The organism is Virgibacillus litoralis (assembly GCF_017873675.1).
Classification (GTDB): domain Bacteria; phylum Bacillota; class Bacilli; order Bacillales; family Amphibacillaceae; genus Lentibacillus; species Lentibacillus litoralis.
Map to the genome: position 1 here is coordinate 1 of NZ_JAGGKK010000005.1, position 57671 is coordinate 57671.

53 protein-coding genes, 1 pseudogene and 1 riboswitch (1 of these 55 running past the window's edge) are annotated in these 57671 nt (G+C 37.5%); of the genes and pseudogenes, 12 read left to right on the forward strand and 42 right to left on the reverse strand.

The features are described from left to right. The 8 genes from J2Z82_RS05960 to J2Z82_RS05995 all read right to left on the reverse strand — a co-directional run. On the reverse strand, window positions 1–1070 hold a 1070-nt coding region (locus J2Z82_RS05960), incomplete at its 3' end, for a transposase (protein WP_209479876.1). A gap of 162 nt (window positions 1071–1232) precedes the next feature. After that, a complete protein-coding gene (locus tag J2Z82_RS05965; RefSeq protein WP_209479877.1) occupies window positions 1233–2180 on the reverse strand; it encodes an LCP family glycopolymer transferase in 948 nt (315 codons plus the stop codon). Window positions 2181–2496: 316 nt separating this feature from the next. Then, window positions 2497–3492, reverse strand: a complete 996-nt coding sequence (pdxA, locus tag J2Z82_RS05970) for a 4-hydroxythreonine-4-phosphate dehydrogenase PdxA (RefSeq protein ID WP_209479878.1) — start codon at window positions 3490–3492, stop codon at window positions 2497–2499. Then, window positions 3482–4786 (reverse strand): four-carbon acid sugar kinase family protein, encoded by a 1305-nt coding sequence (locus tag J2Z82_RS05975; protein WP_209479879.1) that lies wholly within the window; start codon window positions 4784–4786, stop codon window positions 3482–3484. Before J2Z82_RS05975 ends, pdxA begins: the two co-directional genes overlap by 11 nt. A 30-nt stretch (window positions 4787–4816) precedes the next feature. Then, on the reverse strand, window positions 4817–5800 hold the full coding sequence (locus J2Z82_RS05980) for a 2-keto-3-deoxygluconate permease (RefSeq protein WP_209479880.1): 984 nt from the start codon (window positions 5798–5800) through the stop codon (window positions 4817–4819). 197 nt (window positions 5801–5997) lie between these two features. Next, a complete protein-coding gene (locus J2Z82_RS05985) occupies window positions 5998–7734 on the reverse strand; it encodes a PrpR N-terminal domain-containing protein (RefSeq protein ID WP_209479881.1) in 1737 nt (578 codons plus the stop codon). A gap of 325 nt (window positions 7735–8059) precedes the next feature. Continuing rightward, window positions 8060–9712, reverse strand: coding sequence for a M4 family metallopeptidase (locus J2Z82_RS05990; RefSeq protein ID WP_209479882.1), 1653 nt, complete (start codon window positions 9710–9712; stop codon window positions 8060–8062). Between the two features lie 189 nt (window positions 9713–9901). Further along, entirely contained in the window at window positions 9902–10078 is a 177-nt protein-coding gene (locus J2Z82_RS05995; RefSeq protein WP_209479883.1) for a hypothetical protein, read from the reverse strand. Between the two features lie 42 nt (window positions 10079–10120). Beyond that, window positions 10121–10205, reverse strand: a riboswitch (cyclic di-GMP riboswitch). 167 nt (window positions 10206–10372) lie between these two features. On the opposite strand from J2Z82_RS05995, the gene J2Z82_RS06000 reads away from it, so the two are divergent. The 5 genes from J2Z82_RS06000 (at window position 10373) to J2Z82_RS06020 (ending at window position 13806) form a co-directional block, all read left to right on the forward strand. Further along, window positions 10373–10759, forward strand: coding sequence for an RNase H family protein (locus J2Z82_RS06000; protein ID WP_209479884.1), 387 nt, complete (start codon window positions 10373–10375; stop codon window positions 10757–10759). A gap of 190 nt (window positions 10760–10949) precedes the next feature. Next, window positions 10950–11735: a basic amino acid ABC transporter substrate-binding protein gene (locus J2Z82_RS06005; protein ID WP_209479885.1), complete on the forward strand. Its 786-nt coding sequence runs from the start codon at window positions 10950–10952 to the stop codon at window positions 11733–11735. Window positions 11736–11787: 52 nt separating this feature from the next. Then, a complete protein-coding gene (locus tag J2Z82_RS06010; RefSeq protein WP_209479886.1) occupies window positions 11788–12507 on the forward strand; it encodes an amino acid ABC transporter permease in 720 nt (239 codons plus the stop codon). Between the two features lie 13 nt (window positions 12508–12520). Then, window positions 12521–13243 (forward strand): amino acid ABC transporter ATP-binding protein, encoded by a 723-nt coding sequence (locus J2Z82_RS06015; protein WP_209479887.1) that lies wholly within the window; start codon window positions 12521–12523, stop codon window positions 13241–13243. Between the two features lie 110 nt (window positions 13244–13353). After that, the gene (locus J2Z82_RS06020; RefSeq protein ID WP_209479888.1) at window positions 13354–13806 is read left to right on the forward strand and encodes a hemerythrin domain-containing protein; all 453 of its coding nucleotides are present in this window, start codon (window positions 13354–13356) and stop codon (window positions 13804–13806) included. Between the two features lie 44 nt (window positions 13807–13850). Here J2Z82_RS06020 and J2Z82_RS06025 read toward each other — a convergent pair whose 3' ends face one another. The 10 genes from J2Z82_RS06025 to J2Z82_RS06070 form a co-directional block, all read right to left on the reverse strand. Beyond that, window positions 13851–14750: a DMT family transporter gene (locus J2Z82_RS06025; protein WP_209479889.1), complete on the reverse strand. Its 900-nt coding sequence runs from the start codon at window positions 14748–14750 to the stop codon at window positions 13851–13853. Window positions 14751–14965: 215 nt separating this feature from the next. Next, window positions 14966–15976, reverse strand: coding sequence for an aliphatic sulfonate ABC transporter substrate-binding protein (locus J2Z82_RS06030; RefSeq protein ID WP_209479890.1), 1011 nt, complete (start codon window positions 15974–15976; stop codon window positions 14966–14968). A gap of 21 nt (window positions 15977–15997) precedes the next feature. Then, entirely contained in the window at window positions 15998–16759 is a 762-nt protein-coding gene (locus J2Z82_RS06035) for an ABC transporter permease (protein ID WP_209479891.1), read from the reverse strand. Beyond that, window positions 16737–17534, reverse strand: a complete 798-nt coding sequence (locus J2Z82_RS06040; protein ID WP_209479892.1) for an ABC transporter ATP-binding protein — start codon at window positions 17532–17534, stop codon at window positions 16737–16739. The genes J2Z82_RS06035 and J2Z82_RS06040 overlap by 23 nt, the downstream gene beginning before the upstream one ends. A 246-nt stretch (window positions 17535–17780) precedes the next feature. After that, the gene (locus J2Z82_RS06045; RefSeq protein ID WP_209479893.1) at window positions 17781–18308 is read right to left on the reverse strand and encodes a chromate transporter; all 528 of its coding nucleotides are present in this window, start codon (window positions 18306–18308) and stop codon (window positions 17781–17783) included. Further along, window positions 18305–18889 carry a chromate transporter gene (locus J2Z82_RS06050; protein WP_209479894.1) on the reverse strand — a complete coding sequence of 195 codons (585 nt, stop codon included), beginning with the start codon at window positions 18887–18889 and terminating at the stop codon, window positions 18305–18307. Before J2Z82_RS06050 ends, J2Z82_RS06045 begins: the two co-directional genes overlap by 4 nt. A 34-nt stretch (window positions 18890–18923) precedes the next feature. After that, window positions 18924–20537: a gamma-glutamyltransferase family protein gene (locus tag J2Z82_RS06055; RefSeq protein ID WP_209479895.1), complete on the reverse strand. Its 1614-nt coding sequence runs from the start codon at window positions 20535–20537 to the stop codon at window positions 18924–18926. A gap of 34 nt (window positions 20538–20571) precedes the next feature. Beyond that, window positions 20572–22059, reverse strand: coding sequence for a tripartite tricarboxylate transporter permease (locus tag J2Z82_RS06060; protein WP_209479896.1), 1488 nt, complete (start codon window positions 22057–22059; stop codon window positions 20572–20574). 16 nt (window positions 22060–22075) lie between these two features. Beyond that, complete coding sequence (locus J2Z82_RS06065) at window positions 22076–22555, reverse strand: tripartite tricarboxylate transporter TctB family protein (RefSeq protein ID WP_209479897.1); 480 nt, start codon at window positions 22553–22555, stop codon at window positions 22076–22078. Between the two features lie 15 nt (window positions 22556–22570). Further along, window positions 22571–23551, reverse strand: a complete 981-nt coding sequence (locus J2Z82_RS06070; RefSeq protein WP_209479898.1) for a tripartite tricarboxylate transporter substrate binding protein — start codon at window positions 23549–23551, stop codon at window positions 22571–22573. Between the two features lie 288 nt (window positions 23552–23839). Between J2Z82_RS06070 and J2Z82_RS06075 the strand changes: the two genes are divergently transcribed. Beyond that, on the forward strand, window positions 23840–24289 hold the full coding sequence (locus J2Z82_RS06075; protein WP_209479899.1) for an Lrp/AsnC family transcriptional regulator: 450 nt from the start codon (window positions 23840–23842) through the stop codon (window positions 24287–24289). A gap of 393 nt (window positions 24290–24682) precedes the next feature. On the opposite strand, the gene J2Z82_RS06080 is transcribed toward J2Z82_RS06075, so the two are convergent. From J2Z82_RS06080 to srtB, 4 genes are all read right to left on the reverse strand, one after another. Beyond that, window positions 24683–25543: a PP2C family serine/threonine-protein phosphatase gene (locus J2Z82_RS06080; protein ID WP_209479900.1), complete on the reverse strand. Its 861-nt coding sequence runs from the start codon at window positions 25541–25543 to the stop codon at window positions 24683–24685. Window positions 25544–25562: 19 nt separating this feature from the next. After that, a complete protein-coding gene (locus J2Z82_RS06085; RefSeq protein ID WP_209479901.1) occupies window positions 25563–26234 on the reverse strand; it encodes a CAP domain-containing protein in 672 nt (223 codons plus the stop codon). 252 nt (window positions 26235–26486) lie between these two features. After that, window positions 26487–28838: a VWA domain-containing protein gene (locus tag J2Z82_RS06090; protein WP_209479902.1), complete on the reverse strand. Its 2352-nt coding sequence runs from the start codon at window positions 28836–28838 to the stop codon at window positions 26487–26489. Beyond that, complete coding sequence (gene srtB / locus J2Z82_RS06095; protein ID WP_209479903.1) at window positions 28835–29530, reverse strand: class B sortase; 696 nt, start codon at window positions 29528–29530, stop codon at window positions 28835–28837. The genes J2Z82_RS06090 and srtB overlap by 4 nt, the downstream gene beginning before the upstream one ends. Before the next feature lie 142 nt (window positions 29531–29672). On the opposite strand from srtB, the gene J2Z82_RS06100 reads away from it, so the two are divergent. The 4 genes from J2Z82_RS06100 (at window position 29673) to J2Z82_RS06115 (ending at window position 32718) form a co-directional block, all read left to right on the forward strand. Next, window positions 29673–30299, forward strand: coding sequence for an SGNH/GDSL hydrolase family protein (locus J2Z82_RS06100; RefSeq protein ID WP_209479904.1), 627 nt, complete (start codon window positions 29673–29675; stop codon window positions 30297–30299). Between the two features lie 89 nt (window positions 30300–30388). Next, window positions 30389–31336 carry a threonine ammonia-lyase gene (locus J2Z82_RS06105; RefSeq protein ID WP_209479905.1) on the forward strand — a complete coding sequence of 316 codons (948 nt, stop codon included), beginning with the start codon at window positions 30389–30391 and terminating at the stop codon, window positions 31334–31336. 157 nt (window positions 31337–31493) lie between these two features. Beyond that, window positions 31494–31961: a hypothetical protein gene (locus J2Z82_RS06110; RefSeq protein ID WP_209479906.1), complete on the forward strand. Its 468-nt coding sequence runs from the start codon at window positions 31494–31496 to the stop codon at window positions 31959–31961. 370 nt (window positions 31962–32331) lie between these two features. Then, window positions 32332–32718, forward strand: a complete 387-nt coding sequence (locus J2Z82_RS06115; protein WP_209479907.1) for a hypothetical protein — start codon at window positions 32332–32334, stop codon at window positions 32716–32718. A 650-nt stretch (window positions 32719–33368) separates the two neighbouring features. Here the strand turns inward: J2Z82_RS06115 and J2Z82_RS06120 are convergent. From J2Z82_RS06120 to J2Z82_RS06195, 16 genes and pseudogenes are all read right to left on the reverse strand, one after another. Further along, window positions 33369–34085 carry a gamma-glutamyl-gamma-aminobutyrate hydrolase family protein gene (locus J2Z82_RS06120; RefSeq protein ID WP_209479908.1) on the reverse strand — a complete coding sequence of 239 codons (717 nt, stop codon included), beginning with the start codon at window positions 34083–34085 and terminating at the stop codon, window positions 33369–33371. Between the two features lie 39 nt (window positions 34086–34124). Next, window positions 34125–34877, reverse strand: a complete 753-nt coding sequence (locus tag J2Z82_RS06125; protein WP_342453604.1) for an ATP-binding cassette domain-containing protein — start codon at window positions 34875–34877, stop codon at window positions 34125–34127. After that, complete coding sequence (locus J2Z82_RS06130) at window positions 34870–35841, reverse strand: ABC transporter ATP-binding protein (RefSeq protein WP_209479909.1); 972 nt, start codon at window positions 35839–35841, stop codon at window positions 34870–34872. Before J2Z82_RS06130 ends, J2Z82_RS06125 begins: the two co-directional genes overlap by 8 nt. An 11-nt stretch (window positions 35842–35852) precedes the next feature. Then, complete coding sequence (locus J2Z82_RS06135; RefSeq protein ID WP_209479910.1) at window positions 35853–36737, reverse strand: ABC transporter permease; 885 nt, start codon at window positions 36735–36737, stop codon at window positions 35853–35855. A gap of 14 nt (window positions 36738–36751) precedes the next feature. After that, window positions 36752–37756, reverse strand: coding sequence for an ABC transporter permease (locus J2Z82_RS06140; RefSeq protein ID WP_209479911.1), 1005 nt, complete (start codon window positions 37754–37756; stop codon window positions 36752–36754). Window positions 37757–37783: 27 nt separating this feature from the next. Continuing rightward, window positions 37784–39346 (reverse strand): ABC transporter substrate-binding protein, encoded by a 1563-nt coding sequence (locus J2Z82_RS06145; protein ID WP_209479912.1) that lies wholly within the window; start codon window positions 39344–39346, stop codon window positions 37784–37786. Next, a complete protein-coding gene (locus tag J2Z82_RS06150) occupies window positions 39339–40358 on the reverse strand; it encodes a dipeptidase (RefSeq protein ID WP_209479913.1) in 1020 nt (339 codons plus the stop codon). The genes J2Z82_RS06145 and J2Z82_RS06150 overlap by 8 nt, the downstream gene beginning before the upstream one ends. Window positions 40359–40982: 624 nt before the next feature. After that, window positions 40983–41289, reverse strand: a pseudogene (locus tag J2Z82_RS06155) (transposase); the annotation flags it as partial. Window positions 41290–41446: 157 nt separating this feature from the next. Beyond that, entirely contained in the window at window positions 41447–42886 is a 1440-nt protein-coding gene (nhaC, locus tag J2Z82_RS06160; RefSeq protein ID WP_209479914.1) for a Na+/H+ antiporter NhaC, read from the reverse strand. Between the two features lie 20 nt (window positions 42887–42906). Beyond that, window positions 42907–44064: a beta-aspartyl-peptidase gene (gene iadA / locus J2Z82_RS06165; RefSeq protein WP_209479915.1), complete on the reverse strand. Its 1158-nt coding sequence runs from the start codon at window positions 44062–44064 to the stop codon at window positions 42907–42909. Window positions 44065–44377: 313 nt separating this feature from the next. After that, entirely contained in the window at window positions 44378–46414 is a 2037-nt protein-coding gene (locus J2Z82_RS06170) for a sigma-54 interaction domain-containing protein (RefSeq protein WP_209479916.1), read from the reverse strand. A gap of 208 nt (window positions 46415–46622) precedes the next feature. Then, a complete protein-coding gene (locus J2Z82_RS06175; protein ID WP_209479917.1) occupies window positions 46623–47456 on the reverse strand; it encodes a carbohydrate ABC transporter permease in 834 nt (277 codons plus the stop codon). 1 nt (window position 47457) lies between these two features. Beyond that, window positions 47458–48390 (reverse strand): carbohydrate ABC transporter permease, encoded by a 933-nt coding sequence (locus J2Z82_RS06180; protein WP_209479918.1) that lies wholly within the window; start codon window positions 48388–48390, stop codon window positions 47458–47460. Window positions 48391–48449: 59 nt separating this feature from the next. Further along, complete coding sequence (locus tag J2Z82_RS06185; RefSeq protein WP_245251140.1) at window positions 48450–49805, reverse strand: ABC transporter substrate-binding protein; 1356 nt, start codon at window positions 49803–49805, stop codon at window positions 48450–48452. A gap of 57 nt (window positions 49806–49862) precedes the next feature. After that, entirely contained in the window at window positions 49863–51032 is a 1170-nt protein-coding gene (locus tag J2Z82_RS06190; RefSeq protein ID WP_342453603.1) for a trans-sulfuration enzyme family protein, read from the reverse strand. A 3-nt stretch (window positions 51033–51035) separates the two neighbouring features. Next, window positions 51036–51734 carry a FadR/GntR family transcriptional regulator gene (locus tag J2Z82_RS06195; protein WP_209479919.1) on the reverse strand — a complete coding sequence of 233 codons (699 nt, stop codon included), beginning with the start codon at window positions 51732–51734 and terminating at the stop codon, window positions 51036–51038. Window positions 51735–52344: 610 nt separating this feature from the next. On the opposite strand from J2Z82_RS06195, the gene J2Z82_RS19540 reads away from it, so the two are divergent. Beyond that, window positions 52345–52479: a hypothetical protein gene (locus tag J2Z82_RS19540; protein WP_280922972.1), complete on the forward strand. Its 135-nt coding sequence runs from the start codon at window positions 52345–52347 to the stop codon at window positions 52477–52479. Between the two features lie 56 nt (window positions 52480–52535). Here J2Z82_RS19540 and J2Z82_RS06200 read toward each other — a convergent pair whose 3' ends face one another. The 4 genes from J2Z82_RS06200 to J2Z82_RS06215 are packed head-to-tail and all read right to left on the reverse strand — an operon-like array spanning window position 52536 to window position 56933. Beyond that, window positions 52536–53345, reverse strand: coding sequence for a carbohydrate ABC transporter permease (locus J2Z82_RS06200; protein ID WP_092491636.1), 810 nt, complete (start codon window positions 53343–53345; stop codon window positions 52536–52538). 18 nt (window positions 53346–53363) lie between these two features. Continuing rightward, window positions 53364–54347: a carbohydrate ABC transporter permease gene (locus J2Z82_RS06205; RefSeq protein ID WP_092502576.1), complete on the reverse strand. Its 984-nt coding sequence runs from the start codon at window positions 54345–54347 to the stop codon at window positions 53364–53366. A gap of 60 nt (window positions 54348–54407) precedes the next feature. After that, window positions 54408–55712: an extracellular solute-binding protein gene (locus J2Z82_RS06210; protein ID WP_245251143.1), complete on the reverse strand. Its 1305-nt coding sequence runs from the start codon at window positions 55710–55712 to the stop codon at window positions 54408–54410. A 48-nt stretch (window positions 55713–55760) separates the two neighbouring features. Further along, window positions 55761–56933, reverse strand: a complete 1173-nt coding sequence (locus J2Z82_RS06215) for an ROK family transcriptional regulator (RefSeq protein ID WP_209479920.1) — start codon at window positions 56931–56933, stop codon at window positions 55761–55763. Between the two features lie 274 nt (window positions 56934–57207). On the opposite strand from J2Z82_RS06215, the gene argH reads away from it, so the two are divergent. Further along, window positions 57208–57671: the beginning of an argininosuccinate lyase gene (argH, locus tag J2Z82_RS06220; protein WP_209479921.1), read on the forward strand. Its footprint extends 937 nt past the window's final position; only the first 464 of its 1401 coding nucleotides appear in the window; the start codon lies at window positions 57208–57210; its stop codon lies off the right edge, out of view.

Genomic DNA, 57671 nt, shown 5'->3' on the forward strand with positions numbered 1-57671 from the left:
TCTTTATTATAGCTAAACCTATCCTCATTTATTTTATAAGCCATCTCACTTACCGGAATGTACGGTCTTGCTTGTAACTCTTTTATTCTATCCAGAAATGGTTTGCGAAAGTATGCTTTATCACCGTAGACTTCTTCTATTAATAGACCACATCTTTGAGTGTTCTTCAAAAGTTTATCAAACTGCGTTCCATCCACATAACTTCCATTTCCTACATGTACAGCTGTAATGATTCTCTCGTCTGTTGTCATCATATATTCTGTTTTATAGCCAAAAAAACGCTTGGTTTTACTCTTATGGCCAACCCGAGCGTCCTGATCTACTAAAGAATGAACACCTTTTTGTGCCATAAATTTTGGGTCCTTAAGAATGTCCTTCGCATTGTCGATCGTTGCTTTTGTTTTTGGATATTCTTCCACGTTGATGGTTTCTTCTACCTGGCTTATCGTATCTTCCAGATACGATTTCATCATTGTTTTGGCTTCTTTATGATCTTCTATTTCTTTATATTTCGGGATATCCTGATCAATGGTTTCAGGTATTTCTCCGTTTTCTTCTTCTACGTTTTTGAATATTTTACTGGCTAAACGTTTCATCACTCTCTCGACAATAGCTTTAAAGGTATTAGCTTCAGTATGTGTTGTGTCGATTGTAATACCGGAATCTTTAATGATTCCTTTTTTAACACACTGTCCAACAATTCCAATCATAATATCATCCAGCGTTACATCTTGTAATCGATGTTTTCTAAATTTCGTCAATAGGCTTGGATGGGGTAAGCTATCTTCTGGATTAATACCTAGGAAATACATATAAGCGAGATTTAACGAAGCATCCTCAATAACTCGTTCATCTGACAAATTATAGAGGTACTGCAGTACCGACAGTTTAATCATAAGTTCAGGCTCTTTTGCCGGTCTCCCGTAATACTTGCAGTAAGAAGTTTCAAGCAGTTCATTAATAAAACTAAAGTCAACCTCATCTCTTATTAACTTAAGCATGTGATTTTCAGGGATTTTATTGTATAATACTGAGTAGATGCTTAATTGTGCATCATCATTATTGAGCATAGAAAAAACCTCCGTTGTGTGTTTGGTAGTAGTTTTTGGTTAACTCTATTATACCAAATAACGGAGGTTTTTTCTGTGTTTATATCAATTTTATCCCGTTTTTTCCAAATTTTAGGAGCCGTTTTTCAGTGGTCTCTTCCTGTCCCCTCATCCCATGTCCCCTCATCCCACTTCATTAATCATTTCGTGCACTTTGGCGATCTCTTCATCTGGAATTAGATAATAATATACGCCGTCAATTTCTGTTCCGCTTCCTTTCATCTTATAGCTTACTGTATTCTTCCTTACATTCTTGTAGTTAAACAGCAGATCCTTCATATCAGCAAAATCCATATTGGTTGCCATATTTTTACCTAGAACATCAATCATATTATCAATTTTGTTAACCGATGCGATACTGGAGCCCTTATCAATAATAGCTTCAATAACCTGACGCTGACGTTTCGTTCTGCCGAAATCACCGTTTGGATCCTTGTAACGCATGCGGACGTACCCCATTGCTTCAGGTCCATTTAGTGAAATTTCACCTTTGGCATAATGGTAACCTTTTTCGTAATAACCGGTATCATACCAATCCAGTTGGTTATCAACGGTAATGCCTCCAACAGCATCAACCATTTCAGTTAAGCCTTCCATATTCATTTGAACATAATAGTCTAAGTTTATATCCAGCAGGCTCTCCACTGTAGCAACAGACGTATCCGTTCCACCAAAAGCGTAGGCATGATTAATCTTATCCTCAAAGCCTTCACCAACAATAGTTGTTCTAGTATCTCGAGGAATACTGATTAATTTCATCTTATTATTTTTTGGATCAAGCGAAAGAACCATCAATGCATCTGAACGGCCACTGTCCCCAGCACGTTTATCAACACCTAGCAGCAAGATATTTAATGGTTCTTCTCCCTCTATTTTCTTTTTACCCAATTCATGATCAATGGATGGTACTTTTTGATGAATCTTCTCATTTACAGTATCCTTGGCATCATTATAAATTAAAAGGGCATACGCCCCCACTCCAATTCCCAAAATTAAAATCAACAGTAAACTAAATTTAATCCAGGGACGTTTTCGCTTAAACTTGTTATTTGAACGTTTTTGTTCTGACATATACACATACCTCTATCTTTGGAAAATAAATGCATCTCTATTGAAAAACAGGTCTATTATACCATCTAATAGAGAGAAATTACTAGTTACATTTATATTTCATATGTATATCGTACTTGAGACTAAGCCCTTTCCTATTTTGTATATTTCAAAAAATACTTATCGCCTAGCACTAATGGTGACAGTCTTAGTAAGGATTTATAATTTCTTAACTGCTAAAAAAACAAGACGGCATAAGTCCTTTAACCGACTTATACCGTCTTATTAACAATGTTAATTTCAATTATATATTATTCAACATAAACCGGGAAGCGCCCTACTTCTCTGGCGCCAATTCTATTGCTTGTCTCAAGGCTTCTAGCATGCTTCTCTCATCTGCTTTGCCTGTGCCTGCGATATCAAATGCTGTTCCGTGGTCAACACTTGTTCGGATAATTGGCAGACCTACTGTAATATTTACTCCAGCTTCAAGTCCCAATACTTTTATTGGTCCGTGCCCCTGGTCGTGATACATGGCTAGCACAATATCAAAATCACCACGCTGCGCTCTGAAAAATAACGTATCAGCCGGAAGTGGTCCTTCAACATTTAGTCCTTCCTCTGTTGCACGATCAATGGCTGGGATAATTTTTTCTTCCTCTTCCCCATAACCAAATAACCCATTTTCTCCGGCATGTGGGTTAATTCCACACACACCAATTTTAGGTTGGTCCACGCCAGCATTTGTAAGTGTTTCATGTGCTAAACGAATGACCTTATAAACACGTTCCGGATTAATCATGTTGATAGCATCGATTAAACCTACATGTGTCGTTACGTGAATTACCTTTAATTTAGGTGACGACAGCATCATGGAAAAATCTTTCGTACCCGTTAACTCAGCCAGAATTTCTGTATGTCCAGGATAAATATGTCCACCCTTATGCAATGCTTCTTTGTTTAATGGAGCTGTACAAATCGCATCAATTCGACCATTGTTTGCGAGTTCAATAGCAGTCCTTAAATATTCAAATGCTGCATTTCCAGCCTCTGAAGAAACCTCCCCAAATGGCAGATCTTGTGGAAGTAAATCAAGATCATAGCAAGCAATTTCACCAAACTTAGTTGTGAAATCGGAATTTTCATCTACTTCCTTAATCGCTAATTCAGTATTAAGCAGTTCGGCAGCACGCTTCAGCATTTTTGCATCACCAATTACAATTGGATTGGATTGTTCATATACATGCTTACTCTGTAAACTTTTCACAATAATCTCCGGACCTACTCCCGAAGCGTCTCCCATCGTAATGCCTACTATTGGTTTATTGCTCATCTTTATTAACTCCCTTCAATTCCTGCATTGCATTATAAATCGAAGCTTCTTTTCCAAATGCTCCCGCTTTTGTAACAATTGTATATTCTAAATCTGTACCGATTAATGTGCCCAATGGAATTCCTGCTTCAACCTGTTTGATTAAACGGAAGCCTATTCCACCTAAATGACGAGAGGTGTCTTTCGCTGTATCCCCGCCAGTTAATACCAAACCAGTAAGGTCTTTATTTTTTTCAGTTATTGCTGCTACAATTCCGCCAATCGCACCAGAAATACGTTCTCCTATTTGATATCCTGTTAAATTAAGCTTTTTTCCAGTTTCCATAACTTGATCCCTTACTTCCTGATTAGAAGGAACATACAAAACAATATCATTCCCAATTTCTAATCCCACAAGCAAATCTTTAATCGTATTCTGTCTTAATTTTTCCCAATCATCCCCAAAGATTTGCACAGGATCTAGTTCAATCGCTGTTACGCCAGGTTGATCAACCGCATAACGCACTTGATTCTGGGTTACCTGTGATAAACTTCCGCAAACTGTCATGACACGACTGGATTTGGCAAAAGATCGCTTGTCTGTCTTTTCACTGATTCCAAGTACTTCAGGAAGTACCTCAGCTAAGCCAGCAGACCCAGACCATATAATCCGATCAGAAACTTGAACCATCTTTTTAGCAGCTTTTTGTAAATCATCCTGTGATTCTGCATCACAAACAATATAGTTTATCTCATTTTCTTTAAAGCTATTAATCTTTTCACGAAAATCTGATAAACCTGCTTCAATATCTGCTTTTTCCAATAGGCCAATCGGTTGTCCAATTTCGTTTTCCAACAGCTTAGGGATGAACGATTCAGTAACAGGGTGCTTCGGATCCTTTGATATTTCTGTTTCAGCTATTTTTTCACCATTGACATAATGAACCCCATCTTTCGTCGTTCTGCCAAGCGGTGGGAAAGCCGGAGCAATAAATACAAACTCCGGCTTAAATACTTCATACAGTGCCTGCAACTCGGTTCCAATATGCCCCCTCAGGGTAGAATCCATTTTTTTATAAATAGATAAATAACCTGCTGCCTTTAAAAACTGACCAGCCTGCTTCGTTACAGAAGCTGCTTCTTCCCTAGACAACGCACGTGAATTTGTATCAATGACAACTCCGCTATCAAGGTTATTCTGATCTTTTGGGATATCAAAAAGAACGGAAGTATTGATACCTTTTTCAGTAAGCTGCACGCCACTATCATTTGCTCCAGTTAAATCGTCTGCAATAATACCTATATTGTGTTTCATGTTGATTCCTCATTTATTAACAGATTTATATTATTCAACTACATAGTCATCCGGTACTTTAACACCTTTTTTGTCTAACCGCTTCACAAGAAAACCGATATATACCGGAAGCAGAATCGCTGTTGTAACAGTTGATGCTGCAACCTGTACTGTAGCAAGATCAACGTGTGACGCAAAGCTTGCGCTGGCAGCTGCGATTGCGGCTGGTGTTGCTACTGCATTACCTGCAGTTGAACCTTCTGAAGCACCAGCAATCGGATTCCACTTAAATGCTTTAAAGATGAAGTACCCTGCTGTACCAGTTAAGAATACAGTTGCAAGTCCAAGGATAATACCTGACAATCCACCATCAATAATTGCACCAAAGTCAATTCCCATACCTAATGCAAAAGCGAAGAACGGAATTAACATGGAACTTCCTTTATCAAAGAACTCTCTCATTTCTTCATCTAAGTTACCTAATACCATACCAACAATAATTGGTAATAATACTGCGATAAATGAAACGAATGAAAATAGCCCATCAACGAATCCCATAGCACCGAAAATAGATAATGCTACCATTGTAAAGAAAGGACCATCATTTAACGCAAGCAAAGAATATGCTGCACGGTCTGTTTTATCACCATATTGACCAACCAGTGCCACATACAAGCCACCGTTACTGTTCGTCATTGCTGCAATAATCGCAATTGGCGCTAAGCCTAACCAAAGACCATTTTCTCCAGCTAGCATATATGCAATAAGACCAAAAGTTGCACCTACTATCCATTTGGTCGTAAGCAATGTTGCACCTTTACCAAGACTAACTCCAACGTTTTTTAAATTAATTTGCGCTCCTGTACATAATAGGAATAGTGCGATAAGCGTGCCTGCCCCATCTACAAATAATGCCTGTGTGAAGTTACCAATCCTTAGTAAATCAGGTGCGACGGTATTCAATATTGCAGCAAGCAACAATGGTACTACCATCATACCTCCAGGAACTTTTTCTATTGATGCTTTAATTCTCATGTTTATCCCCCTCTGAATATATTGTTTAATAATTAAACATAAAATATAAAGTAAAGCGTTTTCACATATTATATTAAAATACAATGATATAAAATGCAACATATTTTTACTAATTTCTTATTTTACCAAAAAATACTTTTAAATATAGTTGCATTTTTAAACATATCACAAAAAAGAGAATCCCATATAGGATTCCCTTACTGCTTTAATTTTCGCCATAAAGTTGAACGATTAATATTTAACCTTTTTGCTGCTTTGGATTGATTGTTTCCTTCTTCTTCTAATACCTGCCTGATCACTTGTTGTTCTATTTCCTCCAATGTTCCGTCAAGCGGCAGCTTTTTATCATTAGCTATCGACATTTGTTTGTATTTATTCATCAATTCTTTTACATGAAATAGCTCTATATAATTTGCCGTCGTCATTGTGCTTAATTCCCTGATTATCTTTTTTAATTGAGACAGGTTACCCAGCCATTCAAACTGCAATAAATATTCAATTGCATCTTGTTTCATCCCAACTGTTTCATCACCATTTTCAGCATGAAATTCTGCTAAGAAATAATCAACAAACGCTCCAATATCCTCTTTCCTTTCCCTTAATGGCGAAAGATGTATGACATGATTGGAAATTTCCTGGTAAAGCTCATTATCAAGTGCTCTGTTGTTCACCAAATAATCAAGCGATTCGTTAGCAAGCACAATAACTCTCATTGCAGTTGGTATGTTCCGTAATATATTTTTTAAAACATCCTGCATTTCTGCAGACAGTGATTCAATGTCTTTTAAAACAACAGTACCGCGCTTTATAGCCATAAGCTTTGATTGTAACTTATCTTCACTTGTTAAGTGACGTCCCTCTAAAACAACCATAGGAGATTCCTGACCAAATTTTTCAAAATGTAATTCTTGCGCGACCGAATATTTACCTGTCCCAGGTTCGCCAATAATGCTCACTATTTCATCAGCATGTGCAAATTGCTGTATACTATTTCGTAATCGCTTGGCCTCATCGCTATCTCCAATAATCGGTATATGCACAGGAGAACCAATAAGTCTGACCGCTCTATTATCAGATTTAACAACTGATGCATGAACATTTATCCCTGCAATACCTTCTGACTTACTCACCAGGAAGACTTGTAATTCATATATAGTATTTTTACCTTCAACTTCAGTCCATTGATTTGTTTCGCTTTCCAGGACCCTCTTTATCACTTTCAAAATAACAGGGGACTCTAAAATCTCCTGACACTGATTATCTTGTTCGAACATTAAATTTTTCTCAATAACGTCGGCATTTTTATTTAATAAAATAACCGGGAAAGGCAATGAATTGAAGGTTTCCTGAAAATAATAGAATTGACTGTTTACTCGGCGAAAGAAATTATATACTCGTTTCCCTTCTTCAAAAGCATCTGTAACAGCCTCTTTTCCAGACGTAATCAGAACGCCGCGCAATCCAACCTGCTCAGCAACCTGAACAGTAATAACATCGCCAATCACCACTGCGAAGCCTTGTTGCTTCAGTTCCTCCAAGTGTCCTCTCACTTCAGTCCTGGATTTTATTGTAATCATCTTTACATCAAATTCTAAAATATTGCATATAGTTGCTGCCCCTTGAGAAATATTCGCATAGCCAACGAGCGCAACCCCTTTTTTGATACCACGAATGAGAGTGAAAACACGCAGCATATCATACCCAGTTATGTCGATATGCACAACAGGTATCGAAACTTCATCCTGAATCATTGTGGCTGTTCCACCACGACTAATGATTAGCTCATACCCTTGCTTTTCTGCTAATTTCGCCACCTTTACGCCTTTCTCAAGGTTAGCTATAGTCACATCCAAGTCTATATCTTCAGGTTTATCCACTTTTTTAGCCGTTTCTGCCAGACCTTGATACGGGGCAATTAAAAGCGTTTTAATCATCCTTCATCCCTCACTTGTTGCATATTTCAACACTTTTATTATTACATATAGGCGGTTAAATGTCATGTGAAATACGAATGATTGGATTGAATAGGGATGATATTACACCTTCTAGTAACCTAATCAAATTAGAAAACTTGGCATTCGTTAAAGGGATTCTTATGAAAGCGTATTTTGCTTTCTTAGAACCCCTTATACTCTGGAGTGCAAGCCTTTGGGCGAATTGCCTTAGTTGCACTTATGCAGTAAGAAAGTAGTTATACTTTCTTATCTGCCAAAAAAGCTTGCAAGGAACACAATCCCCTGCAAGCTTTTCATTATATTACTAGTAAATTCCTACCTGATCAAATCCACTAGCAACCTCTTCTGCTTCTATACTATCTTCACCATAAATATCAACCGCTGATTGTACGATAGCTGCTCGTGCAACACTAAAATCTGAATCTGGTGTTAAGTAAGTAGTTAATGCACGATAGTAAATATGCCCAAGTTTATCCTTGCCAATTTGCTGACCGATTAGGTATGCAGCATGGTTGGTAATGGACGAGTTAACATGAACACCACCATTATCTACCCAAATTGGCATATCATAGAATTCATCCATATGCTCAGGATACATTCCGTCACCATATGGGGCTCTAGCGTCAGACACTGCAAATTGGTCTGGATTACTTAAGCTGCGTAATGCAACTCTTCCCTCTTCAATGGAAGCTGGTGCCATAATGTCTTCACCCAATTCCCAATCATCTTCATCGATAAGGGCTCCAAACACATCAGCGAATGACTCATTCAATGCACCTGATTGATTCCGGTAACGTAAATTTGCCGTATGACTGATCACACCGTGCGTCATCTCATGAGCAGCGACATCAAGTCCCGCCGAAAGTGGTACCATGAACTCACCGTCGCCGTCACCATAAGTCATCTGACGTCCATTCCAAAACGCGTTATTATAATTGTTGCCAAAGTGAACATAAGAAACGATGGCCATTCCATTACCATCAAGGGAGTTACGATCATGTTCATTAAGGTAATAATCGTACACAGTTTCTGAATTATAGTGTGCATCTACTGCTGGGTGTTGGTACTCATCCATCCAGGCTTCACTCTTGTTTTCGAAAATATCTCCAGTGTTATAATCATATGTGTAAATACCTTCTAAATTATCATGTGATTCATCATATAACTTAAAGGTGGTACTTTCTTCAGGTTGTATTTCCATTGTTGTGTGAAGCTGCCGCTTTACACCGTGAACCCCATCGCCTACACCTGTGTGTGCCTTCTTTTCAATTTCACCGGCATGCAATAACGCATTATACTTATCAATGACACTCCCCGATTTTGCATCAACAAATACAAACCAGTTGCCAGGTTTGTCACCAAGGAAATTAACATTAATTTTATAGGCAAGATTACTTTCTCCTTCAAATGAATAAACAACGAGGTCAGATGTAGGTTTATACGCAAGTTTTTCTGGAGCATTCACGGATGACTTAGCTTGTTGTAGGGCTTCGCTGGTGTCAACGGAAGGATTGGTGTTAATAAAGTTATCTTCAACTACTTTATTATGGTTGCCATTTACTGCAACAACTTCATTTTTCTCATTAAAGTGAACAATTACCTCAGTACCTTCTACAGGTACTCCACTTTTCGTTTGATTAAAACGAATGTGTGTCATTCCAAGGTCATCTTTTTGAACATCTTTAACCTTTAGGTTTTCCTCTGGATTCTTAATCCCAATCCTTTTTTCATTTTGCTTCAGGAAATTAACCGCATTTGAGGCATTGCTGGCATTAAACTTTTTTGCGACTTTCTCCTTAACGAATATTGGGACATTCGCATTTGCATTCCACATTTTCTCTTCTTGCACACTACTAAAACTGGAATCTTGCGGTTTAGCTAACACGTCACTCACTGTAACCGCTCCTACTAATAGTGCCGAAGACAGAACAACAGGAACAATATACCTTTTCTTCAATATTATACCTCCTATTTGATTTGATAGTTTAATTATAGATTAATAGATTACTAATTTCATGATTAATTAGAATTGTTTTAATTTTTAAATAAATAGTTATGTTTACCTAATATTATTATTGAATTGGGTAATAGAGGCTATCTTTTAATTTCATAAGAAATAGGATCGATTAAAACAAAAAAGCACCCATTAGGCGCTTTTTTTGTCTTTCACTATGTAGTTCATTGCTGCTTCTTCATGGTAATTAATTTTCTTTTCAAGTTCATGTTTGAATCTCTCATCAAGACAATCAGAAACAACAGTAGATAATTCCCTCAGTCTTAATTGATGCCAAAAAAACCTACCACGATAGTAAAATTTCTTCAAACATATTCCTCCTTGCAATACCATAAATCGACGGAGGTCGTATTCGATATCTGGCAAGCATAGTCATCTGACTTTAGCCCCTGTAGTTTTGCGTCATCGCTTTTCAACGATTTTGCCCTTTCGTACGATTTATGTTGTTATTTGTATTATCGTGTAAATAGTCACGGTTTTGAATAGTTCTTTATACCTATTATAATAATCACTTTTCTTGTGGAACAATAGTATTTAGGAAAACTATACACTAAACTGATATAATTTCTTTACAATACTCGCTAGAAAAAGGAGATAAAACCATTGATTAATGTTTACACAGATGGTGCATCAAGTGGCAATCCGGGAGTTAGTGGTGCTGGAGTTTACATAAAAGCAAACGGGAAAATATATGAATACTCATTTCCACTGAAAGAAATGTCGAACCATGAAGCAGAATTTCATGCTGTGTTGAAAGCATTAGAAATCTGCCAGGAGAATTTTCCAGATGCAATACTATCATTTCGGTCGGACTCTAAGCTTGTAGTCGATGCAATTGAAAAAGATTTCACCAAAAACAAAACCTATCTTCCATTACTCGAAAAAATCAGAGGTGACTCAAGTAAGTTCCCGTACTTTTTCATCAAATGGATACCTGATAAAAGTAACTATGCAGATAAATTAGCAAGAAAAGCAATTCAGATGCAGTAGGCGCCTCACTAATTTAAGCCAAAATCCCTTACAAAAGGAATTTTGGCTTTTTTCTAATTTGCTTGTGGAATGCACGGACATCTAAATTCCTCCTCCAAGCCCCGTACTTAAACCTTCTATAATACTTATTCTATTGCATCGAACAAGTACATATAATATATAGCTACAATAAAAATAAGGGGGAGTAGATTTGAAAGCAGGATTACGTTTGTTTTCATTCATTTTTTTAATAGTTGGTCTTAGTTTTTTACTGTTCGGCTGTGGTTCAGATTCCAATGCTGAGCAAGATGGAGATGGCGGTAAGCAAAAACTTGTCGTTGGTACAGATGCAACATATGCACCGATGGAGTATATGGATAGCGACGGAAATATTGTAGGAATAGATATTGACGTTGTGGATGCAATTGCTGAAGCAGCAGGCGTTGAAGTAGAATATAAAAACATTGGATGGGAACCATTATTTCCAGCGGTTGAAAATGGAGAAGTTGATTTTGCTGTATCTTCCATTACAATCACGGAAGAAAGAAAAGAGTCATTCGATTTCACTGACCCATATTACTTTGCGAATCAATTAATTCTCACAAAAGAAGACTCGGATATAAAATCATATGCGGACCTTGAAGGCAAAGAAGTTTCAGTTCAAATAAACACGACGGGACATGTCGCCATACAGGATCTGCTGGGAAAAACTAGTTCTGACATTGTCGCAACAGAAACAATGCCACTTGCAATCAATGAAATGCTTAATGGTAATGCCGATGCTGCAGTTGGAGATAATTCCACTGTCAACGAATATATCAAAAACAACCCAGACACAGAATTAACGACAATCGAGGATGATAGTTTTGAGAAAGAGTATTATGGACTAATGGTTAAAAAGGGCAATACGGAAATACTTGAATTATTAAACGAAGCGATTCAAAAGGTAAAAGATAGTGGTGAATTGGAGGAAATTACTGGCTTTGCTGTTGAGTAAACATTTGTAGCAACAGAGTAAATTAACGTTTGCTCATTTGGGGGTAGTTGTAATGGATTTCCTGCAAAATATACGTTTTGATATGATATGGAGCTATAAAGAATTGTTTATTCGAGGTGTCGGCATAACGCTGGCACTCACCCTCGCCGGCTATCTAGGGGGAATTATATTAGGCTTGTTTTTTGGATTGGGGAAAATGTCCAAGAAGAAGTGGATCTACTACCCTTGTAAGTACTATGTCGACTTTTTCCGTGGGACTCCATTGCTAGTACAAATATTGCTAATTCACTTAGCGGTAATCCCGACCATTTTCGGTCACTCCTTAGGCTACTTTGCATCTGGAGCACTTGCACTTGTTTTAAATAACGGGGCATATAATGCGGAAATAGTCCGAGCAGGTATTCAATCCATTGAAAAGGGGCAAATGGAAGCAGCTAGATCACTTGGGATGCCATTTACCGAAGCAATGAGAAGTATTATTTTGCCCCAGGCTTTTCGCCGGATGATACCTCCACTCGGCAATGAATTAATAGCACTGCTCAAAGATTCATCACTAGTAACTGTTATAGCTGCGAATGACTTGCTTTATGCGGGTAAAGTAGTTGCAGGCGCATACGCACGATTCTGGGAGCCATATATTACGGTTGCAATTCTATACTTAATGCTGACATTAGTTTTCACAAAAATTATTACGTATGTGGAAAATCGTTTTAGTAATAGTTATGTTCCCTCACCAAGAAAACGCCCTTTCACATCCGGTTCCAGGTCTTGAGGAGGATGAAATAATGATTAAAATACAAGGCTTATTCAAATCATTTGGTGACTTAGAAGTTTTAAAAGGAATCAGTTATGAAGTAAAGGAAAAAGAAATTATTTGTGTAATCGGACCCAGTGGTTCTGGTAAAAGTACGTTTCTTCGTTGTATTAACCTGTTAGAGGATATTACCGCTGGGGAAGTTTTTATTGATGACGTAAAAGTAAACGATGCGAACACGAATATTAACGAGATACGAAGAGAAGTGGGGATGGTGTTCCAGCAGTTCAACCTTTTCCCGCATATGCGCGCACTTGCAAATGTTGCACACGCTCCGAAAAGGATTCGGAAAATGCCTGCAGCTGAAGCTAAAAAGCTAGCATATCAATTACTCGAAAAAGTTGGGCTTAGTGATAAAGCAGACGCCTACCCTGAACAATTATCCGGCGGGCAGCAACAGCGGGTAGCAATCGCTAGGGCATTAGCAATGCAGCCAAAAATTATGTTGTTTGATGAACCAACCTCAGCACTAGACCCAGAAATGGTAAAAGAAGTGCTTGAAGTCATAAAACAGCTTGCTTACGAAGGAATGACGATGGTAGTTGTCACACATGAAATGGGCTTTGCCAGAGAAATGGGAGATCGCATCTTATTCATGGATGAAGGACTGCTCGTTGAAGACGGAACACCCGAACAACTCTTTAAAAATCCACAAAACGAACGAACAAAAGCATTTCTAAGCCAAGTATTGTGACGGAGGGACAGGTTCCTTGTCCCGGACATGGGGTCAGGTTCCTTGTCCCTACTAATATATAAAGTGCTATAATGAGGAAAAGATTAGATTGAGAATAAAGGAGAATCACAATGGCTGAACACAAAGGCATCAAACGACATGAATCACTTCAACCCCTATCACGTCACCATATGATCGGGCTACACCTGGCACTGAAGCTAAAGCGAGCGGGAACTGAGGAAAGCCGCTTAACAATAGAAGAAATTAAACAAGAAGCCGATGAATTTTGGAATCCAAATGGACAACAGCATTTCAGGGAAGAAGAGGAATTTCTTTTACCTGCCTACGCCCAATATGCAAAAATAGAACAGCCAGAGATTATAGAGATGCTTCTGGAACACGTGAAGATACGTGCCCAAATGGATAATCTTATAAATGGAGAAGATGTTAGTTTAGATAAGATGCACGAGTTGGGTATGCTGTTAGAGGCACATATTAGAAAGGAAGAACGTGTGATTTTTCCAATGATAGAAAAAGCATTACCAGAGGACAAGCTTTATGAGCTTGCCCCTTATTTGCATTGAGTGTGATATTGTTACGCAGCATTTACGGGACGAGGAACCTGACCCTACGTCCCTCTCCTCTTCATCAACATATACTCCACTGCACCTGTTCCAATAAACACACCACTCAAAATTAAGATAAATCCAACTATGTGATTCACAGTAATAACTTCATTTAAAAAGATAGATGCTCCGATAATTGCGAAAAGTGTGTTCATATTGATAAAGAGGGCTGCTTCAGCTGGCCCCACTTTTTTAATGGCATAATTATATGTCATATGGCCAAATGCTGATGCAAAAACTGCACTAAACAAAAAGACTGCTCCCAGCTTCCAATCAAGCAGATAAGTAATCTCCTGAATTTCTGATCCAAAAGCCTGACTCAACATAAAAATAAAAAACGACCCAATTAAAAGCATGTAACCAGTTGCCAGACGTGGATCAAATGTCGGTTTCAGTTTGCTAATAAGAACAAAACTAAACCCCTGAACAATAACTCCGAGGAACACGATGAAGTCACCTAATGAAATAGCTGCCAATCCACCAGCACCTGTCAATGTTGTCACGACCACTCCGATAAATCCTAAAATGAAACCTGAGACCCTTAGCCAGGTAACACGCTGACGCAGGATAATCACCGTCATCATCACGGTAACCAGCGGCATCATCCCCAAAATTAATCCACCGTTTATACCTGATGTCAGCTTTAGACCAACCGCAACAAACGAATGATGTAAAATGACATTAAATATAGCTATGTAAAAAATGATAAGCCACTCATGCTTACGTGGTAATCTGAATATCCCCATCACTGCACAAATTACCAGCACTACAATCCCAGCTGTCATAATTCGAAAAGACGTCAAAAGCATTGGGTCAATTGCATCAACAAGCACCTTCAACGCCGATAAATTTAACCCCCACATTAACATTACCAGTAATAATAAAATGTATATTTTGACCATAAATCTATTCACCTATTTCCACAGTTGATTCTTCTACTCTACAATACTACTGGAAAACTGTCACGGGACAGTGGGGTCAGGTTCCTTGTCCCCACCCTCCATTTCAACCACCGGGACGAGGTACCTGTCCCTCCGTCCGAGCTTCCGAGCCCGCCTCCGTCCGAGCCTCCCGATCCCAAGCAAAAAGCCAGCCCCCGCGGCTGGCTTTTCCTCTATTATTCAATAAAACTAGTGTCAACTAATCCTTCTAGGTCTGGTTTTTCTTTTAAGAATTCAAGATCATGGGAGGAGTTTGCGAATTCTTGTAATACTTCTGCATCAACTTCATACGTGAAATTGATTCGTTCCCATGCGTTATCAATAACAGATGCGGAAAGTTCCTGATCGGTAATTTCCTTTATCTTTTTGATAGCAATTTCTTTAGCTTCTGTTGGGTTATCCTGAATAAACTCTGTTGCTTTTTTGTGACCATCGACGATACTTTGGACGAGGTCAGGTTTGTTTTTGACTAGATCTTGTGATGTTACAAATACAGCTGCTGGTAATGTTTCACCGTATGCAACATCTTTAGTATCTACGAGTACTTTACCGCTTCCTTTTTCCTCGATAACAGATGCCCATGGTTCAGGAACTGTAGCTGCATCAACGTTTCCTGTAGTAAACATGCTATGATATGTCGCTGGTTTACCTGTAACATGCTTCATTTCCCCACCAGTACGATCGGATGTGATGCCATATTCTTCTTTCATCATTGTTTCAAATTGAACATCATGCGTGCACCCTACACGTGGCGAGATAAAGGTTTTTCCTTTCATGTCCTCTGGCGATTCGATATTGGCGTCTTTTCTAGCCATAATCACTGTACCACCTGTTGACCCTGCACCAACAACATTAATTTCTGCTCCACTTGTAAAGTGATTCATTGCTGGACCTGGCCCTACAAGCCCGCCTTGGATGTCGCCTGTTTCAATAGCTGTCATAAAGGCTGAACCATCCGGGAAATATTGATAGTTTACTTTTGTTCCGTCTGGCAGTGTTTCTGAGTACAAGTCTTTTTCTTCAGCTACCATCCCTGCAACATGGTTAATGTTTGGGAAGTACCCGATTGTAATTTCTTTTGATCCATCACCATCACCGTCTCCACCTGATGCTTCACCACTGCTTCCACATGCAGCTAATACGAGACTAAGTGCTGCTAATGCTATAATTGATAAAAATTTCTTCATTTTACACTTCCACCCTTCTTTTTATTTAACTAATCCCCAACGTTTCATAACATTTTTCTCTAATTTAGAAAATACAAGTTGATCGACGATTGCTCCAATCAGTCCGATAATGATAATAATGGCAATAACCTGATCCATCCTGGCATAGTCTTGTGCGTATCTCAATGAATATCCCAATCCGGGTCCATTACTCAATAATTCACCAGCCATTAATGCGCGCCAGCTGAATGCCCAGGCAAGCCTGACACCAGACATGAAATATGGAATACTTGCAGGTACTTCAACTCGATAAAATAATCCAAACCCGCTCGTTCCCATCGTTCTCGCGGCGCGAACGAAATGAGGTGGAACATTATGGATTGCCGACCTGACATTTAAGGCCATCACAAATGTACCGCCTAAAACAACAACAAATACGACAGCAAATTCGGTGAATCCAAATAACATAATAGCAAGCGGAACCCAGACAATGCTCGGTATACTTTGCAAAGCAATTAAATACATGCCCGCTGTTTCATCCGCCTGTTTCGATTTGCCAAGTACTACACCAACAATCGTTCCCAGGAGAATCGCCATGAACAACCCTGCAAATAAATGTTTAAAACTCGCCCCTAGTGCCTTGACGAAATCCCCTTGCGTAAACCCTTCATACAATGCTGTCCAAACTTTACCAGGGGACGGAAAAACAACATCTGCAAACACATTTATCGAAAAAACTAACTGCCATAATCCAATGATTGCGGCTAAAAATAATACACGTTTAACGACTATATTGAATTTCATTTGATAACTCTTCCTCTAAGACTTTTTTTATTTCACCTTCAAGTAAATCCATGACTTTCTTTTCATGTTCAATAACTGCTTGATCCTCACGCTTTCTTGGCCTTGGTATATCGACTTTAAAATCAGATATCACGCGGCCTGGACGCGTCCCCATCACAATGACTCGATCTGACAGTTTAATAGCTTCCTGGATACTATGCGTAACAAAGAGGATCGTTTTTTGTGTTTCCTGCCAAATTTTAATTAACTCATCCTGTAAAATATGCCGTGTCTGTTCATCTAACGCCCCGAACGGTTCATCCATTAATAAGACCTTCGGATCCATTGCGAGCGCCCGAGCAATCGCAACACGCTGCTGCATTCCACCTGACAGTTCATAAATAAAGCTGTTTTTAAACCTGCTTAAGTGGACCATTTTAAGATAGTGATCCGCACGTTCATTAGCTTCTTTTTTACTCATAATCCCTTTCAACGGGAAGGTAATGTTATCGCGAACATTGAGCCACGGGAATAAGGAAGGTTGCTGAAAAACCATACCGCGTTCTCGTCCGGCCTGTTTAATTTCCTTTTCCTGAAGCAAAATTGACCCTGACGTCGCGCTTTCAAGTCCTGCGATCATCGATAGTAAGGTAGATTTCCCACAGCCAGAGGGTCCCAGAATAGACACGAATTCGTTTTCAGATACATTTATGTCAATATCGGAAAAAACGTCAAAAGATGACTGCTGCTCCTGATCTGCAAAGGTTTTTCCAACATGATTCAATTCAAGAAACAATGAACTCCCTCCTTTTCATGACAATTCCTATCAACTAACTTGGTTATTACAGTATACTCATCTTGCCTTGCATGTGTCAATGGTTTTTGCACCTAAATTCAGAAGAAATCCCTACAACCAAAAACACGAATTACCAAATAAAATGATAATTCGTGTCTGCTACTATTCAAAAATAATTTCTTTTTAATAGGTGTGATTATTTAATTCTAATCACACCTTTGCCTAATAAATTTTTCATTCTATTAATTACAATAGTAAGCCGCCATAAACCAACGTGGCTCCTATTACAAATGCTGGATGAACTTTCATTCTTTCTATTAATAGATAACTACTAATTACTATTAATGCAGTTTGCCAAAACCCTATTCCTACGTATGATTCATGAAAAAAACGCCAAGCCATTACTCCAAGTAATATAGCAATAACCGGACGAACATATAGAGTCAGTCTTTTTACCTTACTGGAATCTTTATATTTATAAAGAATACCCAATAACAAAATCATAATAATTAGCGAAGGTGCAACAGCAGCAAACACACCAATTACCGCACCTAAAATACCACCTTCATCATACCCAATATACCCTGCCATTTTAGTGGCAATAGGTCCTGGTAGTGAGTTTGCTAATGCCAGCATTTCACTGAACTCCTGAACGGACATCCACTCGTACCGTTTAACAACCTCATTTTCAACGAGGGGAATAGATGCTGGCCCACCACCATATCCAAGTACTCCTGGAATAAAAAAGGCTAAAAAGATGTGCCAGTATTTCATGATTGTTCACCTTCCCTCTCCCTGTCAAGTTGTTCCGTGTTATTTACTTTGTCTTTTTTAACTAACGCAGCAATAAGTAATATTCCTATCATTATACCTGGATGGACATTTAAAAAATATAACATTATAAAAATAACGATTGACATTGTTCCAGTCTGCAGCCAACCCATCCCTGTAATTGCTTTATGAAAAAACTGCCAAGTCAAAACTGCCAGCATCACACCAACAACTGGTATTACTGCCGAAGTCATCCCTTGTACCCAATTCAAATCCTTAACTGAAGATAATGAAGTCAGTAAAATTATCATCAATACAATAGTAGGTAAAATTGTGGCTAAAACAGCATTTAACATTCCCCAAAACCCAGAAACACGGTGTCCAATATATCCAGCCATTTTGGTTGCGATGGGACCAGGTAATGTGTTTCCTAATGCCAACAGATCACCAAAGTCCTCATCATTCATCCATTTGTATTTACCAACTACCTCTTTATGAATTAATGGAATGGATCCTGGTCCTCCACCATACCCAAGCATTCCTACCCGAAAAAAGGCAATAAATAAATCCCAATGTTTTTTCATAGGCAAAACTCTCTTTGTAGATTATTTATAGCAATTACCATGCTGCAACTGTTCCATCTGTCCTTGACTCTGTACCACCGATCAACACACCTGTATCAGGATCCCGCCAAATAATTTGTCCACGACCGAAACTATTAGGTTGAAGTGCAATTCTCACATCATGATCTTTATCAGCTAATGCAGCAGCAAGATGGTGAGGAAATCTATGTTCTACCTCAACAGTCTTCTCCTTAATCCATTGCCAACGCGGTGCATCCAATGCTGCCTGTGGATTAAGATGAAAGTCAATTGTATTCATAATCACTTGAACATGACCCTGAGGCTGCATAAATCCTCCCATTACACCAAATGGTCCAACTGCCTGATTATTCTTTGTTAAGAATCCTGGTATAATGGTATGATATGTTTTCTTACCGCCTTTCAAAGCATTTACGTGATTGGGATCCATCGAGAAGTTGTGACCCCGATTTTGCAAGGCTATCCCTGTCCCTGGTACAACAAGTCCTGAGCCAAATCCCATATAGTTACTTTGAATAAATGAAACCATATTACCTTCGTCATCAGCGGTTGCTAAATAAACAGTTCCACTTAGTGATGGTTCACCAGCTTTAGGTATATGTGCATTTTCATCAATGAGCTTTCTGCGTAATTCCCCGTATTCATCTGACAACATTTCTTCTGTTGTAAGTTCCATATGGCTTTCTTCTGTTACATGCTTTTGACCATCCGCAAACGCTAATTTAATTGATTCAATTTGCTTATGGTAAGTATCTGCTGACTCCTTCTCCGGGAAATCAAATCCCTTTAAGATATTCAAAGCTTGAAGTGCTATAATACCTTGACCATTCGGTGGTATCTCCCACACATCATAACCTCGATAATTTACGTTGATTGGTTTCACCCATTCTGAACGATGTTCTGCAAGATCTTCAGCGGATAAATAACCTCCATTTTCACTGGAAAAATTGCTGATTTTCTCTGCTAATTCACCACGATAAAATGATTCCGCATTCGTTTCTGCTATTGAGCGTAAAGTCTCTGCGTGATCAAGCGATGACCATATTTCCCCAGTTTCAGGTGCCCTACCTTTTGGTGTAAATGTATCAAACCAATTTAAAAAAACGTCATCCGTCAATTCTTCTTTGAAAACATTATAGGCATTTTTCCAATACTTACTTAACGTAGGTGAGACAGGGAAGCCGTCTGAAGCGTATGTAATCGCGGGCTCTAATACTTCCCTAAATGGAAGCTTCCCAAATTTTTCTGACAACTCAGCCCATGCCCCAGGTGTCCCGGGAACAGTAACTGGCGTCCACCCATACTTAGGAATATCATCGTAACCAGTATCCTTTACAGCATCAATTGTAATACTTTTAGGTGATCGGCCACTTCCATTCAAGCCATGTAATTCACCTTTTGTCCAAACTAAGGCAAAGGCATCCCCGCCAATTCCATTAGAAGTTGGCTCTACAACCGTCAGACACGCTGCTGTAGCAATTGCAGCATCAATAGCATTTCCACCTTTTTTTAGAATCGCTAGTCCTGCCTGAGATGCAAGAGGCTGAGATGTTGAAACCATGCCGTTCTTTGCATATACTGCATTACGTGTATTTTGATATGGATAGGACTGATGGTTAATTGAATACATATAATCACTCCCCAAATTATAAATTTTAATTTAATTAGACAATCTGTTTTTTACTCTTATTGTTACTGTATATTCCATATGCCATTGATAGCATTGCCAGAATAATTAATACTGCAGATATTGGTCGTGTGAAAAAAACCAATAAATTAGGCTCTAACGATATTGCTTGACGCAAATTAGACTCAACCATCGGTCCTAATATTATCCCTAATATAAAGGGTGGCAAAGGAAATTTATTAACCTTCATCCAATAACCAATTAAGCCAAATAATAATAGAACCCAAACGTCAAAAATTCGATTGTTAACAGCAAAACTACCAAGTACACACAGTAATAAAACAATTGGGACTAAGTAATGAAATGGAATTTTATTAATCTTTAAGAATATTTTAATTCCAAAACTTTGTACGGCCAACATTAAAAATGCCGCTAGGAAAAATGAAATAAATACACCATTAGCCAAAATTGGTTGATTTTCCATAAGTAAAGGCCCCGGTTGAATACCATGAATTATTAAAGCACCCAGCATCATTGCAGTTACAGCATCACCAGGGATACCGAATGCCATCATTGGAACAAGCGCTCCACCAACTGATGAGTTATTGGCGGATTCAGCTGCGATAACCCCATCTTTCGTACCTTTACCAAACTTAGAAGGGTTCTTGGAAAACTTTTTAGCAACATCATAGCTTAAAATGTTCGCAATACTACCGCCTGCTGCTGGTAATATCCCTACAAATGTACCAATCAAACCTGATCTAATCACATTTCCAGCTGACTTCCACATATCTTTAATAACTTTTACAAATGGATAAGTTACATCTGTATTTTTATCAATATTCAAAGGTTTGGGAGGATTTTTAATATCATTCATTAACTGGGAGAATGCAAACAGACCAATTAACACAGGTAAAAAATTAAATCCAGCTAACAACTCACTAAAACCAAACGTGAATCTTGGTATCCCCATTAGTGGACCTGAGCCAACCAGCGCGAACATTATTCCTAGAATCCCTGAAATTAACCCTTTTATTAACGAACCTTCGCTCAAACTTGCTATTGCACTAATCCCAAATAACATTAATGCAAACATTTCCCAAGGTCCAAATTCAAGAGCCCATTCAGCCAAAATTGGCGCCATGAAAATCAGTATTATGCCCGATATAATGGAACCAATAAAAGACGACCATAATCCGATAGCTAATGCCTTTCCTGGTTCTCCATTCTTTACCATGGGGTACCCATCAAAGGTAGTTGCCATAGCAGATGGTGTTCCAGGGATACCAAGGAGGCTAGCCGTTATGAGCCCCCCGGAACTCCCTCCTACCTGGACACCCATCATTAGCGCAATACCATTTATTGGATCCATACTAAAACTAAAAGGTAACGTAAGTGCAACCCCCATTGTTATGGTAAACCCTGGAATACTTCCGACAATTATGCCTGCCACAACACCAATTAAGAGAATGGAAATCGTTTGAAAGTTCAAGATGGTTTCAAAACTTAAAAGTATATCTTCCATGACTAGTTACTCCCCTTTAAAACAACACTCCTGTTGGAAGAAAAACCGACAGTGCATTTTGGAAAACAAAATATAGAACTGTAGTAAATACAGTAAACCCTAAAAAGACAGCCCATAACTTTTGTTTGTTATTCGCTAGTACAAAATATAATGAAATCATAAACAAAATAGATGAAACAAAGTAACCAATATAACTAAGAAGAAAAACGTATAGTCCAAATAAGACAAACGTTAAAATCACCTTTTTATTTTCACGGAGAACCATCTTAAGAGAAAAGTTTAATTTAGAATCATCCTCTTGCTTCATTCTGTAAATACTATTCACTAACAAACATAAACTCAATAAAGTAAGTATCCCAATCACTATATTTGGGAATAAATCAGCTTCAGTCTTACCAAGGTTTCGATCTGTAATTAAAGAGGAACCATAATAAGCAAAACCACAAAAGATCAAAATTACTACTGCATTAATAAGATCGCGTTTTGCTTTTAACATAATGAATCCTCCCTTTTATTCTGCAAGCAAACCACTTTTCTCAAGTGACTCTTTCATATCTGCTTCATTTTTCTCTAAGAACTCAACATACTCTTCCGTTCCCTTGAAGTTAACATCTGTGCCTAATTCATCCATTTTCGTTTTGAAAGAATCACTGTTTGCTACTTCTTTGAGGGCATTACTAAGCTTTTCAACGATTTCTTCTGGTGTACCTTTTGGTGCTACAAGACCTCTATTTGTAGCAGATTCTACATCAATTCCTTGTTCTTTAAGTGTTGGTAGATCCGGAAGTACTTCGCTTCTTTCCCCACCAGTATAGCCAAGCAGTTTCATCCGGTCGTCTTCCAAATAATCCTTCCCGGCTAAGACGGAAACGCCACCTAAATCTACATCATTACCAACAACCGCCTTCATTCTTTTGGCCGTTCCATCGTAGCCAACGATATTGAAATCCACACCTGCAGCAGTTTCAATCAAAGCTGGTTCCAATTGTGAGGTAGAGCCAATTGAAGCGGCATATGAAATCTCCCCTGGATTTTCTTTTGCGTATTGTATAACATCCTCCATTGAATTCCAAGGACTGTCCGGATGTGTTGCAACAGCATCGTATGTTGATGTCATTAATGAGATGGGTTCAAAATCAAAATAACCAAAATCTGATTGACCAGTAAGCTGAGACATTGCAACCGAATCATGGATTGAAAGAAGTGTATAACCATCGTTGTCTGCATTTAATGCTTGCTGTGCACCTACAACGCCACTTCCACCCGCAATATTCTTCACAACGACTTCAGTGTCAAGGATTGTTTCCAGCTCTTTAGCAATTAACCTGTTAACAGCATCCGTATCACCACCAGCATCCCATGGGACTATTATCTGAATCGATTTACTCGGGTAATCACTTCCTTGAGCCTCGCTAGAAGTATCTGAACTACATGCAGATAGAGCGACAATTACTATTAAACTTAATAAAGCAATATTAATAATTCTCTTCAATTTAATTCCTCCTATTTTTAAACTTTAATTCACATTCCTTTAAGAAACTAGAAGATTTTTCAGAACCTCCTCGCTAAATTTTGATAATATTTTTATTATTTGGTAAATAATTAAATCCCATATTACAGAATAAACAATTTTCAGTCAATATATTTTTTGACAAAAATAAACCTTTATTTTAAAAAAGATTTCATTTATACTTTATATAGCCAATCAGACTATCATTTTGTATTAAAAAATATGAATAAAGTCTCATTTCGGAAATATGTCGAACAGGAGAAAAGACCTATGAAACAAAACGAATTAGATCGTAAGCTTTTAGAAGAATTAATTAAAGATGGACGAATATCTTACGTAGAGTTAGCGGAAAAGGTAGGACTATCACGTGTAGCTGTTAAGGATAGAATTCAAAACCTTAAGGATAAAGGGGTAATTGAGAACTTCACCGTTGCAATAAACTCAGAGAAGTTTGGAAAAAAAGTTTCCGCTTTTTTTGAAGTTGATGTTGAACCAAAACAACTTCAAGAAGTAGCGCAAAACCTTGCAGATAACCCTAGTGTTGCAAGTATTTATCAAATGACTGGCCCAAGCACGTTACATATGCACGTTCTTGTGGAAGACTTTACAATGCTTGAGAATTTTATTAATAACGAGTTGTATTCTGTGGAAGGTATTACACGAGTAGAGAGTCATGTGATACTGAAGCGATTTAAGAGTAGAGCAGGGTATAAGCTGTAAAGTCTGTAGGTGTTTTTGTGTCAATTTTCAATTGGTCAAAGATCAGAAATAGAAAAGCCCAGTTGCTTATGATCTGGGCTTTATATCAACTAAATACTAGATTATAATGTTAACTCAACATTGTATCTATTAAATAAGAATGTAAGTCTATTCATTTTCATCCAAATACTTCAGAACACCCGGATGTATATACTCTTTTTCAAGCCCTTCCACCATCGTATCCTTATTAAAATCCTTTACCAGTCTCTTCATAAAAATAAAAGTCAATCTTTTTTTAACTAACTAATATATTTATCCCCTAAAATCCATCCTTAATATTATTCATACAAGAGAAGTACAAATACTTCTATTAAAAAAAGCGCCTATTCCGGAAAATAGGCGCTTTTCTTATCTCTACAATTCAACCAAAACCCCAGTCTTATCATCTCTCTGTTTCATTCGAGGATATTGGATACATTGCGGATCATCTTCTTCTCTTTTTTCCACTTCAGCCAATAACCCATCTAGACCATCGTCAAAAGCTATTTCAGCAGTCTTACTCCACGCATTGATTTCATCCAATTCCGTCGGCAAAACCAGTCCGTCACTTAGTAAAAGAATTCCGGTAACTCGATTGAGCGGAATTCTTCCATACTCAATATAATCAAACGCCTTATCACTGCCATCAATAATGCTGTAACCATCGGCCGAATTAAGCTTATCCCGATTCCGTAGCAACGTAGGTTTAACCTTTTCCCGGAGGTCTTTTAGATCCAAATCATTTCCGCCCGCCTCACGTAACTTAACAACTTCATTAATCGCTACTTGATCCAGGTATTGTACCAGATCATAGGTAACAGTTCTTATTTCATTGTTTTCATATCTAAGGAACAACATGCAATCACCTGCATGAAAGTAGTCAAAAGCTAACCCATCTTGATCCAGTTGGATTGCGGCTACACCTGTTGAGCTTCTCTGCTTTTTTGGTATTTCATTAATACTGGGAGTCTTTAATTTTCTAAAACTAGTCTCATAGTATTCCACAGCTTTTTCACTTAACTTCTCATTTGCTGCCTGCATACTTTCATAGAGAGAACTCACTTGTGTTACCTGCTTTAATTCTTCCTGTACAGCATGTGAAGCTAGATAGCCCGGCATTCCGTCCAACCCTGTTGCGCCATCAATAGCTGCAAAAATATGAGCATCTTCATTAATAACATGGGCATCCTCATTAATAGCTCTATCGCCCTTTTTGTATATTTCTGTTACTTTCAAATCAACTAACCTCCCCAACCTACCTTGGTGTCATAAATAATTGTGTCCAGTAGGTCTTATATGGCAGCCCAGCACCTTCAACATACCCAACACCAATGTGTGTGAATCCATCCTTCATAATATTTTTTCGATGACCTTCACTGTTCATCCATCCCTCTACAACCTGTTCAGGGCTGCGTTGTCCTGCCGCAATGTTTTCTCCAGCCATACTATAGTTAAAGTTGAATTGCTGCATCATGTCAAAAGGTGAACCGTATGTTGGCGATGTGTGGCTAAAATAATTATTTTTAGCCATGTCCTCGGATTTCTTTCTGGCAAGACTGCTTAGACGGTCATGCATTTTGAGTGGTTCTAAGTTTTCTTTTACCCGTTCTTGATTAACGAGGTCAACTACTTCCTTCTCAAAATCGGAAGGATCTTTTGCCTCAAGATTTGAGGGAGCACCTTGCTCTGAAGAACTATTTGGTACCGTGTCTCCACCTCTTGGAACGCTCACCAATTGTGTTAAATTATCTTTTATTCTCGCAACACTAATATCATTATCAGCGAGCCATTCTTTTATATCTACTGTCCATTTATCAAAAGTCGCTGGTTCTATTTTGTCAGCCTTCCACGTCTTCTGCACTGTATCTGGTGTTTGAATCGACACCATAAATAAAATAGCAACAAACACAAATAGCCATCTTAACATTTGTGTTCACTCCTTCTTTTGTGTGAAATCTCTTTAAACATATCATTCCCGCAGTCAGACTGTCTATATCGTCTGTGATATCTGCATGAAAACCCACTATGTAATATTTCCCTTTTTTCCTCATTAAAAAACAAACTCAAAATATTATTAGGCATTATCTCCAAATCTCAGTTTATTTAATCGAAAAGAAAGAGGCTGCTAGACGTTGTGAAAATCACATCCGTCTAACAGTCTCTATTTAGTCAAATCATCTTATTTAACTAATGGATTATCATCTTCATTGTCATTAATACCATCACCGTCAGTGTCGGTTTTATCTGGTCGGCTGTTCCAATGATATGCATCGGCAAATTCTCCATTTCCAATGTACACCGATTTAGGAGCAAGTTCTCCTAGTTCACCACCATCTTTAATGCCATCTCCATCAGTATCTGCTACAGTTGGATCGGTTGTGATCATTCCCGCATTTACTAAAAAATACCCATTTTCCTCTTCATAATCACTTATTCCATCACCATCTGTATCCTTATACTCTGGACCTGTTGTTTCATTAGCAGCTTCGTTATACTTTTCTAATAATTCATCTGCAGTGGAAGCAAACAAGTACTCTCCACCTGTTAAATCAGCAATTTCTTGCAATACTGCTTCATCCACAGAATCGCTCAAGCCAATTGTAAATACCTTTATACCGTTATCTATAGCTGGGTCAAGTACATCTTTATTGTATGATCCAATACCATCAGTTAGGAAAATAACATACTTTTCACTGTTCTTTCCGTTATCACCGAGCAATTCATTAAATGAAGCTTGCAAACCATCGTTTAAATCTGTTCCACTAGAAGAGTCAATAGAATCAATTGCTACTTCTAATGCACCGTGATCTGTTGTAAGATTTACAACAACATTTGCAGAACTATCCCAGTCAACAAGAGCAGCTTGGTCTTGACTTAACAATGAATCAACAAAATTTTTGACTGCATCCTTTCGTAAATCGTCTGGATCATTACCAGTCATACTTCCCGATGAGTCGACCGCAAACACAATATCAACATACTCAACTGTCGTATCATCGTCTTTTCGTGGACGAATGAACTCCTGACTCCACATCGCTTCCCACTTTGTCTCATTTAATAGTAAATACTTACTAAAATGATCTACAGTAGCAGTAACAGATCCTGCACTTTTATCTACTACAACATTATCCACTTTCTCCAAAATCCCTGTTTTCTCATTAAAATAGAAAATCGATGGTTCAAAACTTCCTGTGCCATCATCAAGCCCTGTATCATAGGTGAATGTCATCGTTGCCTTACCTTCAAAATCACCTTCAAAGTTATATGGTGCTCCTAAATACCCTGGGATGTCAGGATAGATGTTGGCATTTGACCCTTCTACATTTTCTACCTTTACAGTGTGAGCTTTTTTACCCTTCACTTTCATAGATGTACCTGCGATAACTGCAGATTCACCTAATTCCTGTTCCGAATCAACAGTCACTTCAAAGACCTCATCACCATCTAAAATCCCGTTTCCATCTGTGTCTGGGTTGGTCGGATCTGTTCCAAGAGCTAAAGTTGAGTTGATTTCGATATTGTCATCAATTTCATCTTCATCCGTATCCTTCATCGTTGGATCTGTACCATGCTGATGAACTTCGTCTCCATCCAACAAGCCATCACCATCGGTATCTTCCTTAAATGGGTCTGTACCATTCTTCTGCTCTTCACTATTAGTCAAACCATCTTGATCAAAATCTTCTTCTCCATCAGCTTGTCCATCACCATCGGAATCGCTTGAAAATTTGTCCAGTTGTTCATACAAATCTTCAAAATCATTTAATAATCCGTCTTTGTCATAGTCTTGTGGATTCTCATAAAATGTAACAACAGCTTCTACGCTAGTTACCAACTTATAATCTGTTCCATCGACGGTTATTTTATGAGTAACCTCAATAGTCTCAGTTTTTTCAGCCGCATTTGCTACACTTAATGACGGAAGGATCAAGGCTAAAGCAACCAAAAATGTTGCTATTTTTCTAAATCGTTTTAATTTAAAAGCCCAGATTGCTAGAACCAGTACAGCCAATGAGACAAGAATCATGATGATATAACCGGTGAAGTTTGTACTATCACCTGTTTGCGGAGCGGACACAGTCTCACCTGAGTTATCATCCGTAGTCCCGGCTACTGTCTCATCATCTGCATCGTTATCTTGTTTATCCTTAGGTTCATCATCGTTATTGTCTTTTTTTACTTTTGCTTCAAAAGTTAAATTCACTTGTTCAGACGGATCCATTTTTTCAATCTTCCAAGTCACATTACCGTCCGCTTTGTCAGGTTCCGTAATAGATGAATCTGCATCAACTAACGAAAATCCTTCTGGCAGATTACTCGTCACTTTAACATCTCTTGCTTCAAAAGCTGAATTATTTGTAACAATGACGCTGTAACTAATCTCTTCTCCAGCACTATATGTTTGTTTATCAGTTGAAACTTCTACATCTATGTTGGAATTCTTTGTTTTTGCATCAATTGTATTACCCATTGGCTGAAGTGAAAAAAATGCAACTGCCAAAACCAGAAATAAAAAACCCTTTACTTTCATTGATTATATTCCCCCGCATCCTTTAATTTAGCGTGAACAATTACTCTTTCCTCGCCATTTCTAACAGTACATGTCGATAGAGTCACAATAGTATCCGTCTCATCAATATTCGTTTGATTTGTAAAAAGAGATTGTTCTTTTATTGTTGAGGCAAAGTTGTCAAATTTGTCATCCGTACTAAATTCAGTTTCCATCCAATCTAAATCGGTTGTCTTATAAACCGAAAATACTTCCCATTCAATACTACGTCCCTGCAGTTCAAATTGAATTATCCTGTTTTTTCTAAAAAAATCTTCGTCCATGTAATCAAGGACAGCCCCAAACATGCTATCGTCCTTCATATTATGACCATACAGAATTAGATTGTTATCCAATTCTTCAATCGAATTCCTGAAATCCATAAAGATCGCTCCAACTTTGTCCTCTTCCTTGTAGTAATTATGAGTAAGGTAAAATTCATTGTTATCACCCATTACTACTGGATAATTAATCTGAGTACCTGGTATTTTGATCCACCCTACATAATCATCATTAATTGATGTTAATCTAGTAACAGGATCATTTCGGTATTGGTAGATTTTCTCTACTTTCTGATATTTTTTTGCAGATACTTTGTAGGTGTGTAAATCTTCATAGAGTGAATAGGACGCATAAACAATGACTATAAGACTGGTAAAAATTATTAGAATCAATAATTTTTTTATATAACATCACCCCCTCATTTTATATTCAGTTTAGTTGGTCTTAGGTAATATTTACTAGTATACTTAGGTATACAAATAGAGTTGGGGAATCAATCTAGTAATCGATCTACTTAAATAAGGAGGGAAACAAGTGGCTAGTACAAGTAAATGGAAGGGCAAAAAATGGACTGTTGTTGGGGACAGTAACACAGAATATAACTGGGCTGGAACCGTTAAATATCATGGGTATTTAGCTCTTAACTTAGGTTGTACAGTCCAAAATTTAGGCCTGTCAGGATCGGGCTGGTTTAATAGTTGGAATGGTAACGATGCATATCACTTACGCCTGAACCATATAGATAATGATGCAGATTTAATAACCTTTGCAGGAGGCGGAAATGATTACGCTGAAACGGAAAGACCATTTGTATTAGGGTCATTCGGCGATACAGACCCCGAAGCAAGTTTTTACGGTGCAATAGACACAACATTAAATGAAGCAATCGAAATGTACCCAAACGCTACTATAGCTATGTTTACCCAATTCAGACGTGATGTGGGAGAACCAACCAATGCCCAATTAGAATCCATGGTACAAGCTGAGTTAGAAGTTGCCGGCAAATATGGTATACCATGTCTTGATTTATATCATCAAGCAAACCAGTACCCGTGGAAACAATGGTGGAGAGAGAAGTACATGACAGATGGAATACACCTGAATGATGAAGGACATAAAAAATTAGCAGATAAAATAGTTACATTTTTAGAAAGTCTATAGGGACGTAGGGTCAGGTTCCTTGTCCCGTTGTCGCGGAATCCGGGACGATGAACCTGACCCTCTTTCCCTTTAAAGGAGAGTTGTATTATATGATTACACTAAAAAACATATATCAAGCATCTGAACAAATTTCAGATACGATTAATGAAACACCAATCCTTACCTCCACAGCGCTTTCTTCCATTTGCGGGAACAACATGTTCTTAAAAAGTGAACATTTGCAGAAAACGGGTTCCTTTAAAATAAGAGGCGCAACGAATAAAGTAAAACAAGCCGTTCAAGATGGGTCGACATACGTGACCGCAGCTTCATCTGGAAATCATGGACAGGCAGTTGCTTATATTGCCAATGTCCTTGGAGTTCCTGCGACGATTGTTGTGCCTGAGGATGCAACGGCTAGTAAATTGAATGCTATCAGAGACTATAATGGGGAAATCGAAGAATGTGGTACGACTTCAGCTGAAAGACTGCCTCGTGCAAAGGAGTTAGCAACTAAAAAGAATGGCGTGTTTATTCCCCCATATGACGACCCATATATCATGGCAGGACAAGGTACAGTTGGGCTGGAGATACTGAAGCAGTTAGAAGATGTCGATGTGGTAGTTGTTCCCGTTGGTGGCGGTGGTCTAATCTCCGGAATATTGACAGCAATCAAGGAGTCAAAACCACATGTGAAAGTTATTGGAGTCGAACCGGAAACTGCCAACGATACACACCTTTCATTAGAAAAAGGTATGATTACCTCAATTCCTGGAACAAGAACAATTGCCGACGGTTTACGAACGAGTCAGCCTGGTGATCTGACATTTCCTGTTCTGCAAAAATATTTGGACGACCTGGTATTAGTCAGTGAAACAGAAATCCAGCAGGCACTATTTTTTATTCTCGAACGAATGAAACAGGTCATTGAACCATCCAGTGCTGTCGCAATAGCTGCAGCAATGTTTGAGAAATTGGGTGTACAAGAAAAAAACATAGCATGTGTTGTTTCCGGCGGTAATGTGGATGTACGTAAGTTAGGAGAACTCGGGACGTAGGGTCAGGCTCCTTGTCCCGGTGCTGTGATACCGGGACGATGAACCTGTCCCTTTTGTCCCTCTCACTCAGGAACAGAAGTGACATTCCACGGCACCAATGATATGATATAATTATGTGAAAATTACGTCATTCTATTGGGTTGAGAGGTGCTTGTAAATGTCTGATGAGTCAGTTTGGATTTTGTCAAAAAGCAAGTCTAGTATAGTCGTATTTATTATTCTAGTTTTTCTTTTAGTAGACATTATCTTTAATTTGCAAATCATTTACAAAATGGATTACATATGGTCTCCAGATATATCAGGAATAATTTTTGTTGGAATATATATTTTAGTTTTATACGGTCTAATCGGTTCATTCATCTCAAGGGTATATTTATACGATGATTATATTAAAACCAAATCACCAATTAAAGAAAGAATTATCTATTACAAAGACGTTGATAAGTTGAACTTAGAAGGGGATAGAGGCGCTTATTATTCATTATATAACCATCAGGGTAAACTAAAGATGAAGATAGGTGTTGGATTTTTAAAGAAAAAGGGGGATATGAAGAAATTTATATCCTATCTTACTGAAAAAAATCCTTCAATTAAACTTGATAAATCATGTGAAAGAAGATTGTAAAGGGACGGAGGGTCAGGTTCACTGTCCCTTTTGCCCCCATCGTTCCGCTAGGCACCACCCAATTAGTTATGAACAAGAAATAGCATCTGTTTTAACTATAATCGATCCTCGCGTTATAAAAGTGGCATCCGGAAAATATTTTTATCCAGATGCCACTTTTTCAGCTTGAGAAACGATAGTACTTATAAGAAAGGTATTTTCTGCTTTAGCAGAAAATGAACGATAGATCCTAGAATGTCTTGTTGCACAAGTTAGATGAGTTAGTTGACTTGTGGCACGTCCAAAACCAAGAGAAGACAGCCAGTGAAATGCCCACGCTATCATAACAATCCTTATCAAAAAATATACATTTAGTTGAGGAGGGATTGTTGTGAGTGAAATAAAATGCCTAGTATGTGGCGGAGAGCATTTCCGTAAAGGAAATTATACTATTGATGTTAATGTTGATATTTATTCAACAGCTTATAATGATGTAAGGACGATAGCGAACAGTTTCGAGTACCCAGTTGATATCGATGTCGATGTAAATACTGAATTAGACCATCAAACAGATGCGAGGGCAGATATTAATCTAATGCTAGTACCAGAAGAAAAGAAATCCTTTATTGATCGACATTCTGATGTTTATAAATATGCTTGTGAGGATTGCGGCTATATTATGACATTTACAAAAGTAAAAAATGTTAAAAGTAAAAAAGAAGTAAATGAACAAAAACAGAGAGAGAATAATTATGATTGGACTGATTTTGGTAATTAGGGGAGCTGTTGACTGAAAATGGTGGATTGTACTGATCATTTTTCACGAGGAGTTTTGAGGACTTGTTGCCGGGAAGGAACCTGTCCCCTTTTATCCCAGAATAAAAATGACTCCAGCCATATGCCGGAGTCATTCATATCAAATAGGCTCGCGCTCTCAAAGACCAATTTATCCTGAAATATAAAGAAGAGAAGGGATACAAGAAGGCGGTTGCTATCCTGGATGAAAGCTTTGATGATACCACGCAGTATTATGCTGAACCTAAAAACGATCTTGTAAGTCTCAGCACCAGCAATATGCTAGAAGAATAGATCTCGAGGTGCGGTACTGATGGACTATGGAGATATATTGGATCTTGGCAATCGAACATTTATAAAAAAGAAGAAGTGATGAGAGATGTAGACGATCGCAAATTTTTGATAGGATGAGCCATGGCTCATCCTATCAAAAATCAATAAACCCTTTATTGTATTTGAAAATATTGTATCTAGTATTACACAATATTCTGAACCTGATTCTTTCAAAACTCACTTAATAGCCAGTGGCGTTTGATATCTAACATATCTCTCACCCTTTTTTTCACAAATCAATTTAACTCCTATATTTTTTCATAACCAGATTTACTTTATCAATTCTTCCCATATACGTACTTATCGCTCGACTTTGCACGCTTCAATAAAACTTTGATAGATCCTTAACGATGTTACATCACCTGATTTCACTTTAGCCTCAGGATGCCACTGTAATCCAAGTACAAACGAATGCTGTTTACTTTCAATTGCCTCAATAATTCCATCGCTTGCTGTTCCACTAACTTGAAAAGTGCTTGGTATTTTACGATTTGCCTGATGATGCCAACTGTTTATACGAAAATGATCCATACCCGTCAACCTACTGAGCAAGGAATTTTTGGACACATAAACAAAATGGGAACCATGATCCATTGGAGCTTTTTGAGTATGCTGCAATAAATCACCGTTGATTTGTGAATAAATATCCTGATACATATCGCCACCAGCTGCAATGTTCAGTGTTTGGCATCCACGACAAACCCCTAATATCGGTTTCCCCATTTTAAGTAACTTTTTCATAACAGAAATTTCAAACTGGTCACGTGCAGGAATAATAGTCCCAAGTTGAGGATGAGGTTCTTCTCCGAAGAGAGTTGGGTCTATATCATATCCTCCTGTTGCATATAAACCGTCAATTTTATTGGCAACTTGTTCCACATCACATTCATCAGAAAGGTATGGTAACATAACTGGCATTCCCCCTGCCTGTATGATGGCTTCCACATTATCATTTGTAGCTGTATAATGTGATTTATCAATCTCCATTGATAATGTCATTCCGATTATCGGTTTCACTGTTCAGATCACCCACTTTCTACTCACAATTTTATCAAGTTAGCTTCCCTGACTAGAAAGTTGCGGTAGTGAGGCAAACAGTTTCTTTGTATAGTCTTGTTTGGGGTTCTTGAAAATCATTTCAGTTTCACCTTCTTCTATTAGCTTTCCTTGATACAATACACCAATTTTGTCACTCATGTAGCGGATTACAGACATATCGTGTGAGATAAAGAGATATGTTAAGTCCAGTTCTTCCTGTAAGTATTTAAGTAAATTTAATATTTGAGCTTGAACTGATACGTCTAATGCAGATGTGGGTTCATCTAAAATAATGAATTCCGGATTCGTAATAATCGCTCGTGCAATCGCAATTCTCTGACGCTGACCACCCGAAAATTCATGCGGATACCGATCAAGATGCTCCTCATGTAAGCCAACTCGTTGCATTATTTCAGCCATGTTTATATTCGTCATCTTTTGTTTTTGCTCTTTACGAGAAAATGCTTTAAATGGTTCTGTCACAATATCACGAATACGAAAACGAGAATCTAATGACGATTGCGGATCTTGAAATACAATCTGCATTTGCCCAGGATAAGGACGAATAAATTTTTTGCCTTTCCAAAGATTTTTACCGTGTAATCTAATGTTCCCACTCGTCGGGTCAAGAAGGCCGATTATCATGTTCCCAATTGTGCTTTTTCCAGACCCAGATTCACCTACCAGGCCATATGATTCACCTTTCTCAATCTGAAATGACACATCATTTACAGCATGAAGATCTTCAAATGTTTTAATAAGCTTATTCACGTATAGCAATACTTTCTGCCTCCCAACAAGCAACATTATGTTTAGCATTTACTTCAATCGTTGGTGGTTCTTCTAAACATTTACTAGAACGGATATTGCATCTATCATAAAATACACACCCCTGAGGACGTTTTCCAGGGTTAAATGAATCCCCCTGCAATACTTTCAATGGATGATTCTTCGACTTCCCTTCAGGAATGGAATCGATTAGTCCTTTAGTGTATGGGTGCTGCGGGTGATATAGGACTTCAGATGTTGTACCATTTTCCACGACCTTGCCTCCATACATAACGTATATACGGTCACATGTATTTGCAACAACTCCAAGGTCATGCGTAATAAGCATGATGCTAGTTTGATGATTATCTGAGAGTTTCTTCATCAATTTTAAGATTTCTGCCTGAACAGTTACATCCAAAGCTGTTGTCGGTTCATCTGCAATGAGTAATTCTGGTGGTGAAGACATTGCTAATGCAATAACAACTCTTTGGCACATCCCCCCACTTAGTTGAAATGAATATTTATGAAAAACTTCCTGTGGATTATTGATTTGAACATCTTCCAATGCTTTGATAGCTAATTGTTTTCCTGTCTGTTTATCAACGTTTCGGTGTTTTCTAATGACGTTTGAAATTTGCTTCCCTATTTTCATTGTAGGATTAAGCGCCGACATTGGCTCCTGAAAAACAATACCTATTTCCTTTCCCCTTAACAATTGCAGTTTATTTGGTGGTAAGGTAAGTAAGTCATTACCTTTATAATTAATATGACCCTTATTAATCTGAGCATTGTTATCCAGTAATCCTAGAATTGAGAGTGCAGTCACCGATTTACCGGAACCTGATTCACCAACTATGCCTATCACCTCACCACTATCAATATCTATAGATACATCCTCTAGAACATCTGTCTTTCCATACATACTTAAAAAAGAAACTGCTAAATCTTCTATTTGAAGGAGCATTTCCCTCCCTCCTATCTTATTGATTTTGGATCTAAGACATCACGTAAGCCATCACCCAATAAGTTAAAACTTACTGTCGCCAAAAATATCGCAATACCAGGAAATGTTGCGTACCACCATTGTTCCATAAAAAATTCCCACCCTGTGTGAACCATTGTTCCCCACTCGGGTATAGGCGGCTGTGCACCTAATCCAAGGAAACCGAGTGTAGCAATTAACATGATAGCATCACCCAGGTCTATAGACACTTGAATAATTACTGGTGTGATCACATTCGGAATTATGTGCCTGAAAATAATCCAAATGTCTGACAGTCCAAATGTTTTTGAAGCTTTTACAAATAATTGTTCTCTTACAACAAGTGCCTCACTCCTTGCCAATCGTACAAAGGCTGGAATTTTCACAATTGCTATCGCAAGCATCGCATTAATAAGACTTGGTCCAAGGGCTGCAGTTAACGCCATCGCCAATACGAGTGTAGGAAATGCTAGAATAACATCCATAATTCTCATGATAATTTGTCCGAATTTCCCACCCATATAGCCAGCAAATGCACCGATAATTGTTCCAATTAACCCGGCAATTACGACAACAGTAATCCCCATCCCCAAGGATAAACGAGCCCCATAAATAATCCTGGTTAATACATCCCTACCCACTTCATCTGTTCCAAACCAATGAGACATACTGGGTGGTGCCAATCTATTTTCCATGTTTATCACTTCAGGTTCATACGGTGTTAATAATGGCGCAGCAACTGCAATGATAATAAAAAGTAATAGAACAATCCCTCCAATTAACGTAAGTGGATTCTTGCGGAAGCGATACCAATTCAACCTTAATTGGGAAGGTCTGTTTATTAATTCAGTATGTGTAGCGCGAACGTCTAGCTCCATTTTTATTATCCCCCCTATTCTCTAATTTGTGGATCGAGAAAGATATATAATAAATCAACTATTAAATTAATCAACACATACCCAATTGCTATCACTATTGTAAAGCCCATAATGGCCGGGAAATCCAGACTCCCAATTGAATCAACAACGTACTTACCCATTCCAGGCCAATTAAATACAATTTCTGTGACAACAGCTCCGCCTAATAAAGAACCAAATGAAACCCCGATTACCGTAATAGTAGGTATAAGGGAGTTTCTTAAAGCATATCGAACGTTTACAGTCCATTTAGATAAACCGTTAGCATTTGCGGTTCTAATATATTCTTTATTTAAAACATCAATCATTGATGACCTTACTTGACGTGTAACGGTAGACAAGAGAACATAAGACAAAATGAGGGCAGGCAGAAAAATATGAGATACTGCGTTCCTGAATGTTTCCAGATTACCTACCATTAAACTATCAACAGTATAGAATCCAGTAACAGTCGGAGGACGAGCCATAGTCAAATCAAGCCTTCCAGAAGATGGCAGCCAATCCAATTGTCCATAGAAAATGATAATGACAATTAATCCACTTAAGAATATTGGGGTAGACACACCTGATATCGAAAAAATACGTCCTATATAGTCAATCATCGTATTATTGTATATGCCAGTAAAAACACCAATTATCATCCCAAAAAAAATGGCAATCATAAATGCGATTATGATTAATTCCAGGGTTGCGGGCAGATATGACAGTATATCTTCCAGAACTGGCTGTTGCGTACGAATGGATGTCCCTAAATCTCCTGTGAAAAGACCTTTCACATAATTGAAATATTGTATAATTAATGGATCATTCAGTCCCAGCTGTTCTCTTATACTCTGGTAAGTTTCCTGAGAAGCGCGTTGACCAACAATCATCCGGGCTGGATCGCCCGGAATCACATTAGAAATGAGAAAGGTTATTAAACTAACACCAAATACGACAAATACAAGCATGATCATTCTGTCCTTTATAACTTTTAACATATACTGTCATCACCTTCTTAGGCAGGATTATTTTGACATATCAGCAAGATTGTAAATGCCTTCAAGCATTGGGTTAAAAACGTATCCTTGTACATCTTCTCTCATTGGGATCATAGAATCCTTTTGCGCCAGGTAAACATATGCAGCATCCTCGACAATGATTTCCTGAGCCTCTTTATAAAGAGCAATCCGCTCCTCTTGATCACTAATGCTTGCTGCCTCTCTAATTAATTTATCTACTTCAGGATTCTCATAAAAAGAACGATTGCCGGCAAGTCCCCAGTTATCCGAGTCAAACCAATAATTCATGAACATGTAGGGATCAGCATAGTCAGGACTCCAAACACCTAAACTAAGGTCAAATTCTCCAACATCAAGCTGTTCACGCATGGTAGCATAAGCTACTTTGGTAAGCTCCACGTTTATCCCTATCTCGCCAAGATTATTCTGTAATAGTAATGCAAGTTCTTCCCACTGAGAATTATTATCTGAGTAAAGCAGGTCGAGAGTAACATCATCACTTACTCCAGACTCCTCCAGAAGTTCTTTAGCTTTGTTCAAATCACGGCTGTACATGAAGGCATCAGGGTTATGTCCCCAAAGACCCTCAGGTACTGGACCTCTAAACTGTGTACCGTAGCCAGCCATTATCTCATCAATGAAAGATTGATAGTCTACGGCATAACTTATTGCTTGTCGAAACATTTTATTTTTCAAGACTTCGTTACCCTTTCCGATATTCATGTATACATATTCCACGGCTAATGAAGGGGACTGTAACACTTTAACACCATCTACTGACTCAACTTCAGAAAATTGATCAACTGGCAATCCTTCTAAAATATCAATCTCACCTTTTTCTAATCTCATTCGCGCACCCGATGTATCCGATGAAATCTGGAAGTATACTGTCTTTAATTCTGGATCCAGTGGATGGTTAGGATTTAGAGCGAGTTTATAATATTGGCTCTTTTGATATTCCTCCAACATATATGGACCGCTTCCCATTGTATTTGAAGCCAGATAGTTTTGCCCGTAATCTGCGTCTTCTTCATGATCCATTACTTTTGGGTTTATAATGGAACCATAGTTTGCTGCAAGCGTCGATATAAACGGCGGGAACTCATTTTCTAACTGAAATTCCACTGTATAGGGGTCAACAACGCGCGTTTCATTTATAATGTTGTATAAACTAGATGGACCTTTTTCAATAGCTAACGTTCTATCAAATGAAAACTTTACAGCTTCGGCATCTACTTCCGAACCATCAGCAAATTTATGTCCTTCCTCTAAGAAAAAAGTGTAGGTTTTTCCGTCATCAGATATTTCCCAATCTTTAGCCAAACTTGGTTTGACGGTTGTCTTTTCGCCATCATATTGCACAAGTCGTTCATATGCATTATAGGTGATTTTCCATGCTGAATTATCCATGGAGACACCCGGGTCAAGTGTACCAGCATCTTCTACAATTGAGACATTTAATGTATTTGAATCTGAAGATTTACCGTCATCCTCAGTGCCTGCAGTAGAATTACATGCTACTAAAACAAACAACAACGACATTATCATAATTAGTAAACGTTTATTCATAAATATTTCCCCCTAACTTTTTAGAAAAATGAATTTTACACAAAAATTGATAGAAATTAGTAAAAGCTACTTGTTCTACTTCTTCAGTGGAAAAACCTCTCTTTACCATTTCATTTAAAAGATCAGGTATTTTAGTAGCATTCTCTAGACCTTCCGTCGTCATATTAGGCGTAGCGCCAGCTAATTTATAGGGCTCAAGATAGTCTACAAAGTCAAATCCAAATCCTACATGTTCAATGCCTACCAAATCTGCTATGTAGCTGATATGATCAATAACTTTGGATAAAGTAGGATCCTCTTTGTGAACAAAAGCACTACACGCATTTACACCAATAAGCCCTCCAGTAGCGGCAATCGCTTCGATTTGTTGGTCTGTTAAATTTCTTTCAGAATCACAAATCTTTCTTACATTGCTGTGAGAAGCTAAAATAGGCATATTGCTAGCATTAATAACTCCCCAGAATGTTTCTTCATCTAAATGGGAAACGTCAATTATCCAATTATTTTTTTCATGTTGCTTTATTGTGTATTTTCCAAGTGTGGTAAGTCCTGTGTGGTTATTATTTCCGGAAGCTGATGCTAAGAAGTTGGAGTCGTACCAAGCAAGAATTGAATGCCTGATTGATTTTTGATTTAACTCATGAAATGCTTCATCAATCATATTTTCATCAATGTTTCCACCCCATTCTTCTAAGAATGCAAGGCCTTCGATTCCTAGAAAAACGAAAAACTGATCATCGCGGACTGTTTCAAGTAATCTTTTTGGTGAAGTAATAATTTTAATCCTTTCAGATTCCTTTATATCATCTAAAGCAAATCTTACAAGTTCTTGAAATCTAGCTTTCTTATTGTCTTTAAACAAAGGCTCAACCCAAAAAGCACCAATAATACCAGATACACCAGCCTTTTTTAAATAGGGCAAGTGCCGTCTTTCCAATACGTTTCTCTCTCCTTTTTCCCTTCGAAATGCGATATCGGTAAAAATATCGGAATGAAGATCGATTACATTCACTATTTCACCCCCTTAATTAAATTATTAATTTTTTTATTTATATTTAATAAATATTAACACAACTAAAACTAGCCTTCAATATATTTTTTGAATAATATAACGAATCAAAATAATTTAACAATTAAGTATTCAAGGAGGTTATTTGCACTATTAAAATTAATAAAATCGCTAACACACCTTAATCACCTCCCAAGTGCAAATTATTCACTTGAGGCGCTTCTCGTTTCTATCATCTCTATCATTATGCCGGTACAGTGAGGTCAATGTAATTTGACTTCCCCACCTTTACTGGTCCACACTAAATTCACTGATAATATACTAGGGGACTTTATCAGCTCCTTTACTACCTATGCACCGAATTATGACTATCTCTATTTCCTCATTTTCCCAAATGGTCCCTTTTAAAATAGGTTTCTACGAAAAAGAGTACAGATTCTCCAAAATCTGCACTCTTTTCAATAATTGGTAAAAAGGGCATTTGAAAAAGGCTTTTTTAGAGGATAGTACCCCTGCTATCCTCTTTAATTTAACCGCTATCCCGGTGAATTTAGCTTGTATTTCCATACTTCTTAGACCGTACCCCCTTGGCACGAACAAACCCGTAAAATTGCTTCATTTCCCCATTCTAAATTTCGTCAATAGGCTTGGATGAGGTAAGCTATCTTCTGGATTAATGCCTAGGAAATACATATAGGTAAGATTTAATGAAGCATCCTCAACAACTCATTCGTCTGACAAATTATAACAATTTAATCATAAGTTCAGGCTCTTTTGCCGGTCTCCCGTAATACTTGCAGTAAAAGTCTTCAAGAAGTTCATTAATAAAACTAAAATCAACTTCATCTCTTATTAACTTAAGCATGTGATTTTCGGGAATTTTATTGTATAATACTGAGTAGATGCTTAATTGTGCATCATCATTATTGAGCATAGAAAAAACCTCCGTTGTGTGTTTGGTAGTAGTTTTTGGTTAACTCTATTATGCCAAATACCGGAGGTTTTTTCTGTGTTTATATCAATTTTATTCCTTATTTTCCAATTTTCAGGATGTGTTTTTCAGTGGTCTCAACCTGTCCCCGATTGTCCCCTTAACCAATTTGTTCAGAACTTTCTTCTTCTGTGTCATCTTCAATCGTTTCAATTCCAATGCCTGTATAGCCTAGAAGTATAGCAAACATAAATCCTACGTAACATAGAATCGCCCATGGTGCATAACTTAGAGTTGGCACGCCAAGGGTTCCAGCCATAAACACACCGGCAGATGACCATGGTATAAGTGGTACGACAACAGTACCAGAGTCTTCTAAGGTTCGAGACAGGTTTTTCGCATGTAGCCTTTTATTTTTAAACGTATCCTTGTATATTTCACCTGGAACAATAATTGATAAATAAGAGTTACCTGTTACTAAAGCCATTGTTATACATGAAAGAACCGTTGACAGGATAAGGTCCCCGGTAGTCTTAACAATTTTTAGTAGCGCATTAATTATAACTTCTAAAATCCCTGCTTTTGTGATGATTCCTGCAAATATAAACGCACTAAATGCAATCAAAATTACACCTGTCATCGATTGCATGCCACCTTGATTAACCAGCCTGGTTACTTCAGGGATTACACCATCAGGGTTAAAACCTGCATTATTAACCATGGACACATTGAAGCCAGTAACTGTGGAAGCAAATATATCTACTGGTGAAATCCCCTGAATAAACTTGGCTAAAAAACCTGCAACTACAGACGAGAAAATAATTGTCGGAAGTGTTGGTTTTTTTCTGATTGAACCATAAAGGACTATAATTGGCGGCAGTAACAATAATAGACTCCAGTCAAACATTTCCGTTAATGTTTGTAACATAACTCCCATTTCTTCAGGAGTTGATACAGAATCAGCTGAAAGATTAAAACCAACAATTGTATATACAATGACACTAATTACGGCTGCAGGTACAGTTGTATAAAGCATATGTTTAATGTGTTCATATAATTCGCTCCCTGCAGCGATAGGAGCTAAGTTCGTTGTATCAGATAATGGTGAAAGTTTGTCACCAAAGTAAGCTCCCGCAACTATTGCACCTGCTGTAGCGGGTAAGGATGCACCTAATCCTGTCGCAATACCGATTAAAGCCACCCCAACTGTCCCAGCGGAACCCCAAGATGTTCCCGTTACAATCGAGATTACAGCCGATACTACAAATGCTATAAGCACAATAAATGCTGGATTAATGATTTCCAAACCATAATAAATCATCATAGGGATCGTACCTGATACCATCCAGGTTCCGATTAAAACACCAATCGATATAAGAATTAATATGGCAGGCATTGCAGCATCAATTTTTTCACGTATGCCAACCATCATTTCATCCCAATTAACGCCTACACGAAGAGCGATAAATCCCGCAAAAATAGACGATAGAATAAGTAACGGCTCAGGACTAAACCCATAAACCCCGTAACCAATTGCAAGAAGTAAAAGCATAACAACAATAGGTAAAAAAGCTTCAAGTAAAGTTGGTTGTCTTTTCATAGTTTTCCTCCTTAATTATATTAATTCCTATCTTCAAAAGTCCCTTTAACAATGACATTCTTGTCCTTAATCATGTGCCCGCCTTTCGCAAATACATGTTTAATATCCAAAGTTTCTTTTTCTAAAATTAAAATATCAGCATCAAACTTTTCAATTAATAATCCTTTATCACGCAATCGGAGTGCACTCGCAGTATTACGTGTAACTAAAGACACAATCTCTGAAACCGGTAATCTTTTTTCTTTGATAGCAGAAACAACCTGGTTGAATAAAGTTTGCGGACTAGCAACACCGTAGCCTACTAACTGTCCTTCATTATTAAATTTAGGCAAACTACCATTTCCGTCCGATGAAATTGTTAGCTGTTCCATGTTTCCGCCATTTTCTTTAAAGTATCTAATCCATTCTCCAGTTTCATGATCAGCAGTAATATCAACAAAAGCACCTTTATTTGATAAGGCTATTGCGTCATCCAACAGCTCCCTACTTCTTGTGATATGCGTAGCGTAAATGTTAGATGGCGGAATCTCATAATCTTCCAGAATACGATGCAAAAATGATAAACGTTCTTGTCCAACCCCGACATGGAAATGTGTGACACCAGCCTTGTTACTCAGCAGGCCACCTATCCTTGCTTCAGCGGTCAGTTTGGCTATTTCATGAGGAGAAGGCTGTGCCGACCTGGAATCTGAAATAGCTATTTCACCCGCTCCAATCACTTTATCAATCAAAATTACGTCATCTTTTACTGACGATGTAATAGTGGGAGTTGGGACATGATAATTCCCCGTATAGATATAAGTCGTAATCCCTTCTTCTTCCAGTCCCCTTGCCTTTGCCAAAAGTGAGGTCATGTGACGAGTTGTTCCATCTGTCCCAATACAACCTACAACTGTAGTAATTCCTGATTTCGTAATTTCACTAAGTTGTATTTCAGGAGTTCTTGTCGCAAAACCTCCTTCGCCACCTCCACCCATTAAATGGACATGAGGGTCAATTAATCCAGGTAAAACAACCGATCCGGCAGCATCGATAACTTGAACATCTAAACCAAGATCCAGTAATTTCTCTTCATTTATTTCACCAATATTAATTATCTTTTCTCCAACAATTAGAATTGACTGTATTCCAATGTAATCTGGTGTATAAAGTTCTCCATTTTTAATAAGCGTAATCATAGTATGTCTCCCTCACTTGGTGTTTTTTTACTATTCTAAAAATTATTTGTATAACTATCCCCCTTCCAAAAAATCTTTCTACTACTCAATAGCAAATTTCGTGCCAATTCAATTAAACCTGTCATTTAGTTATTAGAAAACTTGGCATTCGCCAAGCCTTTGGGCGAATTGCCTTAGTTTCACTTATGCAGTAAGAAAGTAGTTATACTTTCTTATCTGCCAAGAATTTTTGCACATAATTTTATAGGTTGTCTTTTAGGTTGTTTTCTAACCTAAAAAAGCTGTAATTCCTTTAAGGAATTACAGCTTCCACCTAAATTCGTTCTAGAACCTTGATTCCTAGCTCGGTAATTTTTGTTCCTTGTTTCTTTGTACCCGAAGAAACACATCCACATTTTCTTAAAGCATCTATTTTAACACGGAGCTTCCCCTCTGAAATCGGGACATCTAAAATGGAAATTATCGTTCGCCTGCCAATTCCTGAATTTTGATTTTTATACATTAACAGACTGTACAATATTTTTTTAAAGAGGATTAAATCTCCCTGTTCCTCCAGGTAATTTATAGCATAATTAATTTTAGTATCGTCGGAAGCTTTTGGTTTCATGCTTAATGGGAGATGCTCTACCCCAGCAAGTACACCATCTGCCACGACAGTTAGATAATTTATTAAGCCTTCCAATTCACGAATATTACCAGGCCAATTATAATTAGTTATCGTTTCTATCATTTCTGTTGTTAAACTTATCTTTATATTTCTTTCATTAAAAAAATGGTTAATCAGTATTTCAATATCCTGCTGCCGTTCCCTTAAAGGAGGAATGTTTAATGGAAGTTGATTCAGACGATAGAACAAATCCTCCCTAAATTCACCCTGGGTTATCATTTGATGAACATCTTTATTTGTCGCAGCAATAATTCTTACATTAATTGGTATTACTTTACTTCCACCTACACGCATTACTTCTCTTTCCTGAATGACACGCAGTATAGCCGCCTGTATATTGGGAGGTGCATCACCAATTTCATCTAAAAAAATAGTTCCATTTTGCGCCAATTCAAACAAACCGGCTTTCCCACCCCGTCTTGCCCCAGTAAAGGCTCCTTCTTCATACCCGAACAGTTCACTCTCAGCCAGGGATTGTGTAATCCCTGCAAAGTTGACTGCAACAAAAGGACCTTTCTTCCTGGAAGAATAATCATGTATCGCCTGGGCAAATACCTCTTTACCTGTCCCACTTTCTCCTGAAATAAGGATAGTATATTCACTTCTCGCAATTTTTTTGGAAAGATTCTTTGTTTGTTCAATTACATCACTTGTACCTACAATATCGTCAAATGAATATTTTGTAGTCAAACCTGATTCAGTCTTTTTCTTTCTAATTTCCTGTTCCATACGCTGTACATGTGATACATCTTGAAACGTAATAACTGCACCAGAAAATTCTCCATCTAAAAAGTTAGGAGTCTTTGTTATAAGAATATGTAGTCCTTGCACCTGGATAATCTCTCTTGGAATTTCCCTTCTTTTTTCCATAACATCCTTAATGTTTAGATCCCTAATTACTTCTGAATAATGCTGACCAATAACTTCCTTGCCTTTTAGTCCTAGAATGTTGCTGGCATCTTCATTAAAAACAGTAATAGTTCCATTAGCGTTAACCCAAATAATACCTTCATGAACGGCATCCAAAACGGTTTCTAAATGGGCATTTAAAAATTTCTCATTCTGAATGGAAGAAGCTAATTCCCTCCCGATTCGGACAAAGTTTCGAAAATAATCCATCGTATAAAGATGTGGTTTATCAATTGATAACTCGAGGGTTCTAGCAATTTCAAAGATAGTTGATAAATCCAGATTCCGATCACCTAAATCAATAACCTTTTTCACCTTAGGGGGCACCAACTCTGTTAAACCATGGGTTATAGCTACATCAAAGCCCTCAATTTCCGGAAGCGGGTTCATATCAGGAGAGTACGCAGTTAAAGCTAATTGATCAAATCCAAGTCTTTTTAATAATTCAACAGAATCTTTTGCAATATGTGTTTCATTACTAACGAGAAGGCACTTGGTATCTGCCGGTATATCCAGTAACTGTTCTAGCTTATTAAAATCAATCGATCGATTTGCCGTTATCAGAGGGACATTCTTTATTCCAGTCCCAAGATATTCTGTATATATCTCATAAGAACCGGAAGAAAGCACCAAATCTACTTCATTCATATCGACTGGCGGAAAATGATTACTTGCCAATTGAATACCTTGGCCAAATATTTCCTTAAGCTTATTTTTAAATGCATGATAGACCCCAACCTCTTTTGTCAGGATGAAAATAACCGGTCTGTTCATTTTAATCGCTCCAATATACCAAAAAATATATGAATAATACTGAGCGTAATATTAACATAGAATGAGAAATAAATCCTCAACAATAGAATAGCTGTCAACCAAAGTATGTGCTTTGATTGACAGCTAATTTGTAACATAAACCCCTTTATTTCAATAAAAGAAGACCACCAAATATCGCTCTGCGTATAATCTTCCATTCCACAATCCCCTATCCTTTTATAGACCCTTGGGTCATTCCTTCCACTATGTACTTTTGCCCTACAGCGAATAGAATTAGCGTTGGGATAACGGAAATTACGGTTGCAGCCGACATAGCACCCCAGTCGATATCGAATTTGGTGATAAATGAATTCATGGCTACTGGAATAGTTTTTGCCTCTTCCTTGTCGATAAACATAATGGCCAAGAATAGTTCGTTCCAGCACTGTACGAATGCAAAGATAAATGTTGCTGCAATACCAGGGAGCATCACAGGAAAAATAACTTTAAATAATGCACCAATTCGACTGCACCCATCTATCATAGCTGCTTCTTCCAGGCTTGGTGGAATTCGCTCAAAAAAGCTTTTCATAATCACGGTACAAAATGGGATCATCATAACTGTGTAAATAAGAAATAATGATGGTAAACGATTTAACAGCTCTAGATTGGACATTAACAAATATAGCGGGGCAAGCGCTATGAATATCGGAATCATCTGCGTAATAAAGAATGCAAATATTACTTGATTCTTACCCATAAAACGGAATCTGGCCAGAACGTACCCGCCCAGCATTGCTATAACTAGCGAAAGTAAACCAGCTGTTGTTGCAACGATTAGACTGTTAAAAATATAAACACCAAAGTTGGAAATCTCAAAAATATTAACATAGTTTTCAAAAGTGATTGTTTCTGGCCAATATTTTAGCGGAAATGTAAACATATCTTCTCTTGGTTTAAGAGAAGTAATCAATATCCAATATAAAGGAAAAATCGAAAAAACAAGAAATCCTCCTAAAAATATTACCTTAGCAAGCAGTGGCCAATTAACAAGTTTTCTCATTTTAAAAATCACCTGCTTTATTAAACTTTGTTGCCATTAAGTAGAAGATAGAAAATACCATTAAAAGTAGAATTATTATTATCCCTATGGCAGCTGCCTGACCATAATCTTGTCCATAAATTATTTTCTCCAGCATAAAAGTAGAAAGGATATGCGTGGAACCAGCTGGTCCTCCGTTTGTCATAGCGTAAATCAAATCAGGGAAGTTCAAAATCCAAATCACACGAAGTAAGGCGGTCACTATAATAGTTGGCAGGATGAATGGTATGGTAATTTTTAATAACTCTTGCAATTTATTTGCTCCATCTATTTTTGCAGCTTCATATAACTCTTCTGGAACTGACTGTAAAGCTGCCAAAATCATAATTGCAAAGAAAGTAATGCCATACCATATATTCGCAATAATAACTGAAACCATTGCCCAATTTGGTTCAGATAAAAATGGTATTTGAGTATCTATTATATTCATCCTTATAAGCAGATCATTAATTACGCCACTTTGCCCGTTGTACATCCACCGCCAAATAATACCAATTAAAAACCCGGACATCGCCCAAGGGAAAAACACAAGTGCTTGATAGACTCCTCGACCTTTAAATCGTTTCTTAAGTAAAAGTGCCACAAAAAATCCAATCGATAATTGAAATATAAGAGAAAAGAATATCCAATAAAAACTATTAACGGAAGCGCGTACAAATCCTGGATTAGAGATTACTTCTTTAAAATTTTGTAATCCTATAAATTCAATATTCGTTAGGTCAAACAAGGAGTAACTTTGAAAAGCCATAACCGCTCCCTTAACTAGCGGATAATAGATAAATATGGATACAAGCAGAATCGCTGGCAGTAAACTTAAAAAAATATAGAGTCCATGTTTATGAATTTTAAATGCTGGCAAGATAGAAATTCCCTTTGGTTGAGGTTGTGGTTTCAAACAGTTCGCCTCCTTTTTTCAAAAAGGGTAGTAATAAAATATTACTACCCGCTTTTCTTTTATTGCTGTTCCTTTTGTTCGTTCCAGTAATCCGTCCACTTTTGTAACGTATCCTCAACTGTTACATCACCTAATAATAGAGACTGGATATCCTGTTCAGCGATACCTCTATACTCACCCCAGCCCTCGTAATCCACTGGCCGATCAGCAATTAAGTATTCATCTAATTTCGCATTCATCTCAATGTAAGAGCTAAAATAACCTTCTTTAAAAAATGGGTCGTCACCAGCACTTTTGTGAACAGGAATTAATGAGTTGTTCTTAGCAAAGTGCAAGTTTTGTTCTGGACTAGACAGGAATGAGATTAACTTCCATGCTTCTTCCTTATGTTCCGAAAAAGCACCTATTCCCCATCCTGCTGTTCCTGCCGTTTGCTGCGCTACTCCAGACGGAACCCCTTTAGGCAATGGTGCAGTATCCCATGTGCCTTCCTCCATATTCTCCTCTGCCGTTACAATAACTTCTGGGTCTTGAATGAGCATAGCTGTCATACCAGAAGTGAATCCTTGAACCATTTCTGGATAACTCCAGCTAATGGAATCCGGTGGCGAAGCATCTTCATAACTTTTCACAAACATTTCAAGTGCATCCTTTGCCTCGTCTGTTGCAAACATCGGTTCACCATCTTTGGTGAAGTAGCCATCATCCTGTACAATTTCATTCCCGACATAAGACCATGTCATAAATTCAACATAATCGGATGACCCTGCTCCTCCTCTGAAGCTATATCCATATCGGTTTTGCGAAGGATCGGTTAATTCCACAGCTGCATTATATAGATCCTCCCATGTTTCAGGAACTTCTAAACCAGCTTCTTCAAACCAATCTTTTCGATAGAATAAGGTTTTCTCATAGATACCATACGGAATAAAGTAGGGCGTTTCATTGACTGCAGTAGCTCCATGTTTGGCGATATCGTTTAATGAATCCCAATTTTCCCAGCTGCTTGTATAAGTAGCTAAGTCTTCTATAAAGCTATTATTGGAAAATTGTTTAACCGTCTGGTCCCGCACTTCCAATACATCGATATCTTCTTTGGCCATAAGCATTTGAGCTATTTTTTCATCAGCGCTTTGCAATGGTGGTGAAATCAATTCAACTTTTATATTCGGATTCTCTTCTTCAAAAGTAGCAATCATACTATTAAGTAATTCTGTTCGAGCAGGGCTTGTTAAACTCTCCACCATTCTCAATGTAACAGTCTCATCAGTACTATCTTCGGTATCGTCTGTTGTTGAACCTTCCGAACCTTCCGTTGAATCTTCCGTATTACTCTCATCACTGCACCCTGCGACAATAACAATAAACAACATCATCGAAAAAAACAGCAGCAACCCTTTTCTAAATCCATTCATCAGTAATTTTCCTCCCCTTTTTTTAACTCTAAAATTATATAAAAAGAACATTCCTTCTTATATCAATAAGGCTTGATCAAGATCATCCATTAAGTCTTCCTCATTTTCCAGTCCTGCTGAGATTCGAATTAGGCCAGGATCGATGTTGTTTTTCTTGAGGTATTCATCATTTCGACCATTATTTGGAGATAATACAAGACTTTCAAATCCTCCCCAAGAGACGCCGATTTTGAAATGTTCCAGTGCATTAATCGTTTTTTTAACATGTTCAAATGAATTAGAGTAAAGTTCAAAACTCAGTAAACCAGAATAACCTTGCAGCATTCGCTTTCCCAATTCAAAATCTGATGCTGTTTCAAGACCAGGGTGATTCACTTTTTTTACGGAAGGGTGTTTATCTAGAAAACTAGCTATTTTTAATCCAGTTTCCTGATGTGCTTTCATTCTAAGTGGAAGAGTCCTCAATCCACGCATTAGCAGCCAGGCTTCATATGGTGGCATAACGCCGCCAAGCAGCTGATATTCGTTATAAAAAATTCGCTCCATCACATCCTCACTTGTTATAAGTGCTCCTCCAACAAGATCACTATGACCACCAAGGTATTTGGAAGCGGAGTGTACTACTACATCTACTCCTAATTCAATTGGATTTTGAAATATTGGAGTGGCCCATGAATTATCAATAATCGTATGAAGTCCTTTTTGCTTTGCAAGAGCTGTTACTTCTGGGAGATTAATAATCTGAAAGGTCATGGTTGTGGGACTTTCCATATAAATCAATTTTGTAGTTGGTTTGGCATGTTTTTCAATAGTTTCTATTTTTTTTGAAGTTATATTTGTATGCGTTATGCCGAACTTTTCAAGATACTTAAAAAGCTTTGTAGTTGGACCATATATGTTACTAATGCTTATGACATGTTCTCCGGTTTTCACAAAAGATAAAATAGCTGCAGAAATAGCGGCCATCCCGGAAGAAAACAGCTTGCACTGTTCACCATTTTCAAGCGAAGCAATCTTTTGTTCAGCTATCTCAACAGTTGGATTCCTGCCACGCCAATATAAATAATGATTGTGTTCAGATTCCATAGCTTCATTAAATTCCTCAAACGTCTCGAATATAAAAAGTGAATTTTCATAAATAGGAGGAACAACAGCCCCGTGAAACTTCTTATAATCATCACCTACATGTGCAACGATGTGTTCTTTAGACAGTTTATTATGAACCACGATCTATTCACTCCTATCTGCACCATCGACTTTTCGAATATTTTCTTCTACCGAGTCAATAATTTTATTAAATTCAATTAATGCTCTCTCTTTATCCCGTTGCTTAATAGCTTCCAGCATCGTTTGGTGAAAAGGCAGTGAATCATCAAATATATCTTCAATTCCAAAAGGCTGGTTCCAAAACTTATTAAAGGTGTCATGAACAGACTCAACAATGCTTTCTAAAACAGGATTTTTGGAGGCTTTATATATAGCTTTATGGAAAGCCCAGTCTACTTTGGACGAATCTTTATGAAGGTCTTTCAATCTAACTTGTTCATTTAAATACATTTCCATTTCATTTATATCCACTTCATCAGCGCGGAACACAGCAAGTTCGACAGCCTTTCCTTCAAGCGCTCGACGAAGTTCACTAGTATGTAGTAAGAAGTTTTTTTCATTTTCAACTTCAATTTTTGCTTCTATTCTTAATACATCCCCATCTTTAACAAATATTCCTTTTCCATTAATAACTTCAACAATATTTAGCCCTTCAAGAAACCGTAATGCTTCCCTGACGGTAGACTTACTAACCTGAAATACTTCTGTAAGTTCCGCGACACTCGGCAGTTTATCACCAGTTTTATAGTTTTTTTGATTGATATATTTTTTCACTTCATCAACAATAATTTCATGCGAAGAAACCCGTTTAACACTTTTCATAAATTGCTCCTTTATTGGTTATTAGGTTTTACACCCAACCTATCCACCTATCAGTTAGGTAAATTATATTCTGGTTTCATGAAATTATTACAAAAAAAAGCGCCTTCACTTTAAGAAGGACGCTTACGCTTATTTTCTGTAATACTTACTATACGATTATGAAGGATCGGGAGGTAAATGGGTTATCGGGTTGTATTTACAAAGCAGGGACGGAGGGTCAGGTTCATCCTCCCGCTTCGTATGACCTAATCAAGAAATACATCATTTTTAACGTCAACCGAATACCATATGGAAAAAGTGTCATCAAAATACTGATGACACTTTTTCTAACGAACCATTATAATAACTCCTCATCCATCAAAAAGAGAAGAAGCAACTAATGAACTGCCTTCTAGAATATTATAATGTTGATGTCGATATTTAAATTCAACTGCTTATAAGAAAGAACATTAATGAATTAATCTAATGCTTATAACTGATAAGAAAATTCCTTTCTTGATCAACATACTATTTACAAGTTCGCTTTAGGAGATTGCTGCCATATTATGACAATTACAAAAGTAAAAAGTGTTAAAAAGAAAGGCATGAATAAATCAGAGAGAGTATAATTATGATTGGAAAGACTTTGGAATTAGGGGAGAATGTGACTGAAATATATGGATTGTTTCTTTCATGCGGGGTTTCTGAAGACTTAGTACTGGGACAAAAAGCCGTCCCAACGTTCCCATTTAGACGATTGATTTAAAAATGCACCTCCCAAGCTAGGAGATGCACCCTTTTTTAATAGCATGTTTCTCTTCATTACTTCATACCAGTTAAAACAATACCTTTAATTATATGACGCTGCAGTAGGATAAAAACCAGAATTAATGGAATAACAGAAATAGTAGCTCCAGTCATTATCAAATGCCATTGGGATTCAGCCTCCCCAGATGAAAAGTACGATAACCCTACAGGCAAGGTTCGAAGACTTGAGGATTCTGTTACAATCAATGGCCATAGAAACGCGTTCCAGTTACTAAGAAAAGAAAAAATACCTAAAGCAGATATTGCTGGCCACACTTGCGGAACAGCTATCTTAAAGAAAATTGAAAACTCATTCATGCCGTCAATTCGTGCAGCGTTCAATAGATCTTCTGGAATCTGTTCCATAAATTGTTTCATCAAAAATACTCCGAAACCAGTCATTAGACCCGGAAACAGTATCCCCCAATAAGTATTGGTCCAGCCTAGTTCCGAACTCATCATGTACCATGGAATAATTAGCATTTCTACTGGTACCATCAAAGTACTAAGTATCACTATAAATAAAAATTTCCTTCCAAAAAAAGTAAACTTTGCTATGATATAGCCAACAAGTGTATCGAAAAATATAACACTCACTGTCGTAATAACTGCGATAATAACACTATTTAAAAACCACCTGATAAACATACTTTCTTGTAAAACCTCAATATAATTAGCTAAAGTTGCACTTTCTGGAATAATATTCAGATTAAATATATCCATTGGTGCTTTTAAAGAAGTAGATAACATCCAGATAAATGGAAAAAGCATAACAACTGCGCCTATTATTAGGGCTATATAAGGTAATAACTTTCCTGGTTTCATCCTCACACCTCCTATATATTAATAATCAAATTTCTTGGTTAGTACTTTCATTTGGAAAATAGTCAAGCCCAAAATAAATAGGAACAATATTACAGTTGCTGCAGAAGCCATTCCCATATCATATTGTTGGAACGCCTGTTGATAGATATAAACAACAACTGAAATTGTAGAATCTAGCGGTCCACCACTACCATCTGAACTCATATTAATTACCTGGGTGAAGGAAACCTGGATAAACGTAATCATTCCAATAATGGCTGAAAATACGATAGTTGGGTTAAGTAGTGGAACTGTAACATTCCAAAATTTTTGCCATGGGCTAGCTCCATCAATATCAGCTGCTTCATATAACATTTGTGGAATGTTTCCCAATCCAGCTAAAAATAAAACCATTTGGAATCCGATTGATTGCCAAATCATAGCTGCTGCTATAACATAAAGTGCTTGATCTGGAGAACCTAAAAAAGGTTGTGGCGGTAAACCTATATTTATCAATACATCATTAATAAAACCGTTACCCATAAAAAGCCATTGAAAAACCCAACTTATGGCAACAATACTGGTCACATATGGAATAAAATAAATGACTCTAAATAAGCCCTTAAACCGATTGATCTTGTGCAGTAATAGCGCAACGGTTATACCGAATAGCAATTGACCTGCAACGCCTATTACAATATAAATAAAAGTATTTAAAAGGGATTTAAGGAAAACTTCATCCTGAAACAGCGCTACAAAATTATCAAGTCCTACAAAGGGGCGCTCCCCAGTTGCAAGGAGGTTCCACTCCCTAAAACCCATATTAAATGTAAATAAGGTTGGCATAACTCGTATGCCTAAATAGAAGATTAATGGGAGCAATAGACTGATAAATATAAAGAAATACTTTTGATATTTATGGGTCTTTCTGAGTTTATAAAAGAAAGGTGCTTTTTGTTTAACTTTTTCCTTTTTTTTATCATATTCTCTATCATAGTCTTGAGAAGATTTTAATTGTTCCATTATGTACCCCCTTATTGTGAAGAAAGGGGAAGGGAAATACCCTTCCCCCATCAAAACCTTCTATTTATCACTCCAATATTCATCATAAAGTTCCTGTGTAGAATCAACCATTTCATTGAATGCTTCCTCTGGATCTGCTTCTTCCAATAAAACTTTATTAGCGGCATCGATCACAATATCACGTTCCTTAGTTTCATCTATAAAGAAATGAGCATTTGCAAAAGGTAAAGATTCAATAAATGGACCATATATTTCGTGATTTACATATTTATCCTGCATCGCAACTGCTTCTTTAGCAGGAAGTTCTCCTGTAGCGTCCAACCACTTTTCCATTACACCCTCACTTGTTAAGAACTTAATAAATTTAGAGGCTGCTTCCAATTTTTCGCCCTCCACGTCTGAAGTAATACCATTAGTCCAGAAAGAAGCATTAGTGGATTTTTCATCCTTTGCAGGGAGTGGCGCAACTGCATAATTCAAATCGGGAGCATCACTCTGCAATGTTCCTATTCGAAACGACCCATCTATGTTCATAGCAGCTTTTTCTGACATAAAAGCTGTCACATCATCTGTATAAAAACCTTGCTCTGAGGTTCCAAGTTCTCCAGGGAAACTTAACCAATATTTAAATGCTTCAAGCCCTGCAGATCCTTCCCCCCAAACTACTTCTTTTCGATCGTCACTTAAAACTTTACCGCCAGCTTGATACGTCAAGCCATCTCTTAGCCAATGATGCCCCTGTTGTGAAGGTTCCCAAGCTAATCCAGACTGCTCAATTCGCCCGTTGTCTTCCGCTTTCGTTAATTTAACAGCATAATCCTGTAGTTCATCCCATGTTTCGGGTGGAGCATTGGGATCAAGACCAGCTTCTTCAAAAAGATCTTTATTATAGAATAATGCTAGTGTTCGAACTGCTGTTGGTATTGTCCAGTATTCACCATCCAGTTTTGTGGCTTCCACTAATGGGAAAAACTCATTTTCAATTTCTTCATGTGAAAAAGTATCTTGAGGCAGCGGCTGTAAATAACCAGAATCTACATAAGACGGAACCCATCCATAAAATAAATTAATTACATCTGGCCCATTTCCTGCTGGCACTTGGGCAGCTACCTGTTCATTATACTGATCATAAGGAAAAGTTGTTTGCTCAACAGTAATTCCCGGATTTTCTTCCTCAAACTCCTTAATTAACTCATCCATTAAGTTAACCTTTGAATCGAAAGCATACTGCCAGTATTCTAATGTAATATCACCATCAGACCCTTCTGACCCTTCTGCTTCGTTTCCCCCGTCTTCATCCGAGCATGCAGACAATATAAACAACACCATTATCCCCAGCAATATCAATTGCCATTTCTTAATCATTTAAAAACCCCCTACTCATAAATTATAAAACCAAGATTCATTAAGTAATCAATCTTTCAAAATTGACTCGTGTTCTTTTAATAACAAATAACCTGCACCTAACAATGACACATCCTTAACAGAAGTTATTTCGAGCTCTGTTTGTATTGGTATATGCTTTTCGATTGTTGCAGACAAATATGGTAAGAATTGATTCATAGACTTTGAGATTCCGCCCCCCAATACAATCCGTTCTGGGTTTATAATGGAAATCACATTTACTAAGGCAAAGGCAAGATGCGATAGGGTTTCATTAATCACCTCCAAGGCAATTTCATCTTCGTCCATGGCCATCTGGAAGACCTTTTTTGCTGACCAAACTTCATTTACACCATTTTTGCCCACTAAATTACTAAGCATTCTCCGCGAAATAGAAGGACCTCCTACATGGTTATCTAAAAATCCATAGCCCGTAAAAGTATGTTCATATTTTTTCTCTGCAGAATCTTTATCAGTAACCATATACCCTATTTCACCTGCTGAATATGATGATCCGCGATAAAGTTGACCATTGATAATCACACCACAACCAATACCGGTTCCTAATGTAATGACAAGAAAATTATTATTTTCCGTACCCATTCCTTTCCATAATTCACCTAAAGCAGCAACGTTCACGTCATTGTCGAGATAAACTGGGAATGGCAATAGATACTCCATTTGCGATTTCAAAGGGACGTTTTTCCATCCAATACTAGGAGCATCGATTACTACACCTTTATTCACATCAGTTATTCCAGGTACTCCGATGCCCGCACCGAAAATTTGATTATTATCAAGGTTACTATCTTGAACAAGTTTTTTTATCATATCAGCAATTACTGGGATAAGTTGACTACCTACAAATGGTTGAGTTTCAAAAGATAGCTGATTTATAACTGTCCCTCCAAGGTTCATGACAGCCATTTTCACAGAGGTCCCCCCAATATCTACTCCAACAAGATAGTATGCATCCTGATTAAAGTAAATATTGAAAGGTTTTCTTCCACCAGAGGAGCTTCCTCTAATACTTTCTTCTTCACTGACCCAACCTTCTACTAACAATTTATCAACAACAGTAGACACAGTTGGCTTACTAATTGATAGTGCCTTAGAAATGTCAGAACGTGAAACTCCTGGATTTCTTTGAATATAACGAATAATTATTCTTTTGTTTAAGTCTTTTATGTTATTAGATCTCACCATGATGCCTCGAGTATATATGGTTTTTCCCTCCCTTCAAAAAAGCTCACTTTCCAATAAGTTAGTAAGGTTTACTTATTAATTAAATACACAATACTAAAATATTTCAGAAAAGTCAACGCTTTCATTTGGTAATTTTACTAACTTGTCCATTTTTCTGAATTATCAATGCTTTACAATGAAAGCGCTTTTGTATAGACTAATAATAACATTGAAATAAGTAAGTAAGGTTTACTAACTATATTTTTTATAATATTTTGGAGGTCGAATTGGGATGAAAGAATTAAAGAATGAATTTGAAGCTGCCGATGGTATTGAATTTCCAGGAGAAGTTTATGTGGAGGAATTATTAAAACCCATATTCAATGACCAAAAAGAGTACTTATTTGAAGCGATGTTTAAAATAAACAAAGCACATACAACTATGCTGACAGAACAAGGGATTCTTTCCAAGGAAGAATGTAATAAGGTTTTTGAAGGATTAAATCTAGTAGAAAGCTTAAATCGAAGTGATTTGTTGTATACTGAAGAGTTTGAGGATTTGTTTTTTCTGGTAGAGTCCAAGATTGGGGATCACATTGGGGATGAATTGGCTGGTAAAATGCATATTGCAAAAAGTAGAAATGATATGGGAGAAGCAATGTATCGTATTGTGTTACGAAACTATATAGAGCAAACTATTGACAATGCTGAGAAATTAAATCAAGTAATTCTCTATCAAGCAGAACAACACATAGA

Excerpts from the sequence above, each read along its gene's own strand:
- J2Z82_RS05965 (WP_209479877.1), bottom strand. The coding sequence starts at position 2,180 with ATGTCAGAACAAAAACGTTCAAATAACAAGTTTAAGCGAAAACGTCCC.
- pdxA (WP_209479878.1), bottom strand. The coding sequence starts at position 3,492 with ATGAGCAATAAACCAATAGTAGGCATTACGATGGGAGACGCTTCGGGA.
- J2Z82_RS05975 (WP_209479879.1), bottom strand. The coding sequence starts at position 4,786 with ATGAAACACAATATAGGTATTATTGCAGACGATTTAACTGGAGCAAAT.
- J2Z82_RS05980 (WP_209479880.1), bottom strand. The coding sequence starts at position 5,800 with ATGAGAATTAAAGCATCAATAGAAAAAGTTCCTGGAGGTATGATGGTA.
- J2Z82_RS05985 (WP_209479881.1), bottom strand. The coding sequence starts at position 7,734 with ATGATTAAAACGCTTTTAATTGCCCCGTATCAAGGTCTGGCAGAAACG.
- J2Z82_RS06010 (WP_209479886.1), top strand. The coding sequence starts at position 11,788 with ATGGATTTCCTGCAAAATATACGTTTTGATATGATATGGAGCTATAAA.
- J2Z82_RS06015 (WP_209479887.1), top strand. The coding sequence starts at position 12,521 with ATGATTAAAATACAAGGCTTATTCAAATCATTTGGTGACTTAGAAGTT.
- J2Z82_RS06020 (WP_209479888.1), top strand. The coding sequence starts at position 13,354 with ATGGCTGAACACAAAGGCATCAAACGACATGAATCACTTCAACCCCTA.
- J2Z82_RS06025 (WP_209479889.1), bottom strand. The coding sequence starts at position 14,750 with ATGGTCAAAATATACATTTTATTATTACTGGTAATGTTAATGTGGGGG.
- J2Z82_RS06030 (WP_209479890.1), bottom strand. The coding sequence starts at position 15,976 with ATGAAGAAATTTTTATCAATTATAGCATTAGCAGCACTTAGTCTCGTA.
- J2Z82_RS06035 (WP_209479891.1), bottom strand. The coding sequence starts at position 16,759 with ATGAAATTCAATATAGTCGTTAAACGTGTATTATTTTTAGCCGCAATC.
- J2Z82_RS06045 (WP_209479893.1), bottom strand. The coding sequence starts at position 18,308 with ATGAAATACTGGCACATCTTTTTAGCCTTTTTTATTCCAGGAGTACTT.
- J2Z82_RS06050 (WP_209479894.1), bottom strand. The coding sequence starts at position 18,889 with ATGAAAAAACATTGGGATTTATTTATTGCCTTTTTTCGGGTAGGAATG.
- J2Z82_RS06055 (WP_209479895.1), bottom strand. The coding sequence starts at position 20,537 with ATGTATTCAATTAACCATCAGTCCTATCCATATCAAAATACACGTAAT.
- J2Z82_RS06060 (WP_209479896.1), bottom strand. The coding sequence starts at position 22,059 with ATGGAAGATATACTTTTAAGTTTTGAAACCATCTTGAACTTTCAAACG.
- J2Z82_RS06065 (WP_209479897.1), bottom strand. The coding sequence starts at position 22,555 with ATGTTAAAAGCAAAACGCGATCTTATTAATGCAGTAGTAATTTTGATC.
- J2Z82_RS06075 (WP_209479899.1), top strand. The coding sequence starts at position 23,840 with ATGAAACAAAACGAATTAGATCGTAAGCTTTTAGAAGAATTAATTAAA.
- J2Z82_RS06085 (WP_209479901.1), bottom strand. The coding sequence starts at position 26,234 with ATGTTAAGATGGCTATTTGTGTTTGTTGCTATTTTATTTATGGTGTCG.
- J2Z82_RS06090 (WP_209479902.1), bottom strand. The coding sequence starts at position 28,838 with ATGAAAGTAAAGGGTTTTTTATTTCTGGTTTTGGCAGTTGCATTTTTT.
- J2Z82_RS06105 (WP_209479905.1), top strand. The coding sequence starts at position 30,389 with ATGATTACACTAAAAAACATATATCAAGCATCTGAACAAATTTCAGAT.
- J2Z82_RS06110 (WP_209479906.1), top strand. The coding sequence starts at position 31,494 with ATGTCTGATGAGTCAGTTTGGATTTTGTCAAAAAGCAAGTCTAGTATA.
- J2Z82_RS06130 (WP_209479909.1), bottom strand. The coding sequence starts at position 35,841 with ATGCTCCTTCAAATAGAAGATTTAGCAGTTTCTTTTTTAAGTATGTAT.
- J2Z82_RS06135 (WP_209479910.1), bottom strand. The coding sequence starts at position 36,737 with ATGGAGCTAGACGTTCGCGCTACACATACTGAATTAATAAACAGACCT.
- J2Z82_RS06140 (WP_209479911.1), bottom strand. The coding sequence starts at position 37,756 with ATGTTAAAAGTTATAAAGGACAGAATGATCATGCTTGTATTTGTCGTA.
- J2Z82_RS06145 (WP_209479912.1), bottom strand. The coding sequence starts at position 39,346 with ATGAATAAACGTTTACTAATTATGATAATGTCGTTGTTGTTTGTTTTA.
- nhaC (WP_209479914.1), bottom strand. The coding sequence starts at position 42,886 with ATGAAAAGACAACCAACTTTACTTGAAGCTTTTTTACCTATTGTTGTT.
- iadA (WP_209479915.1), bottom strand. The coding sequence starts at position 44,064 with ATGATTACGCTTATTAAAAATGGAGAACTTTATACACCAGATTACATT.
- J2Z82_RS06170 (WP_209479916.1), bottom strand. The coding sequence starts at position 46,414 with ATGAACAGACCGGTTATTTTCATCCTGACAAAAGAGGTTGGGGTCTAT.
- J2Z82_RS06175 (WP_209479917.1), bottom strand. The coding sequence starts at position 47,456 with ATGAGAAAACTTGTTAATTGGCCACTGCTTGCTAAGGTAATATTTTTA.
- J2Z82_RS06185 (WP_245251140.1), bottom strand. The coding sequence starts at position 49,805 with ATGAATGGATTTAGAAAAGGGTTGCTGCTGTTTTTTTCGATGATGTTG.
- J2Z82_RS06195 (WP_209479919.1), bottom strand. The coding sequence starts at position 51,734 with ATGAAAAGTGTTAAACGGGTTTCTTCGCATGAAATTATTGTTGATGAA.
- J2Z82_RS19540 (WP_280922972.1), top strand. The coding sequence starts at position 52,345 with ATGATTGGAAAGACTTTGGAATTAGGGGAGAATGTGACTGAAATATAT.
- J2Z82_RS06200 (WP_092491636.1), bottom strand. The coding sequence starts at position 53,345 with ATGAAACCAGGAAAGTTATTACCTTATATAGCCCTAATAATAGGCGCA.
- J2Z82_RS06205 (WP_092502576.1), bottom strand. The coding sequence starts at position 54,347 with ATGGAACAATTAAAATCTTCTCAAGACTATGATAGAGAATATGATAAA.
- J2Z82_RS06210 (WP_245251143.1), bottom strand. The coding sequence starts at position 55,712 with ATGATTAAGAAATGGCAATTGATATTGCTGGGGATAATGGTGTTGTTT.